We start from the raw sequence: 57306 nt of genomic DNA on the forward strand, positions 1-57306 counted from the left end.
AGAATATGTAAAAATCAACTTGCAAATGATGATGGAGCGCTTGTTACCTGGTGAAACTTATGAAGTAGGTAATGTTTATGTAGGAGATCAAAAAGTTTTGTTTGCCCGACTCGTTCTGTATCGTCTAACAGAAAAACAATTACGAGAACGACGAAAAAAACAAATGGAAAGTGAAAAGAAAAAAGGAAAACCATATTCGAAAAAAAGTAAAATATTATCTGGGTTGAATGTATATGTAACTAACACTCCGTGGGAGTGGGTTTCGATGAAGCAAGTCCATGAACTATACTCTTTACGTTGGCAGATAGAAATAGTTTTTAAAACGTGGAAATCATTGTTTCATATAGATCATTGTCGCACTGTTAAACAAGAACGAATAGAGTGCCATTTATACGGGAAACTGATTGCTATTTTCTTATGTTCTTCTACCATGTTTAAAATGCGCCAACTTTTGTTACAGAAGAAGCAAAAAGAATTAAGTGAATATAAAGCGATTGGAATGATTCAAGATCATCTATTTCTCCTCTATCAAGCCATACAAAACACCCAAGAGATAACAAAGTTTCTGGTTCACCTGTTCCACCTTCTAGAGAAAAACGGGCGGAAATCTCACAGATATGAGAAGAAAACTGTCTTTGATATCATGGGTGTCCATTATGAGTATAGTATAGCTAGAGCACAAAAGAAAGCTGCATAATTTAAAAAACAAAACTCGTTAGAGTTTATTTCGCATGCGGATTTTTAAGAACAATCAATCTGTTGAACAGTTTATAACCCTTTTGAAGGGAATTTCAGTTTATTTGTTCTCTTAAGTTGATGGGCATGTGGTGTTTACTGGGTTTCGAACAGAGCCAATTACAGTAATCTGCTCCCCACTTCTCTTGTACTTCAAAATTCTATCAGGAACATTTTCTACCCCATTTGTAGGAAGGTTAATCCATCCTGTATCATACGCTTGTCTGATTGTGCCATCTGTTCGAAATTCTACTCTTTTGGACCAATCCCAAGAATCACCTTGTTCTTTGGTGGAAGGTGCAAAAATCAGCTCTCCTTGCGCCCCTTTATGAATAACTGTCTTATAAGAACGACTTCCTAATACAATTGCATTATCACTCTTACATTCAAGTAATCCATTTATAATGTCGCCAGCTTTTTTTAGAAGATTATCAGCAAAAACATTGAATACCCCAGTAGGTGATTTATCCAGCAACACTTTATTGTTTTTCCAGTCTTTTAAATAGAATTGACCATCCGAGGCTCCTACAAGACCGATATCTAATAACTTATCCTCACTATTGAATCCAACTCCGATATTGGAACCGGGCGTTGGTCTCATTGTTAGATAACCTGTCATTATCCCACCTGATCGCTTTACAACATCCATTTTATCAACCGCTTGCTGCAAAGCATCTATCTGTTTCTTGAGATTATCAAAATCAGAAATATAATTTTCAATTTTAATATTTCCTTCTTTCACATCACGTCTTAATGTAATACGAATATCTGGTGTACTCATTCGTTCTGTACTTTTTTCCATCACAAAATACGCTGTCCAATCATCCGATGTGGAAACAGCTTGAGATGTAAACGTATAGGAAAACACACCATTTTTTGCATCAACTATTTGAGCATCATCTCGAATGAATACTCCTGTATGATTTGTCGCTTCATATTTAACCACATATCCTGTTAAATCCACCTTCTCCCCTTCCTCTCTTACGTACACCGTAAGCTTCAATCCATTCTTGTCATTCTGCCGAGAACGAATTGTTTTTGTAAACACAGGATCTGCTAAATCTATCATAATTTCCTCATTTCGCATGACTACCCCTCTTTCTAGCTACTCCTTTTTACGTGTCTAGGCGTTCTTCTCTGACGTTTTACTCTGTTCCTATGTTTTATATTTCCTTTAGGTTGTAATGGCTCTAATTCTTCTAATCTAGCATCCGTTTTTGTCACATACTCTTGAAATGCGCTTGTCAATTGCGAAAGCATCCCGTATAGGCCTACACCATTTTCTTCTGCTTCTTTTGGAATAACTAAACCATAATGTGTAGGAATTGCTTCTGTAGTAATGGTCGGCTCTCCTTCCTTACGATTCATACGCATCTCATACAGCTTTGGAATATCGGTTTTCAAATTGTACTGTTTCATTTCCCATTCCATTACTTTTTCAAGTGCACTGAATGCAATAGGACGGATATTGGTTTTATAGGTTTCTTTTGAAGAAACTTTGAAGTCTGAAGCAATTACTCCTTGATAATATGTCCCAAGAGCGGTTTTCACTTGGATATACCCATTGTCCCAACCCGAATTTCGTATGATTGCATTGGGGAGCATAATATCCGTATCCCCTCCAGATCCAACTCCGATACTTGCAATCCAATTGTCATTACGATAAAAGCGGAATTGATCTTTAACCTTAAATCTCATTTCACTTTCGGCATGTAGGACAATCATTTTATCAGCGTCAAGCATTGCGTTACCTGTTTGTGAAAAGTATAAAGAAGCTGCATTCAAGTATCCATTGCCATCAAGTCCTTTTGTCATTCCAATTCCCCCAGACTTAACACTCGTATCTGAGAACCTGTTTAGAATCTATGATATAATCTGTACAAAAAAGGATATTTTCTATGATACATAATTATACAAGTAACGTTTCACATGAACAGTTTGAACTCATTCGAGAAGATTTGGAAAACGCACGTAAAAGGACGCGTCCACGTACAGTTGATTTATATGAGGTATTCTGCGGCGTACTATACGTGCTTACCACAGGTTGCCAATGGCGCAATCTACCAAGTGACTTCCCAAACTGGCAAACTGTTTATTTCTACTATCAGATTTGGCGGAAAGTAGACGAGAATGGCATAAGTCTTCTCGAAAAAGTGCATAAAAAAATTGGTTAAAACCTATCGCGAACAAGATGGACGTAAGAATGAGACAAGTTTCTGCATCGTAGATGCACAAAGCGTGAAAAACACATGGATAGCTGGTGAAAAGGGTTATGATGCTGGAAAGAAAGTGTCAGGAATCAAACGTCATATCGCTGTAGATACGAATGGTCTCATTCATGCGATTGATGTAACAACCGCGAACATAACAGACCGAGAGGGTGCCATCCAAATGTGTGAAAGGCACAAGAAAACATTGGAAAAGGTGACAAATATACTTTGTGATGGCGGATATACAGGGCCATCCTTTGCGCAATCCATAAAAGAAACGATTGATTGTTCGGTTGCAATCATCAAACGATCTGAACTTCACAAATTTATCGTGTTACCAAAACGCTGGATTGTGGAACGCACCTTTGCTTGGTTGGAAAATTACCGTAGACTGTGGAAGAATTGTGAACGAACACTTGAAAATAGTAGACAGATTTGCTTATTGGCAGGTGTGGCAATTTTATTGAAAAGATTTTAAACAGGTTCTGAGAATTGGTACACCATAATAGCGCCATTTGCCCCTGTGGAATCTGAATCTCCACCTAAAATAAGAGTAGGCTGTATTTCATTTCTACTATTTTTGTAATACCCTACAAACACCCTGGTTTTAGATGACTCATACAAGCGTATAAATTGCTTTGAAATATTTACATAGTTCACACTATCTGAAGTTCGTAATGTTGAACCTGTTATTTCTCCCCCTCGAACAACGTTCCCGCTTAATGTACCTGCAGTAATAAAATCAGCAACAATTCTTCCGTCACTTGTAATGGCAGTTCCATATGGTCCATTCACACCTGTGGAAGAATACCCTAATCCATTCAAGTTCCATTGCCAAACCTTTTTCGCACTCTTTTCATCTTTCGTATCCATAATGAAAATACGATCTGGATAAATACGGACATGTCCTCCGAATCCTGAATGAATAAGGCTTGTAGCATTTGCTTTTGCTGCATCCAAAATAGAGCCTGGCATATTGGACAACTCTTCTTGTACCAGGTCAACCCTACCGGAAACGTCCGTAAAGGATTCTTTGAAGTTACCAATGGTTATATCCAGATACTCTTTTTTTATTGGATCATATTTATAAGCAATTACCTTCGCCTTTATATCAATACCATCTTCTTGATGCTCAACCGTAACCGTATCTGCCATATAAACACTCTGTAAATGCTTATAATCCTTATACTCTTCCGTTTGTGATAACTCCTGAAACGTAACGTTATAATTTGCTTTAGGCTGATCAACCTTTTGAATAGCAAACATATCCTTCGCTGCCTGGCGTAATAACCTATATGCTTCTTCTAACGGAACTGCATCTTCATCGTCAGCATTTTCACCAATAGCTGCTTTAATATGTTTACATTCAACCACTTTGATTTTAGGATGAGGATACTTATTTATAAGTGGGCTATCCACATACTTTTCAGGAAGAAATAACCCATCAAAACCTTGTGGCATGATTCTAGTTATGGGACTTTTCCAATCCACATTACCTTCATATCCTAATAAATCTTTCTTATGACGAATCACTACCCCACGATCCATGCCACGATTTTGCAGCATCTTCACATCAAAATTATCTCGTTTTAATTCGCCACCCCAACGATTAACAAATGAATTGTCTTGACTAGAATCCAATAATGATTCCACAGGATTTTTACAAACAATACGTGCACTTGCTATCTTTGGTACATCTGAATAAAACTGAAAAGGATGCTTGTATTGGCATCCCGCTGACATACGATTCATAGCTCCATTACCATTTGTTGTTTCAGCGAAAATGTCTTCAATTAGATTTTCTGTTAAGTCATAAAAAATGTGATAACATTGCGCTGTAATCTCACCCATACTGACCTTAGGAGCTGCCACTCGAAATAGTTGTTCACCATCAGGAGTTGGAACTTTAATGATACTCATTCCCTCTATTTCCAGACCACGCGGCGCAAACAATGGATAACGAAATGAAAATAAAAATAAACCATTGAGTTCTTCCTCAACAGTTGCGCTATACATATTTTTATCTAAAGCCCCTATGCCATTGTGTGTAAAATCAGTTTCATTTGGTTTATATAAAGTAATCATTTATATCTCCACCTTGGCCTGATTTCCATGAATTGAATGGCTCCTGACCACTCTATTGTATTTTCTCCTACGCCCAATATAGGGAACTGCCCAACCATTTTATGATTCATGGATATGGTATCGGTATATGCTTCAAGTATTTCTGAGTCTATGACAACAGAACCATTCACATCTTGTATTTGAAAAGAGACGTCATTGATTGTTATACGGAAAGTACCATTTCCCACAATCCAAAACTTAGGATCAGATTCAATTGTACCTGGATTATAAATTACACCAGGTTTGGTGAGCTTTAGATTTACATCCTCTGTATATTCAAAGGGATCTAGCTTAAAATCCACTTCAAATTCACCGTGTTCTTCCATTTCATTTACAATATCACCTACTACAACATGTTTAATTTTTCGATACACATCATCATCAGTAAAATATAATGTCTTTCCATTCATCAACCAAGCCTTCATACGCCGCACTAACGGCTTAATATTCTCTTCTTCAAGCATATTGAACTTTATTTTTAAAGAAACGTCTTTAAACGCTCCTTTTTTTGTAAGTGAACCATGTCTACCAGACACTTCAATATGTTCTACTTCTTGTTCTGCTGTAGGAATAACAGGGCGCTCTACCATACATATTCCATAGTCACTTGCTAACTGATTATCGATACCTATGTCTAGCAATTTAAGTCCTCCCTATTCCTATTTTTGAATTACGCCCTTTTTGAGCAAGTGCATCATCTATTTTTCCGACCATGCGGTCGATATCACGATCATCCCTCACTGAAGGATTATAAATATGAATTACAGTTGGTTCAGTAGACATTGTTGCTGCAATCCCTTCACCAATCTCACCCAATGTCTTTTTGTTCAACGGTAAAACTGCTTCTCGCCCCGCTTCTCCCGCACCTTGCAACTGACCATTACTCATGCCGAAAATTGTAGGTCTAGTAAAGATACCGCCTTTTGCACGCCATTGCACATCGATACCGGATGGGAAAGTAATGTCTTTACCCAAAATATTTTTCGTACTAGCTTGCAGGCTAAAGTGTGGCATTTCTGGTTTTGGAATCTTTAATTTCAAATCACTGAAAAACCCTTTGATTTTATCAATGAATCCCTTTACTTTATCTACCGCATCTTTTATTGGATCAACGATAAATCTCTTTGCTGCATCAAATTTTTCTTGCGCTGCATTCTTTACAGAATCAAATTTTTCCCGTGCCGTATTGTACATGTCATTGAACTTCTCTTTTGCAGAATTATAAGCTGAAATAACTGGGTCAATAATATATTTATATACTAAATTCCATGCCGTAAGTGTATAAGATTGGATTTTTTCCCAATTACCTAGTATCCAATTCGCTAAATCATTCAATTTTTCTTTCGTTGCATTCCATAATTCCTGAACTGGCTGAATGACATATTGCTTTACTAAATTCCACGCTGCGGAAGTATATGATTTCACTGTCTCCCACTGTGAATGTAACCAAGAAACAAGCGTACCGATCTGTTCTTTAACCCAATCCCATGCTTCTTGAACAGGTTGAGTAATATATTGTTTAAATAAGCCCCAAGCAACTTGTGCAGCAGCCTTTGCAATTTCCCACTGCGTACTAAGCCATGTGACTAATTCGCCAATTTTTGCACTTATCCAATCATACGCTTCCTGGATAGGTTGTATAATATATTGAGATATTGCAGCCCATGCAATTTGTGCCCCTGCTTGAATGAGTAGCCAACCTGCTTCTAAAACTGTGGAAACTGCTGAAATAATCGGATCTAAAACTGTAAGTATTGTATCCCACGTTTCTTGCCAAGCTGTCTTTAATTGATCCCAAATAGAAGTTGCCGTTTCAACAATACCCGTCCACAATCCACTAAAAAATTCACCCAAAGGAGACAATATACTATTCGCTAATTCAATGAATGAAGACCACGATTCTGAAAAATAATCAGTAATACCTGTCCAAATTTCCGATGCCGTATCAGAAATTCCAGTCCATAGATCAGCAAAAAATTGACCGATAGGTTCAAAGAACTCATTTGCCATATTTAAAAAATCTGACCAGGCTCCAGAAAAGTAATCAACTGTGGATGACCAGCCATCGCTACATGCCTGAACTATACCTGCCCACAATTCGCCAAACCAATCTTTAAATTGCGACCATTTTTCAGAAAGCCAATCCGTTATGGCACCCCAGTTTTTTATTAACATGATAATACCAGTTATCACTAAGGAAACTGCTGCAATGGTAGCTATCACAGGTAAAAACGCCAGATTCAACGCACCAAATGAAACAGCGAGAGCTGCTACAATTGGAGTTAGAATAATAAACGCTGTACTTAATGCACCCATCACAATTAAAAGCGTTTGATCGGCTTCAGACAATTTACTAAACCAATCCATTACAGCTTTAACTCCATCAACAATTGGAGGTAAAATATCTTTAGCTAATTCTGTAAATTTCTTTCCAAGTGGTTCTAACGCAGCCTGCGTTTCTCTTAATGCTTTTTGAAATTGCTGTCCCAAAGATTCTTCCTGAAGTTTCTTCATTTCATCCATACGTCCAGTTACATCACCAAGACCACCATGTACATTATTTAGACTAAGTACAGCTTCAGCGCCCATGTCTTCCCATTTTACGCCAAATAAAGCAACACCAATCTGGTTTGCTTTTACTTTGTCATCCATCTTTTGAAGATCACCTAACACAGCATTGAATACATCGGCTGCGGTTCCCTTACCTTCATTGAATGATTTCCATACTTTTTGTGTCTCTTCAGATAAATCACCAAATCCTTCTGATACACCTTTCGAACCATTTTGTACACGGATACCAAATTCCTTCACCAGGTCATTGATATAGTCTAAGTTATACGAACCGCTTTTTGTTCCATTTGCTAAAAGCGTAAACATTTCTTGAGCACTAAAGCCACCTTGTTTGAATAAAGGCGCATATTCAGATAAATTATCAAATAATTCATCCGAATAATTTAAACCTTCTTGAGCACCGGCAGCAAGTAAGTCAAAGGTTTCCTGTGTAGATAAACCAAACTGACTCATTAACTGCCCTGCACCTCGAGTCGCTTCATTTAAGTCAACATCGTAAACTTTAGCGAGCGTTAAAACGTTTTCCGATGCACCTTGTAATTCTTCATGTGGAACATCGCGCATATTTTGATAGACCTTTATAAGCGCATTATCTACCTCTTCAAGATTTTCACCAAAACCTTTTTTCCAAGTATCAACAGCAATCTTTTGAAGATTTTCGGCACCTTTTCCAGTCAACCCTAATGAAGCTTGAATTTTCCTCTGTGATCCATCAAACTCTATTGCTGTATTTACAATTGACTTTCCCATTTCAATCAATTTTTCGGATATTCCTTGTAGAACTTCAGCGGCTTCCATTACATTGTTCATATCAAGTTTCTTATTGATTTCCGCCATACTATCCGCAGCTTGTGAACCACTTCGCCCAACACTCTGTAATGAGTTTTCAAATTGCTTTACTGTCGTTTTTGCTTGGTGTAATTTAGCCTCAAGTTGCTGCACTTCGGTAGAATTCTCACCATACACACGCTTTGCTGCACTTAATTGTTGTTCTAAGTTGTGGACGACTCTATCAGTCATTTCCATTTGCTGGCGTAGTTGTTTCTGTGCTAATTCCAACTTATCCGCTTCACTAGCGTTTGCTCCTAATTCAGCATTCTGAAGTTTAAAAGAGATTGTTAGTTTCTTTTGTTCCGCTTCAAGCTTTTTAGCATTCTCTTGTAAATCCAGTAAAGTTCCGCGTGCTTCCCTGGCTTCAATTGCTTGCTCGGAAAGACCTTCATTCACTCGTTTCATTGCGTTATCAAGAGACGTTTCCGCACGTTCTGCATCTAGCAATTTCCCGTACATTTTATTCAGCTGTTCCGCTGTCGTATTTGTATCTTTAGACATCGCTTGATATTCAGCACGTAACATAGCTGTACGTTTCTTGGCTGCTTCCATTTGAATTTCAAGCTTCTTCTTTTCAGCAAGAAGTTTATCAGTCATCGTTGCATCTTGGCCCATTGCTGCAATATGATTTTTATATTCTTTCGCTGCATTATTCATAACCATATTGATTTGTTTCAATGTATTTGCATACTGAACTTGACCATCCATTTTAAAATGAAGAACAACGTTTCTTTCTTTACTATTCCCAGGCATTTCCTCACCTCTTTTCTTATAGGAATGGTGCTTGATCTAGCGTGTAGATTTGTTTCGGTTTCTGCTCATGTAATGCATCCGGATTGTTGTATCTGAGATGCATGATGAATTGCTTTAAAAAATGGGCAGGTGTGATTTTCCAGAAGTCATCCATACTTAAACCAAGCAACGTATTGCCGACATAAAAATAAAAATCCCAGTCCAATTCGGACTGAGATTCCTCATTTTTAGTCAGTATGTTTTTTACTTTTTTTCTTGCTTCTCCATATCAGAATTCTGGAAAGTTTGGCCGCTGAAAATTTCGTATACAACAATGAAGATGTCAGGTAAATCATTCATAGGAATGGCACCTTTCAATTCAGCTAATGTACATTCCGTACCACCACTACGTACCATCGCATAAATTAATGCACGCATCAATTTCGCTTCATTTTCCCCCAGGCTAAATTGACCTTTTCCTAACATATCATTCATTTCTTTTTCAAATTCATGATAGGGTGTGCCATATGCCTCTTCCACATAAGGAAAAGATTCAAAAGTAAAAACAACAGGGATTGTAACACCCTGTATTTTAATACTATTTCTAGTTATATTTACATTTACTAAATCACTTAAACGTGCCATAATTGCCCTCCTTATTTACCTGTTTGAGTTGTTCCACCTAGCTGTGCTAGTTGAGATTCATCACAAATGACTTGTTTTAGGAAATCTTCAGCTTTCATTCCTTTTACCTCTGGATCACCCGTATCTAATTCAGCTTGTGTTACATCATTACATAACAATGGATCTGCTGTAATTGTGTAGGCAATGTCATCCACAGTCATTTCATCACCTTGTGTTTTCCAAGATTCTTCTACTGGAGCAACCGTACATCTTGGATACCAACGTACTATTTTTGTTCCATCATTTAAAGGAAATACAACACCTACTGCGAACTTGGGATACGCCTTCGCCTTCGCCTTCGCTGTTTCAAAAGACACGCCTTTTTTGCGTGTTTTTGCAAAGATTTTATGTAACTACTCAGCCACCTTTCGGTGTCTTTTTTAAATTTTACTAGTTTCATATGCCTCCCATTTGTAAATACTGAGTATATCAAACAGGGGAGGTGAATCTTATGGTCGATCGAAAAATTATTTTAGATACATATAAAAAAGGACCTGAAGCTGTTATTTCTTTATTTGAAGAAACATTTTCTAAGTTAGAAAAACGTATACAAGAACTAGAAAATGCTTCAAAAAAAAACTCCAAAAATAGTCATAAGCCACCTTCTACAGATGGTTTGGGTAAGCCCGTTACAAAAAGTTTGCGCAAACCGTCTCATCGTCAAACGGGTGGCCAGTTGGGCCACAAGGGACATACTCTTGGTTTGACAGCGACTCCAGATCATACGATTACACATTCTCCTACATATTGTACTTGTTGTCATACTTCCTTGAACCACGAGCCTGTAAAAGGGTATCGCATTCGCCAAGTGTATGACTTACCACCTATTCAGATCGAAGTGACAGAACATAAAGTAGAACAGAAAGAATGCCCACATTGCCATTCTATCCAAGAAGCCCAATTTCCTTCGACAGTATCTCGTCCTGTTCAATATGGTCCAAATATAAAAAGACTGATTCCCTATTTAACGCATTATCAATGCATTTCTTTGAAGCGAACAAAAGAATTCTTTCAGGATTGTTTTGGACATTCTATAAGCGAAGGAACCCTGGTAAATCATACACAGGCTTTCGCTTCTCAATTGCAGCCATTCATAAAAGAAGTAAAGGAAAAGATTCTGCAGTCTCCTGTTGTCCATTTTGATGAAACTGGTATGCGTGTAGAAAACAAAACACAATGGTTACATACTGCCAGTACACCGGAGGTGACATTGCAACATATTCATCAAAAACGTGGAAAAGAAGCAATGGATGCTGGAGAAATCTTGCCATCTTTTTCTGGAATTGCGATGCATGATGGTTGGAAATCGTATGATGCGTATACAGATTGTCGTCACGTTTTATGTAATGCCCATCTCTTACGAGATTTACAAGGAATTATAGATAGTACTGGAGAACAATGGGCACAACAGATGCAGAAATTTCTAACGCAAGCGTTGACGATGAAAAAGCAATCCGAAGGTACCATGCCAAAAGCGACGCAAAAGAATCTGTTTATTATGTATCAATCCATATTGAAAGAACAACAGATTCTTTCCACGAAACAAAAGAAGAAAGGAAAGCAGACGCCTTCTCAAAATTTATGGAATCGCTTCGTCAAGTATTCTGACAGAATTCTAGCGTTTTTAGAACATCCAGCCATTCCATTTGATAACAATCAAGCAGAACGGGATATTCGGATGACGAAAGTAAAACAGAAAGTGTCTGGGACTTTCCGAAGTAAGAAAGGCGCAGAATCTTTTTGTCAGATACGAAGCTTTATGAGTACCATGAAAAAACAAAAACAATCGGTCTTACAAGCGATAAACCAAGTCATAGAAACTAGAACGGTTCCTTGGAATAACACGACTTCATAAGAGAATTTCTCTATTTGGCATAGATTCTTTCTCTGATTGGAGTATTTTCTTTTCATGTTTTCGAATCGGAAACATGTATTTGGCCTGTTTTTTTATTTGAAGAAGCTGAGTAGTTACGATTTTATCTTTCACTTCACGATTTAGACCAGCAAGATTAAAAGCTAATCCAAACGCTGTATTTTTGACAATATTAATAATCTTTTTGTTAGATGCCCACTTTGTAAAATTAGTAGAAGTAGTGGAAATCGTTAAATCAGAAATATTCGTTTGTCTATAAACGATATCCTCATAAGTTGGTAGCGCACTAGAAGTTTCATTTCCCTTCATCAAGCACACATATAAATCTTCAATCCCTACGGAATATTGAATTTCTTTATTTTCAATTGTCATGTATATCATCCTCACATTCTATCTATTATTTTTTGTGCCATAATATCAGCAATTTTATCCCCTTCCGCATCAAAGGTATTCTGAACAAAGTGTTTTCCTTTCACACGCCCCTTACCTTTTGCTTTTTTGTGGCCATGTTCAACTAAATACCAATACCAAGCTTCCTCTTTAAATTCCACAGATACACGATCATCTTTCACAACGACCTTTAGGCTATCCCTTAAATGTGTCCGCTTGTTTTTATTGGATGCTTTGATTTTTGGTTTTAATTTACTAGCAAAATACTTCGCTGCTTCGTCTAATACATTCAGTTCGACCTTTTTATTCACTCGTAATAGCGTATTAATATCTTCTAAAGCTTCAGCAAAGCCATTGTTATTGGAAGCCACTACTGGATACACCTCACATACGTTATAAACTGCGTGATAGTGTCGTCGTTCTCGTCATAATCCATTCCATCAAATTGAGAATAAGACACGCCTGCTTCGTTAAAAACATCCTTTAACGGAGCGTAATCTTTTTCAGTTCCGTTTGTAATAACTGCAATTTGATAAAGTGGCATATCTTTTAGAATCTTATTAGAAGCTCTTTTCTGTTGTTCATTCACAAACTCATACACAATATAAGGATACTTCGCCGTTGTAGGAGCTTCATCACGATATACAGGAAGGCCCGATTGCTTCATAAGCGTTCGTAATTGCTCAAAATTAATTTGCATAGGACAATGACACCTCCATCAATCGGTCTTCTTCACGCACATAAATACGCTCAATATCATAAATACGGCCACCAACTTTTACACGATAATCCTTTTGGTTATTTTCAATATCACGATCAATACGGACTTCAATTTTCTTTACAATTTCATTCGTATCTTTCGTTGTAAATTTATCAGTTGCTGCAACACCAATATTGTTATACCGCATGTTCCGTTCGAATGGATATCCCATCACAACTCGATCCGTTTCTGGATCGATCGTTTCTCCCAATTTCAGCAGTTCTCCTATCCATTTGAGTTTATTGCTCTGTCTCTTCGGCATCATACACCTCCTGAATAAAGAACGGTGTCAGCGCATCCAGTGCTTGTTCTAATTCTTTTTCTGCCACACGATATTCATAAAAAATACCTGCGCACATAATGACCAGGTATTCAACTTCTTTTCCACATGCTTTTTTTACATATCGCTGACCTTGTTGTATATAAAAAGAGAGCATAGAATCATCCATGCCCTGTTCCCAATGAATATGCGCTTTTAATGTATCGATTAGATTATTCATATGCAGTACCCATACTAGCTATTTATCGTAATGGGATTTGATTTATCGTCTGTTCCAATCCATGTTCCACCTGTAATTTTCCCAGCAGTATCAACCGTTACAGAAATAGATTTCACACCCACACCATTGGCGCCGTTTGTTCCATTTTTTCCGTCAACGCCTTTCACACCAGCTGCCCCTGTTTCTCCCTTGTCCCCTTTATCACCTTTGGACCCTTGCACTCCTGCTACATCAATTAAATCTGCAAAATCTTGTTGCGTTGGCTTATATCCCGTCACAAATAATGCTTTGACTGCTTCTTTTGTTTTTCCCATCCTGGCATCCCTCCTATGAAAGTATCAAACTCTTCCCAATCACCGCTTCTCCAATTGGAAGCGGTTCATCAGGGTTTCGTCTGCGTTCCATCCTGCAAGATATATTTATAAACTGGCACTTCAAATGGGGAATGAATGAGTTGTGCATCAAGTAAGTTCCAAATACGGAAACCGACACGGTTTGTACGTGAGAATAACTCCACTAATTTTTGGACTTCGAGTGATCCAATGACATCTTGAATGTAGAATTTAGAAAAGTCACCAAAATAGAATACAGGTGTATCTGGTGAATCAGGCATGTCAATCGCATCTTCTTCCTCAACTGGGAAGCCTAATAACGTATAACCAATTCCTCCTTCCGCTTGATTAAACGGACGAAGTAATGGGAAACCGTCATCTGTTTTCATCGTTTCAATTTTTGTTAATGCTGCTGTATTTAATACCCATCGTGCTTTTTTACGAACTTCTTTCACAGGTGTATTTTTCATTTTTACTAATGCATCATAAAGATTTTTCTCATCTGTTTTAAACTCAGCAGCTTTCTTTGCTAATGCACCATCATTTATGTTATTCGCTTCATCACCATTCACCATATATTGCGTTTCTTTACGAACATAAGCTTTTTTCAGCTCGTCCATAACGATTTGTTCAATCGGTAAACCTGTACGTGCTAATAACTTTTTCGTTACTGTAGCAAGTGCATCAAATTCTGTTGGAGATAGTTCAATTTCATCGAATTCAATATCTGTTTCTGGTATTTCGTTATTTGTTCGTTCATTTTTATGTCCTTGCGCTTCTGCTTTTTTAACTAAAACAGGATACTTAATATTTTCTTTTGTTTTTACTCCCGTTCCTAATCGACGTAAGAAGTTTTCTTCTTGCGCATACGTAATAATTTCTTTACTCAAGAAATCCGGAATCGTAACAGAACCATTACCAGTCACTAATCCTAATGCACGGGCTTCCTTTTCATCAATATTTCCTACAATATAATTAGCGAACGCTGAACGAGTTTCCATTTCTTTATTTTTAGTAGATGTATGTCCTTTAGTAGAAAGACCTGTTCCAATAGCTGTCATGATTTCAGAACGTTGCTCTTCTGAAAGTTCAGTTTTTGCATCTGGGTCTTCTTTTGTATCTGGATCTTCTTCTTTCTTTTTGTCCTGATCTCCTTCTTTTTCACCTGCTTCCAATTTCGCAATTTCATCAGCAAGAGTTTGCACTTCTTTTGTTAATGCTTCTACTTCAGCCTTAACCGCTGCTAATTCTTCTGAACGAACTTCACCTTTTTCAACTTTACCTTGTAATTCTGCTAATCGAGCTTTATTTCGTGCTTGAGATGCTTTTAAGATTTCTTTTAATTCCATGTTAGTTGTCCTCCAGAACTTTTTTTATTTGTTTGATAAGATTGTTTCTTTCTTCTGTATCATCTTCCACAACTGTTTTTACGGCTGCTTCTTCACTTCTCATTTCAATCATGGCTGTATTTTCACCCCTGGTTTCAATGGAAGTGGCAACATATGCAGGTGTCATATCCAAAATAGAAACTTCTAAGAGTTCTAATTCTTCAATAGATCGTTTTTGAACACCCGCTTCGCCCTCTTCCCATGAGTCCTTTTCAGAAACAAAGCCAAATGACCAACCACGCAATTCTTTATCTCTTGCTTTCTCAATTACTTGTTCATCTGTAACTGTAGCGATGGCTCTTAATCCAATATTGTCTTCATACAATTCCAGATTTCCGTTTTCAATAGAACCAAGCTTTCTATTTTTATCGTGGTTAAAAAGTAAATCCACATTCTTTGCTTTCTGTAACGCTTTTTCAAACGCCTTAGGGACAATTCTCTCTTTGAAATATCCCCTTGGAGAAGGCAACATTCGACTTTCTCTGTCCACAACATTTACATATCCATCAAGTATGACTTGGTTCCCCCGGACCTCAATTTTCATTCTCTTCACCCCCTCCCAATGGACCATCGGCCGCTTCTTTCTTACCGATTTCAGTCAAGTCATTTGAAATGTATATAGCCTGTGATTCCTTTGTATTTTGTTTAGGGAATCCAAGCATATCAGCAACATGATCAGGTGAAGTAATAGCTGTACGTACCAGGTTGTAACCGATATTTGTCTTGTTGCTATACGTAACAAAATCCAGAATATTAATCTTAAACTTAATTCGTTTCCCCGAATTTTGGCCATAAAAAAGAAGACTCAAATGGTCTTCAAAATTTTTCATGATGGGTCTTACCGCTTTATTGTGGATATACATCATTGCTTTCTCAATATCTTCTTTGATTAGCTCTGTGTATGTATCCACATTTATACCTAAAAACTTACCCAAATCCTTTTTGTATACATTTAGATATGCTAGGGTCTTTTCATCATCTAGTGGGCTTTTAAGCGTTTCTATTGAGTACCCTTTTCCAAGAGGAATCATTTTTACAGATCGTGATTCATCGATGGATTCCAGTTGATCTAAAATGGCATTGATTAACTTTGATTGCGCGCCATTCTGTGGATTGATATGAGCATCCAAGTTTAGCAAGAATGCTAATAGTCCACCCTTTTTATATTTGTCTGTTAACGTTTTCTCAGCTGACATAACACCCTCAAGTGTATCTCTTCCTAAATCAAGAATACCTTTCCCTCTTAGATGATCTGCACCAATATTTTTCACGTGCCGAATCATAAACGGAGGGATTTCTTCCCCACCGATGTTGAAATACTCTACTAAATGATCATCTAATTCTGTAAAAACATTGGAAGCTAAATGTATTTGAGCACCGTTTAATATCGGGAATGTCTCTCCCTCAAGTAAATAAGTATTCGTCATTAATTTAATGAATTCTGATTGTGTTAGATAGTTGTTAGGATTCCTTAAGATTTGAAGGGCCATATCATCCTTGATTTCATTCCCAAATTCATCTTCCACAACAATATCAGCCAATACCATTTGATTACTGATGTCTTGTAACAACTCGTAAACATCGCTAGATTGTAAGATGTTTGAATCTGTAACATACACACCACCATAACGAATACTCTTTCCTAAAACATCATCAAGATAACCACGCTTTTCAGCCTTTTTAAATACGTAATTTGAAAACCTATCCCTTAAACCCAATTTTTCACCGCCTCTCTATCGATAAATATCACCAATCAATTCATCCATACCTTCCTCTGTTATGCTATCCATAACCATCATCGTTTCTTTATGAGCAACTAAAAAAGCAACAAATCCATCAATCTTCTTTTTGGACTGTCGCTTACTTGGGGCTTTCATTCCGTTAATATTCGTTACTACTACAACATTAAGGGCGCAATAAACAAATAAAGGATTGTCTGTAATTAAACGCTTTTCATAAATTAGTATTTCTGAATCGTCAAGCATTGCATTCATAACGTTTGGATACTGATTTACTGCAATGCATTCTAAACCGAGGTTTTCAAGCTTCTCTATTAACTTTTGGGACATTGCTGGATCATAGTTTATTTGTTGTACGTCATATACATTCATACATTCCACAATGTAGTCCATAACCTGGTCTTGGTTTATCATCTTGCCATCACAAAATGTAACGAAACCACGTTCAACCATATCGGTATAGGGAACATTATCTTCTTTTTCTCTAAATTCAATGTTATCAGTGGGAATAAAGTACATTTGTTTCACTTTTAAAATTGAATTACCTTCCTCATCATGAGTAGGGAAATTCAAACTTACACAAGTTAAATCCGTTGTTTTCGATAAATCCAATCCTACATAACATATTTCTCCTGTGAGATCACCCAAATCTTCCACAAGCACATGTTGAACTTGATCATGTTCAAAATAATTGTTTGCACTATTTACAAAGACATTTAGATGCTTAGAAAGAAATTCCGCTTTTGAATGTGCGGATTGTTGCGCTTTTTTATACTCATTCTCGAGTTGCTCCATCGTAACAGAAACACCAATATTCGGATTCACCATCTTCCATACTGTTCTATCCGTCCAGTCATACCCTTTGTTTGGCTCCCAAATTGCAACAAATAAAGGATCATCATTATCTTTTTCCAACGCTTCTTTTGCAAGTTTATATACACGCATTCCGACGCTCGATGAGCCTTTACCTGCCGTTGAAATATTCAGCATCATGGGCTGTTCACGAGATACCTGGGCAGATTTTAAATTATCGTACATGTCCATGTTTTCTTGTGCATGTAATTCATCGTTCAATACAAAATAAGGGTTCTTTCCCTCAAGACCCTTCGTGTTTTTCGTTAATACCTTAAATTTATTCTGATAAGCAATACCATTTTTATGATATCGGTACATGGCACCACTCACTGTACCATTGATTCCTTTATACACCTGTGTATGTCGTGCCAACGGTTCCGAGTTTTCTATTGCTTGCGCAATAGGTTCCGCTGCATTTTGTGCTTGTTCATAATCATATGCTGCACAATAACAATCCGCTCCAAGTTCCATTTCTCCATACATCGCATAGAGCAATGCCCCAGCTGCAATAATTGTTTTCCCGTTCTTCTTTGGAACTTGCACATACGCCTCTCGAACAACACGAACAATTTTCCCTTTTTCATTTTTACGATACCAACCATACATGTTTGCAAAAACAAACATTTCCCAAAGTTCTAATTCCATCAATTGACCTGCGAGTGGCCCCTTAACATGACGGATGAACGACTGAACAAAATCCAACATCTCATTTGCACGATCCACCTCAAACCAAATATCTTTACGCTTTTTCCACTTCTTATAACGCTCTACCGCAAGAATGATCGATTTTGGGTATTTCTTTTTAGTACACATCACATTATTCGCATACTGATCAGCATAGTTAACGCCTGGTGTAATCATCATGTAGATTTCCGCCATTTGGCTCGATGAGCCGCTAATTCATCTTTTGGTTCATGAGATGGGCTATTTTTTTCATTTTTGGACGCTTTTTGTACACTTTTTCCCTTATTCGTCATTCCGAGAGCTTCTAACATTTTATTCTTTTTATCATTCCAAGTTTCTACCTGTTGTGCCAGTGGATGCTTCATTTCATTTGTCGCTCCAGCCTTGTTCTTATGCGTTTTTGTAGGCGGAAGCCCATCATCTTTCCACTCCTCAAACATGGTTTTATAAATAATAAACGCATCTACATAATTATCGATTAATGGTTCTAAGGAAGGTGTGAAATTGTCCTCCTCATTCAATAATTGTATGATTCTATTTCGCTCTTCATCCCTTGCTACGTCTAGCATTTCCAACCTTTTCTTCTTTGACATACGAGCCATTTTCACACCCCCTTCCTTTTTCAAAAATGGCGCAACTATTTGCGTGCCCCCCTACGCTACCTATCCTCCCCAAAGAGGAAATTTTAATTTTTGATAGGGGGGCTTCCAAAATAACTCGGAAAAACTTTTTTCGGTTTATCTTCATTTTCTTCGATTGTATGACAAACTGGACAAAGTAATCTGAGGTTATCCTCTTCTAATTTAAGAGTTGGATCTTTTTTGATTGGTATTACGTGGTGAACATGAGCACTTCGACCAAAGACGAACCTTCCACATCGCTGACAGCAGCCATTCTCTCTTTCATATACCTTTGACCTGACATACTTCCATGCATCAGTACGATAGAATGGTTTGTTCTCATGGTGATAGATATTCTTCTTATCTTTCTTCTTCCTTGGTTTGTTACGCTTATGTTCCCCGCAGTAACGTCCTTTGCTTATCTTGTTATGGCAGCCATTGAAGTCACAATATTTCATGATAGTAATTCAATGATGTCTTCTTTCTTTTTAACATCAGCTGGAATTTCAATGCCTAACTCATCAGCATGCTCACGTAATTCTTTTACTGTCTTGTTACTTAAGATACACTCGGTTCCTGATTCACCAATTACTAACTTATCTTTAGTCAAATACCCTCCTGTTGCAAATCCTTTATCTGCAATCATACTCTCAGGATTAACAGTTACTTCAAATCCAGGTACTTCACCGGTAGGAACAAATAGGCTTTTCTTCTGTTCATTATCCCAATACTCAGTACCTGATATTGTTTTTCTAATTTCAGCAATCATTTAAGTTCACTCTCCTTATCTTTTCTTTAACGCTCCTACCAACCTGACCAAAGACCTAAAATCATTGCTACTGTCATAGTCATTGATTTTCTTTCTTCCAATCCTCGAACTCTTCTTTAGCAAGAGCTAATCCTTTATCTAACCACTGTAATTGGATTTCGTTTTGTTCCACAATTTCAGAGCTAGTTTTAATTGTTGCTACTATCTGTTCCCGTCTTGCTTCTTGTTCTTTAATCCATGCATCCATTTGTTTTACATATATCTTTTCTGGATTCATATACTTAACACCATCCTTTGCAAATGCAACACGTTTGCGCTTATCTTTACCTAGATAACCTCAGGAACTCCCTCATGCCATCTACAACTTCTTTATCATTTTCAACAAGATTACCTTTAACATAGATATCTCCATTATGAAACGTCAAAGTCATATCTACACCACCTACGTAATTTTCACATAATAAAAACACTCCATAAGGAATGCCTCTTCAGTCCTTGGCAAACACTATAGTTTAAAAGGAGCATGTTATGAAATTCTCACAAATACTAATCATTATCTTTGCTGTTATCATTATCATATGGATATGGTTTGTCTAATTAAAAAGAGCAACCGTGCACTTCACACCAGTTGCCCTTTCGTCAAAATCTTATGTTATTACTATAATCGATATTTTCCAGAGTTTCGATTCACTTTAGGAGTGAACCTAAATGATACCTTCTCGTTCTACGAATTTAATCAAACGAACTATTTCAGCATGTTTCTTTTTAATATGGCTAGAGCTATAACTAATTTCTTCAGCTATTTGTTCCAACGTCATACCATCCACATATTTCATTTTAAGTATTTTATTATCCAACCCCCTAAATCTACTAATTAATTTTTTCAGTTTGTACATATCATTCATCTTATGTGCTAACTCATATTCAATTGCTTCAATACGTTCTTCTACCTTTGCACCTTCCGATGCAGCAGTTAAACGTACCTCTCGCAAATCACCACTGACCCAGCGTTTTAATTCTGCTTTTGTTTTATCTAGATTATATTCTAAATAGGCAATCTCCTCTTCTAACCTTTGATATTCTTTCAGCCAATTGAACAATGACGATACACCTACTCTCGTTCCTGTTATTTCTACCTCACCACATCTACACTTTTATAATTTTGTAATTCTATACACACATCGGTTTCATGTTTACTTTAGCCCTCTTTTTTTAAGGTGATGATACAAACTGTTCCGACTACACCCTAATTGCTGACAGATTGCTTGATAAGTAAGTCCTTTTTCACGAACATGACAGCTTGTTTACATCGTTCATCCCATCTTTTATGAGCATTTTCTTGTATTTGTTTTCTGCTTGTTGACTGCCATAATCCCATTTTTTTGAGTTGCTTCTGCAACGTGTTCACTTCACAGTTTACTTCTATAGCAATTACATACATCGGTAGTTCTCTTTGTAACATTTCTAAAATTTTCGGCATCAATTCTTCCCAATTTTTCCGTTTCGGATTTTCTCTGACTTGTCCTACACAAGGAGCTAATTTTTTTCCTAATCTATACAATTCTTCTCCAACCTTACAATTCTTCAAACAATACTTCGGAGACTGATTTGCCCGATATTCACACGTTGCGCAATGCTTGTCTTGCAAATCTAATATATACATTCTTATTTCTTTTGCATTCATGGTGTGGACTCCTCAAATTTCTCTATTTTTCATGATGGCAAGGTAGGTTACAGATAATCCCTTCAAAAACACACCTTGCATTCTCAAAACTCATTATACATACTTAACATCCATTTACAGATACTTTACCCTTCTAGATATCTATGGTATTCAGAAAGAATTTAAACTCAAATTTGATAGGTTTCTGACAGGATTTTTTCACTTAGATAGACGATTCAGAGTGAACTCCTCTTTTCACACTAAGGTACATGATATACCTAACCATTTCCTATACTCTCATTGATTTTATCTATTAACTCTTCTAATTCGGCTGCCGTTTCTAAGTCCGCTGTATTGTCTGCAATCTCCTGCAATTTTGTAGATAATGCTAATAAGAAATCTGTGGGTGTTTGCATACTTTTTCCTCCTGCATAAAATTCTATATTTGATTCATACTATGTATAAGCCCATATGTGGCTTTACTCCTTCAATTGCTAGTATTAACTAAATTCTCTTCTTATCAACTGGGCAGTTAGCATTTGCTAGCTGCTTTGTTGTATATATTTTTATACTTTGGATATACTATTCATACGCCAATTTTTTGAATTTGCGATTCACCTAATTTCCTCTCAGGGCTCTCATATAAGAGTCCTCTTTTTTATCTCCTAAAAAGCCCCCAATTTAAAGTAATGTTTCGCTTGATAATAAAAATGATGATAAATCCAATTCCCACTGAATTTCTTATCCAAATACACGATTTCAAAACCGTATTTTGCTTTAAATGTATTTAGCCTTCCCAGTAACGCTAGTGGATTATATTTGGAATGATACTTCCCTTGCAACATCTTCCCATATCCATGTAGGTCCTCCACAATTAAGGTGAAGGGAATCTCTTTTGATCGAATTAATTCATTCTCAAATGCTGTTTGCGTATTTTTTTGTAAATTTCCTGTGATTTCATCCATGTGGGCTTTCCGTTCTACTCGACTATCTAAGTAAATGTCGCGAGGAATGCCTAACTCTTCATTTTTAGGTATCATACAGCCATAATCACCGGTATCTAATTTTTGATTTTTAATTGGGATGCCCTTTTGATGTAAATAATCACGGATATGGTCATTTTTGTTTTCGCGAGTATCAATCACGATTGTTAATGTTTTAAGGATGTTATCTATTTCTTTATCTGTATAGTGAAAGCGAATCATTCTTACGCCCCTTTCTTTGCATATAAAACCGCACGTTCATATATCTTCCTTGCCATCGCATTCGATTCATCATTTTCAAATGGTCGATAATCTTCATATACGTCTGTCCATCCATTCTTCGCAAGCACAATCGTCCAGTCATAGAACAGTTGTAAGGAATCTGTATCAGCAAGCAACCAATCATGTAACTTTCGGTTATGTTTCCAACCAGAAAACTCATAAAAAATCTTCAAGATTGTAATCTTTTCGTTGTTTGCATCCTTCCAGGACTTAAACCAAGTATCAATACCATTGAAATTTTTCTCCGCAGCTTGCATTACTTCCACAGGAATTAAGTTCTGTCGTTTTATTCCGATTCGTCCATCACTTGGATCAAGATAGATATTTGCACCCGATTTCCAAATTAAACTTATAATTTCTAATACTTGCATGGAAGTAATCTCACTCCCCACCTAGCTGATTTACCTTTTGATTTATGCAATACTCCAATTCGATTTTTAGTAAATCTATAAGTAAATCCATTCCTACCAATAGGTTTCAAATTATGAGCTTTGCAATATATTAAATAACGCTTATATAAGTTTTCTAATAGCTCAAAACTCTTACTATCTCGTTCAATATTTTCCTCAATAAATTTTTCAAACATTTTCATTCATCCATTCTTGTTATCAAAAGTTATTTAAAAGTGTTACTGAAAAACACCTAAAATAAGCGATGTGTTACTTTTTGAAATCAACAAGAGCCTTACAGCCCCAAGGGATTCGAGAATTTTGTTACCAATGTTACCGTATGAGACCTTTAGCGCTCCTAATAAAGAATATATATATATTTATTTTTGTTTATGGTTGTACTTAGTAACAAAAGTAACAAAAAGAGCATAAAAAGCACCTTGAACCCTTGGTACATAAGGATTTTAAGAAATTTTAAATGTGTTACTTTTAGTAACACTTTCGCTATTTTCATCGTTTTTTAGTAACTCTGACTGCTTAAAAGTATTTTTTCGGTCTGCTAAAGTAACACCTTTGATGTAATACTTATTTCGGTTGCCACGTTCTCTTTTGAAACCTTGCGTTTCTAAAATTCGATAAAATGCCCTGTTTTTCAATTGATGCTCACCATTTCTGAAACACCAATTAGCGTAAACTTCGTACAATTCTTTTGCTTCAATCTGATAATCTTCTCTTTTGAAACAACATTCGAACATGAACGTACCAAGAATATCCATTTCCTCTTTATAATCACCTGTTGCTTTCCTAACAATCGCTGGATCGCTTAATCCTGACTGCTGCCACTTCAGACAACCTTCAATCGCCCAGTTCAGAATACCCGGCATTTCCAAGCTAAGTTTCTCTGGCAATTTCTTATCTCGTTTTTCCTTTGGTAACTGTAGATTGAATGGAATCAAACGAATACGTCTCCAAATCCCTTCATCTACACCTTTTATGACCGGCTTATGATTTGTTGTAAAAAACACTTTAAATTCGGGTATGAACTCAAAAAATTCTTGCCGTAAGAACCTTGCTACTATAGGCTCACCACCTGTTATTTGCTTGACAAAGGTCTCTGATAATTGTTCACCATCCTCACTTTCAATTGCAGATACAAAACGAGATCCCACCAATCTAGCAATATCATTATTCGCTCCCGTTTCTTTCTTCTTGATAAAAGTATCTGATTTCGCTTGTCTCCCGTATTCACCCATAAGGTCCTTAATAATATTAATAAAGGTTGATTTTCCATTGGAACCTCCGCCAATGAGAAACACCATGATTTGCTCTGTAATTTCTCCAGTAAGAGAATAACCAATTAGTCGTTGCATATAATCCGTCAACTCTTGATTCCCCTGAAAAATTTGTTCTAAAAACTTCAGCCACTCTGGACATTTCGCTTGCCCATCAAATGTAATATTGCTGATTTTTGATAGATATACATTCCGGTTATGTGTACGAAGCTGTCCCGTCTGTAAGTCTACCATTCCATTTGCAACATTGAATAAATATTTATGGCTATCAAAATCATCACGCGCTCCTGGGACCAATGGCATAAGATCTTTGATACTATTCATTCTTACATTTCTACGCTCACACATACGTGCCCATTTTATTTCCGATTCATCTTCTGATTTAGAAAGACTACGAAGAACTTTTGCTGTAATTCTTTCAATTTCTTTCTTCGTATCCACTCTCCATCGTTTTCCACCCCATATATACCAACCGATATCATGAACAAATTTAATTACATGGCCGTATTCGTAAGCAATACGTTCCGCATTTCCAAGTTCCGTTAGTTTAAATTTCCTTTTTGGTTTGTCTTCCACAACTTCAGCTACATCTTCACTTATAAAATCAAATGAAAATTCATCGAATGGTTGCTTATAATCTAGAATTGTGGAAGAAGTAGATGAAATAGCCGTTGCTATCGTTCTTTCCCCATATGTTTCGTTTGTATCTCTGAAATGGATAACGTCCCATTTATCACGTATTAAGCTCGTCTCACGAAACATGGAATCCATTCGTGTTGCTGATTTCCCTGTCCAAAATGCTAAATGGTTACATAGAGAAAGGTCACTTGCCGAATGATCTTTATTAATTAGGCTTCCATTGTATAATGAGCGAATTTCATCGCCATTTTTACTACGGAACATTTTCTCCCATAAAGCATCATTTGAAATTTTGATTTCATCTTTTTCAAATTCTGCTAAATTCACGCGACCTTGTATGTCACTATCATCGAAATACTGTTCAAACACTTCTGCTAATTCATCCGTACGATCATACACATTATTAGAATTTTCTCGATTTCCAGTGAATGTGAAGAATCGTCCGTATGAGTAAATTTCTAAACCATGCTTGGTATTCTTCCTACCAGTACCTAAAACAGATTGTGGAAGGTTCCCTTTGATAATGATGTGGATACCTTTTCCTGATGGTGAAAACTCTGTATAACTGTCTACTGTATCGATAATTTCTGTTGCAAAAGTATTTGTTTTTCCGGCCACAACACACTTATCAATGTCTATTCCTATATAGTTATCCTGCCTGCTGAACACGAACCCTATTCCGTCATAATCGCCTTCTAAATAAAACTTGACCGCTGTTGCAAATGTCGACCATGTACGCCTATTATTTGCTTGCGCCATTTCGCCGTTGGCTTGATACGGTATCTTCGTCGGTTTTCCATTTCTCTCTTCTTTGCGCCAAAGCACCCACTGCGGTAAGTTTTTCAGCTCTGTTGGTATCTCATTAAAATTGTATGGATTCTTTTTCATTACAACCTCCGGTTAGCCTTTTAAGATATAAAAAAGAGAAGTCGGTACAAACCAACCTCTCTATGTAGTTATTTAAAACGGTAACATATCATCACCGACTGTTACTGCTGGACCACTTATTATCGGATTTACGTCTGACACATCATAATATTTTGCCTTGGCTACCGTACGTTTTTGTTTTTGACCATCCACAATCTTATCGTACTCTTCATGTTTTACTGTGATTTGTAGATTCTTATTGAGAAGTTGTTTCCCCATATCTTCAGCAGATACGAAAGCATGATGATTTCCAAAACCACATGCTTTTAATAAAGAATTGACGATTCTAACCGAAACCTCATGTTCGAACGTAAACATGTTATACAGCACTTTTGCTCCTTGATGATGTTGTGTTACATCACTTCGAATTTCAAAATCTATTGATAATTTCTCTTTACCAGCTTGTGTTTTGCCAGCTTCCGCATTTACAATTACCGCTTCATATTTACCTTCAGCAACTAATTCAAAACCTGTATTTACGTTTGTTTCATCAAATTTAAAGAAACTCATTATTTATTTCCCCCTGTTTATTAGTTTGCGGATGACATGATTAATTCTTCTTGTATACAGCCTTTCCGCACATCAAGATGGTTCTTAGCAAAAACACTTTGATTACCTTCTAAAACAAATCCTCTTGTACCATCTGTCTTTTTAACCAATTGACCAACCACATGAACAATTCCCATAATATGATTGACGATTTTATCCCGAATATCTGGAATGAATTGTGTATATTGCTGCCCATCATCATGAATGATATTTCTTGTTGTTTCCCAAGCTGTAAAAATAACATTTGCATCTAATGAGTTAAACGTTTCTACTACCTTTAAAAGATGGTTATCTAGTAAAGCGTAATCCTTTAATTCCGGCATACCACTTTTCGTATTTTCACCTTTTTTAAGTAACCATAACTTTTGGTAATGTGTTAAATTATCAACAAAGATGTTATCGTATTTAGCGATATTTACTTTTGCTAATGCATAAAATTGTAGGATGCTATCATGTGGATTTTCACCATCAATTTTAGCTACATCTACATTTTCATAGCCTTCTAAAACTTGGCTTGTCCCATCAATATCCAAGACTAATGTTTTACCTGGTAACAATCCAGCAACCGTTGTTTTACCGTTACCTGGCTTTGAATAGATAATGATTTTTGCTTTTTTACTTTTGGTAATGGCAGCACCGTTTGTAATTTCCAATTGATTCACTCCTTCGCCATGCTTTTCAAAACAAAAATAGAAGCTTCCAAATCAAAAATTTTACTTTCCGTGTTCCAAATATTTTGTTCCACAATCGGTTTCTTTTCTATTAGCCTTTCTAACTCTCTTTTATGTTCACTTAACCTTCGTTGTTCCACACTTAATGACTTTTCTAGTTCTTCAATTCCACCATTCAAAACGGCAGCACCTCTTTTTGTTTACTCATTTCATTTGCTTCTATCAACGCCTGCAATCCATATTCATAGGCAATCACCATACAAATGGATTCCGAATCATCACAAAATTTGTATCGATCAATTAGACGCCTTAAAATGGATATCTCACTTTCAATCTTTTGTTGTAAGTTCATTTCATTCACCTGCTATCTTTTGGGTAGAATGTACAACAACGTATTCCTTAACGCATTCTGTTGAATTGTGTATACAATCACCTTCAAAATCCAAGTACTCTTCACCGCAGTAGATTTCCTTATTGCAACTCGCACAATGCCCCATAACATTCGTTATCGCTGAATCATTTGGATTTCCTATAATCATTGGATTTTCAATTATGATCGTTCACTCCTTTACATGCATTCATTTCATGCTATAATGACCTCAACATGTGTTTTTATTAGGCCGTCAGCCCCAACTGGCGGTTTCTCCTTTTATACAGCTCGAAAACATTCAACATTCTGTTCTGCAATTAAGTAATTCGTTAGATTCCCTTCAAGTACAGCATCCTGGCCAAACATAAAATACTTATCATCTTGCTTAATTCCACAGCCATAGAAATCTTCAATTGGATGATCAGGTTCTTTAGTGGATTCCTTTCCACCAATGTCTTTCACAAATATTGCATCGATATTACTCAAACTAATGTGGAATGGTACTGTCGGAGTTGCACCTTCATATTCAATTCCTGATAAAAATCCAAAACTATTTTTAAATGTTTTAAATTGCTCTACTGTAAAACTTGTTTTAACTCCTGATTTAAAAACTAGTGTTATCTCCTTCAATTAATTCACCTCCCTTCGATTTGAAACCTTACGGTTCATTTCCCTTAGCTGACACTTTGCTTCTAATTCAGTAATAAGTAATAACGCTGGATTATTTCTCATTTCTGCACATCTTTTTACAACATCCGATGCTTTCATTAATTTACTTGCGAATAACACCCTATTCATATTTGCCCCTTCTCTCATTTCCATTCATTATTTCTTGCTAAATTCCTGATTCTTTCTTACAATTCATCATAAAATTTGGTCAGAAACTCTTTCATTTCTTGTGCTTTAAATAACCATCGATTATTCTTTTGTTTCGCAAATCCTTGCACCCGTAAGTCATAGACCACATACTCCATTAACCAGTCATAACTTCTACTCGTTTCATATTGAAGTCTTTTCATATCCCACCAAGTACCGACTCCCATATCTACTAATCGTTCATTGACTTGACGAACAACTTCTTTTTGCAAGTAGTTATCATCTATGATGATTTGTACTGTCGCTGTCATTAGGACACCTTCTCACTTTCTAAAATCCCTTTAATTTTTTCTTTCACTTTTTTTCCTTCACGCTTTCCTAGAAGAATATCTGATAAGTATGGACCTGATATATTTAGCATTTTCGCTAGTTCTCCTTGCTTCATATCATTAACGAAAAGCCAAACTTTCACTCTTTTTCCAAATGTTTTATCCATAAAGAAAACTCCTTTTAAAATTTATAAGCTAAATTTTTAGCTTTTTATTGACTTTTACTAACTTATTGAATAAAATAAGGTCATAGCTAAATAAATCTAAACTTGTAGCACTTAAACGTTGTGGAACTTGATTTCCCTTCTTTTCTTTGTAGTGTTGCAACGGCTAAATAAGTAGCTCATGTACAAAGTATATTATCAAATAAGTTAGTTGTCAACAATCAAAACTAACTTATTGATAAACTAACTCTGTGCTAGTTGAAAGGGTTGATCTAGTGGGAATTACAGAAATCATAAAACAACTTTGTCAAAAGAAAGATATCTCTGTATCTAAATTAGAAGAAGATTTAGGATTTGGTCAAAACACCATTTACCAATGGAAAAAAAGAACGCCTTCCGTTGAACGTGTGCAAAAAGTGGCTGACTACTTCAAAGTTTCGATAGATTACTTACTGGGTAGAACAAAAAAACAATATTGGGAGCTTACCGAAAAAGATGAAAAAGATATTCAAAAGAAATTAGAAGAACTAATAGAAGACATGAGTAACGCTGACGCCCTCGCTTTCTCTAAAGAGTCCGAACCAATGTCAGAGGAAACGAAACAATTATTACTCCTCTCGTTAGAAAATTCTCTTAGATTAGGGAAACAAATGGCTAAAAAGAAATTTACACCTAAAAAATATAGAAACGAAGAGTGATTGGAGTGGATCTGGTTGGTTTCAAAACAGCAAATCAATTTAAAAATAGATGAACTACTTAGACGATATAACACCAGAGATCCATTTCTTATTGCTGAAGCAAAGGGCATAGTTGTTATCACTGAAGCATTAGGGGATATTTATGGATACTACCATAAAGTATCTCGTATCCCTTTTATACATATTAACGAAAGACTTTCATACCCAAATCAAGTCTTCACCTGTTTTCATGAATTGGGGCATGCTATATTTCATCCAGACGAAAATACACCTAAATTATCCAAGTTGTCTCTTTGTTCTGAAATTCGTATAGAAGCTGAAGCAAACTATTTTGCAACAAGATTTCTTATCGATGGAAGTCATCATGATTACTACATACAAACAAAGCAAGAATTATTACAGTTTTATGGAATACCTAAACAAATGGATAGATTCATTTAAAATCCACAATATATTTTCAAGCAAAAACAAAAAAACATTCTTATAAAATATAGAATGGAGAGATTAAATTGGCTAGTTTTAGAAAACGTAACGATAAATGGGAATATCGGATTAGGTATAAAGAAATGGGGAAATACAAAGAAACATCCAAAGGTGGTTTTAAAACAAAGAAAGAAGCCCAATTAGCTGCTGCTAAAATTGAAGAAAAATTAGTAAATGGGAGCAATATACAGGACGGTAAAATAACTTTTAATGAATATCTTTACGAATGGTTAAATGTCTTCAAAAAAGGCAATGTAGCTCCAAGAACTTATATGGTCTACGAAAAAAACATTAGACTTCACATCTTACCTGTGTTTGGAGAATTAAAGTTAAAAGATTTAACACGAATTAAATATCAAAAATTTATAAATAACCTATTAGAAAAGTACAGTAAAAAAACGGTAGAAACAATTAATGTCACAATGCACCATGCGTTAGATACAGCTATTAACGAACTTGGGATTTTAGAAAAAAACCCAACTACAAAAATTAAATTAAGAACAACTCGTGTTTCCTCAAAAAATGATGATATAAAATGCTACGATATAGATGAACTACATCAATTCTTAACTTACATCCTTAATGAGAAAGGGGGCTTTAAATACTATTCTTTATTCATGTTTCTATCTCGTACAGGTCTCCGCATTGGTGAATGCTTAGCCCTTCAATGGGAAGATATTGATTTTGAAGAACAAAAATTATTCATCAACAAAACATTAATCACTACCAAGAGAAATGAAAAAATCTTATTCGGCCCACCTAAAAATAGAAGCAGTAAACGAACTATCTCTTTAGATTCTTCTACCATATCTCATTTAAGAAAAATGAAAATAGAGCAAAATAAAAACACTTTGAAGAACGGTAAGTATTATAAAGAGTATAATTTTGTATTTACACATGAAGATAATTCTTGTATGCTACACCCAGCAACCCTAAAACTCTTACAGCAAGCTTGTAAGAAAGGAAATTTAAAATACATTACCTTACACGGATTTAGACATACACATGCCGTTCACTTATTACAAAGTGGGGCAAACCTTAAATATGTTTCAGAACGTTTAGGGCATTCCTCTATAGACATGACTGCAAATGTGTATCTTCATATAACAAAATCTATAGAGGAGACTGCCGTAAACCAATATGACGAGTTTTTAAAATCTCGTGGGCAAATTGTGGGCAAGTAACTTTAACAATACGCTAAAGTCACTTATCACGATAGGTTTCAAACTTAGGTTTATAGAACGAACGATTATCAAGTGCGAAGACACGCTCTGTGTATTCGCCTGGTTTTGTGCGTCCTAATGCGCGGTCCATCATGTTCATTTTTGCATCTAAGTTGTCGATGTAGTGCAGAATTTCTGCTTCTTTTACTAATGGTGGTTTTGGGCTACCCCATTCTGCTTTTCCGTGGTGAGAAAGGACGATGTGTTGAAGAATTAATACTTCTTCTGCATCGATGTTCAGCTCATCTGCTGCTTTACCAATTTCGTTCACCATGATAGAAATGTGGCCTAGTAAATTTCCTTCTAACGTATACGTTGTAGAAATTGGACCAGATAGTTCAATTACTTTACCAAGGTCATGTAAAATAACGCCTGCATATAGTAAGTCTTTATCTAATGATGGGTATAGATTTGAAATAGCTTTCGCTAAATCTAGCATTGATACAACGTGATAAGCTAGTCCAGATACGAACTCATGATGATTCTTTGTCGCTGCTGGATATTCTAAAAATTCATTTTGATGCTTATTTAATAAATGTCTTGTTAGACGCTGAATGTTCGGGTTTCTCATTTCAAATATGTATTGCGTAATTTTCTCAACCATATCTTCTTTTTTCACTGGTGCTTTTTCTACGAAATCCGAGATATCTGTTACTTCATTTTCATTCGCAACACGGATTTGTTTCACACGTAATTGAATACGTCCTTTGTAGTTTAAAATATCACCAGCTACTTTAACGATTGTTTCTGCTACATATTGTTTCTCAACTTCTGGTGATACGTCCCATAGCTTCGCTTCAATATCTCCACTTGGATCTTGTAAGATTACTGTTAAAAATGGCTTTCCATTACTTGCTAGACCTTTTGTCGCTGTTTTAATTAACAAGAAAACATCGACTTGTTCACCAACTTCATATTCTGCAATTTTCTTTTTCATTCGAATTCCTCCACCAAATCAGTTACTTTTAGTATAGCATATCACAACTCATTTTCTTTACGCTTATGTGTTAATTTTACAATCTGTTTTTCTGTAAAATACGCGAGTAAATGCGCATGACATGTAAAGAAGATTACTTGTCTATCTTTTGCAATTTCCTTTATTAGTTCAATCGTTCGATCCGTCCTTACCGCATCAAAGTGCACGAAACTATCATCAATAATAAATGGATAATCATGTTCAAATGTTTTCGCAAGTGCAAATCTCAGCGATAAATATAACTGCTCCGCTGTCGCTTGGCTTAGTTCATGACTGTAAAAACGCATACCGTCGTTACGCTCAACAATGAACGGTTCCGCCTCTGACGGTGAAAAGATTTTACTATATCGTCCGCCTGTTAAATAGACGAAATACTCTTCTGATTTTTGTAAAATACGAGGCAGATGCACTTCATGATAATATTGCTTCGTTTTCGTTAATACTGTCTTTGCGGCCGCATAAGCAGCCCACTTCTTCACTTGTTCACGCACTTGCGCTTTTTTCATTTCCCACTCATGCATTAAATCGCCGTACGTACTACCTTCTTCTAAATTCGCAATTTCCATACGATGTTTCGCAATGCGCTCTGTCAGTTCTTTCTCTTGCGCCAGACAGTTTTGCACGACTGTAATTTCTCTCTTTAATTTCTCTTCATAACCGTCAGCTTCGTAATGTTCAGCTAATGATAAGCTCGTTAAACGCTGTTCCAACAAATCAATTTGCGGTAATAAACGCCCCACTTGTTTCTCTGCATCTTCACGTTTTTCCGCTAGTTTACCTGCTTCTAAAAACATCTCTTCATCTGCAGCCTCTGCAATATGCCATAAACTGTCTCGTTCTACTAGTAATTGCTTTAATTGTTCTTGCATAAACTCATATTCTTCTTGCCATTCCGCCAGTTTTTCTTTTAACTGCTTACAAGTTTGGCGCTTCTCTTTCTCATTTTGCATACGACTTTGTGCCCCGTGTAGCTTACTATACTCCGCACTACCGATAACAGCTTCTAGTTTCTGTTCAAAATGCGAAATCATTTCATATAATGAAGATTTTCGCGTGCCTTGTTTTTCTAACTCCCGATATAATTGCTGCATTTTTTCAATACGCTCAAACGCTGGCAATATGTGTGCATACGTATAAAATTCTGGGAACATATAGCGCGTTTTATATGCATCTACTTGTTCTCCCGCCTGGAACGTTTCTCTCTCCCATTCCTCATACGATGAAACGACTTTATCATAAGCTCGCTCCATTTGCTGCAATTTATAAGACTCACGCTCAAATAGCTTCCGAATCTCTTCATCTTTTTCTAACTCATAGCGCACAGACAGCGCTTCTTCACTTTGTCTCCCGCCAGCACTTTGCTGAAGAGTAAGAAGCTCTTCTTGTAATCCACTTGACGGATCTTTATATAAAACAAGGGCAAGAACAATCCCTACAAAAACAATAACACTAATAAATAAGAGCGGGCGGTTATTAATAAATAAACTCGTGAATAAAACAAGCGTGTTAATAAGAAGTAACAGAAGACAAACTCTTTGCCACTGCTTTTTCTTTTGCATAGCTGCTCCTGCTTTTTCCTCATACTTGCGCTTCATTCTCTCTGCGCCCATACCGATAAACGCCGCATCTTGGAACGATTTCTCTTTCTCAACTAACGTATTTCGCTCTTCATCAACTAACATTTGTTTCTGAATCTGTCTTATATTTTCTTCTTGTTCTTCTAATTGCTCTTGCGCTACTTTAAAACGATCATCAAGCTGTGCTTTTTGCGTTTCTAATTCACGTGCCTTTTGCACGGTTTGCGTAATTAATTCTTTCGTTGCCAAACTCATGTCAAACGCAAGAACCGCTTCCTTTTCAAAAGTAGCACCAATTTGCTGTTCTAGTTCTGCAATTTCTTTTTTTATATTCGCAATACTTCCTGTCATATCACGCATTTCTTGGCGTGCATTTTCGTAAGACATATGTTGCATACGAAGTTCTTCTACATAACTTTCTTTTTGTAAAAACTCTTCATCTATTTGAATCGAGGCAATTTCCGATTGCACTGTCTCGATTTTCTTATGGAGCGAATCAACTTGTAACTGAAGCGGCTCCATCTTCGCCTTAATCGCTTCATAGCGCGCCATTCCGTTTACAGGAAACTGCCCGCTCTCATTTTCTAACACTTTCTCATGCGCACGCTTTTCAATAACGAGGGGCTCAAGCGCTGCTAATATTTCATAATCTTGCTTTCGCTTTTCTGCATTCTCTTTTTCCACGCGAACAGAAGCAAGCTTCTCTTCACTTTCTTTTAACTGCTTCACTTGTTTTTCATACGTGCCAATTTTCCCTTGCCACTGTTTCATCTTCTCTTCAAGCTTCTTCATCTCTTGCAGTGACACGTTAATTTCCGGTTTACGCCCACTCGGTTTAAAACGCTGATCCATTTCTTTTTCTAGCTTTTTATCTAACTGTAATAGCGCATCGCTTCCGACTGCACTTGCTGAAAATAAATAATTGCCAATATCTGCTTCGCCGAGCTGATGAATATTTTGAAGACCATGCATATCAAATGAAAAGACCGATTCAAATAAACTTTCATTCATCCCGCTTAATATATCGTTTAAAATTTCCTCGCCGCCCGTTTTCCCGTCTTCAAAATAAACGGTCACCTCGCCAGCTGCCGTCTTTGGCAATCGTTCAATTTTCAAACGGCCGTACTGCTCTGTTTGTACAGTCATCGCACCGCCATACTTCCCGCCTTCTTTCGGCTCATAACGGCGCTGTCCTCTCGTCGGAAAACCGAACAGAATACTTTTCATAAACGAGCGAATTGTCGATTTCCCCGCTTCATTTTCACCGTATAGCACCGTCAGCAAGGAAAGATCCATTTCCACATTTTCTAATTTTCCGTACCCATAAATATGGAGTTTTTCAATTCTCATTTTTTATCCCTCTCTTGCTGGAATAATTGCTCTAAAATAATATTTTCTGCTTCCTTTTGAATCTCTTTCTTCTCGTCTTCTGTAAAAGATTCAATACTATTACGCGCTACAGGAGATGTCCAAATGGTGCGCAACACGCCGTCCATATTTGTGAAAGCTTCTAGCTCCTTTAGCACACTACCGACGAAATGATTTTCCGCTTTCAAACGTTCGATTTCCGCAAAAGAAACCGTCTCATTTTTCCACTTCATTGCATATACGAAATCTTTTCGCTCTTCGCCAGATGCTAAAATGTGAAAAATCTCTTCCACACGCTTTTCGTCACGCAAATAAGGAGAAAGTGGGCCCTGCCCTATGAATACGACAGTTAAAAGCGTCCCTTCCTCTTCTCTTCGGCAATCATTCATCGCAGTTGACATGCTCGTCATAAGTTCATCAACAGTTTCAAGTCCATCAATACAAACCTCGATCTCATCCCATACAACATCTGCCGTATGGAAAAATGAACAGTGCGTTCCTTGTTTCGTAAGTTCAATAAGGTACGCACCCTTCTCGCCTGTTTCCTTACGATGACGACCTTGTATGTTCCCTGGATAAATAATATATGGCTCTTTTGATAAAATTTCACGTTTATGTATATGGCCAAGAGCCCAATAATCAAACTGTTTTTCTTTCAACTCACGAATTTGAAACGGTGCATAGCGATTATGCTCTGCATCTCCTTCCACACTTCCGTGAAGCATGCCAATATGAAAAGGCGCATCACTCATTTTCGTATACTGCGCTGTCATATTATCCGTTACCGCTTGCTGCAAATAACTAAACCCATAAATAGAAGCTAATAGCTCACCATTTTTATAAAATGATTTCTCTTCTACGTAAGGCTCCGTAAACACATGAACATTTTCCGGAAACTCAATCGCTGCCCAGCTTCCTCCTAAATGATCATGGTTACCGTGAATAATAAAAACAGGGATATCGTACTGCGAAAGTCTCTTCATTTGCTCACGCACAAACACTTGCGCCCTCAAACTTCTCGTCTCCGCATCATACAAATCCCCAGCTAGTAATACGAAATCAACGCGCTCTTGAATCGCTTTATCAACAATACGCTCAAATGATTCAAACGTACTTTGCTTCATTCTCTCCCAAACAGACTGCGCCACATTCATCTCCATCCCTTTAAACGGACTATCCAAATGCAAATCAGCCGCATGTATAAACTTTACTTGTTTCACAAATAACGATCCTTTCTATCTTTCAAAAGTTTCATTTTATTAAAATTAACATCGCTGAAAACTAATAATCATCGAGAATAAAAATATTCTCGATGATTAAAGTTTCATTCTATTTTACCACGCAATGTCATATATTTCTTTGCATATTGTAGCATTTTATGTCAAAATAATTATAAGATTCTGATTTTAATTATTGGAGGGAATTTTCATGGGAGTATACGTTCTAACAGTCTTTGAAAAAGATGGTTCAAAAGCATTAGACGAATCATTCGAGGCGGCAACTGAAAAAGAAGCAAAAGCAAAAGGTGAATCTATCTTACAAGAAAAAGGATTGTATGAAAAAACACATCGCTGTACATCTACTGCAGGTAAGCTCGTTTTATTCCAGCGCTAAAAAAAAGAAGCGTCATCCGCTTCTTTTTCACTCTACTATATCTTCGTCACACCACGTAAACACCACATCTAGAATGCGATTACCGATACGTACGCGTTTATTCCATTTACCTGTTTGGATCTGATGTTGCAATTCAGCTTTCATCTTTTCCGTCCAGTCGTGAATCGTTTCACTACCGTTGTACGGATATACGCCTGGAAACTCTTCCTGCAGTAGATGCAAGCTCTCTGCATCAAAATGAAAATGGAAGAAGTAGTTTGCTGTAAGCGATGGTTCTTGCAATCGTAAAAAATGATCATCAATTTGCTTTCTATTTCTATAGAAAGTAAAGATATTCACTTTACCGCTCGTAATTTGGTCAATTTGAATTTCGTGCTTCTCTATAATCACGTCTTGCCCACCTCGTTGTATACTATCTTTAGTATATATGTCTTTTGCAACAAAGTTAACCATTTTCGCGCGAAATTCATTTCCTTCATTATAATTCCTGTTCCTCCAAGTATAATCAGGACAAATAAAAACAAAGTTGAAGGGGAGCGATCACATGTATTTCGGAAGCAAAGGTTGGTATGTAAAAGAACTTAAAAAATTAGGTATTCGTACTTATGAAGGTAAAAAACTAGAATCTTATCGTACGCATGTGTTATCTAGTTTACTTGAGAGAATGAAGAAGGCTTCGGCTTAATAGAAAAACACCTCCCGAATTCGCATACTAAGTATGCAAATTCAATGGAGGTGTTTTTATCAGTTTTCATAAAAGATTTTTTGCTTCCGCTGGAACGGATACGTTTTAATCTCAGCTGTATCTAAATTTTCATTGAATAAATGAATGGCTATAATTTGTCTACAATCGTAAGTATGGTAATAATATGTTCCAGACTCCATACACATTGCACTTGTATAGATAGTATTATCTAATATACCGTCTTCTGTTATTACTGCCCCCTTAGGAACCTCACAATTTGATAAGATATGAAAAATAGCCGATATCCCCTCTTCTTCGTTCTCTATACCTTGAATGTTTTGTTTGCCATATGCTGCCCGCACGAATCTTGATGGCGGGGTGAAATCTCCAGGAAGTCCCATCGATCCGGAACCTTGGCCAAAAGCACTTAATGGTACGTCTCCCCACTCGGTTGGTGCAAATGGCTGCGATTTAAGTCCAATATATTGTCTTAAATTTTGTAAATGCCAATTAAACTCCGGGCTATTAGTCATCACTCCTATTGGATTGTCATACATTTTTATTCCATCAGTTGTCGGCTCAAGTACAATACACTCTCCCCATTTATCTGCTAAAATCCAATGTAGTGGCGGAGTAATCCCTAAAACTGGTAATGGTACATCTATAAGGGAAATGTTATCAACAGATTTTTTTAACTCTTCAACAGAATTAAACTGCGTCAAGCTCCAAGCCACAAAATCAAATGGTGCTAAATTCGTTTTATGGTCATCTATGCTGTTACTATAAGTAGCGAATCCCGGGAAATAGAGAGTGGCACATGTCATACCAGCTTCATTTACTCCGTCCGCCATAATGACCCTTCCTTCATGATTAATTCCCATTCCGACAACAGCCTTTTTCGCTCGGATCGTTTCACCAGTTATATTTTTCCACTGATAACGCCGAGGAATGATTATTACTTCCTGATTCATATCTAATGTGAAATCCATTGTTCTCGCAAAAAGATGCTGGAAATTTTTTGTTTGTAACGTCAAACTAGTACACATGAAGAAATCCCCCCATTTTATAGTTATATACACATTTTATAAAATTCTGATAAATACGCAAATTAAAAAACCTATTTATCACTAACAAAATAACCACCTAAACCAAAAATGCTATAATAAACCCAATCAAACTAAGGGGGCAAATTACTTTGCTTGGAACATGCATTCAATTTCATAAGTTTGGCAATCCAAAAGACGTATTACAAGTTGAATATAAAAATATAGAACCACTGAAAGATAATGAAGTTTTCGTTCGTATGCTAGTTAGACCGATTAATCCATCTGACTTAATTCCAATAACGGGAGCGTACGCTCATAGAATTCCTTTACCTAACATACCTGGTTATGAAGGTGTTGGTATTGTAGAAGATGTAGGTGCGGGCGTTACGAGAGACCTTATCGGTAAACGTGTTTTACCGTTACGCGGAGAAGGTACTTGGCAAGAGTATGTGAAGACGTCAGCTGATTTTGTAGTCCCTATCCCTGATTCCATCGATGATTTTACAGCAGCGCAAATGTATATTAACCCTCTTACGGCGTGGGTTACTTGTACAGAAACGTTAAACTTACAACGTAATGACGTTTTATTAGTGAATGCTTGTGGATCCGCTATTGGACATCTATTTGCGCAGTTATCACAAATTTTAAACTTCCAATTCATTGCCGTTACAAGAAATAATAAGCATACAGAAGAATTACTGCGCCTTGGTGCTGCATATGTAATTGATACTTCCACTGCCCCGCTTTATGAAACTGTTATGACATTAACAAACGGCAGAGGTGCAGATGCTGCAATTGATTCTATCGGGGGACCGGATGGAAATGCATTAGCTTTCTCCTTACGTCCAAACGGGCACTTTTTAACGATCGGGCTTCTATCAGGAATACAAGTGAACTGGGCAGAGATTGTCACGAAAGCGAAAGTGCACGCAAACATATTTCATTTACGACATTGGAATAAAGAGGTATCACCATATAAATGGCAAGAAACGTTTCGTCACTTAATTTGCTTAGTAGAAAATGAGCAATTACGTTTTATGAAAGTCCATTCTACATATGACTTAGCGGATGTGAAAGCGGCAGTTGATGTTGTGCAGTCCGCTGAGAAAACGAAAGGGTAACTAACTGTTACGATTTATTTAACCAATTATAACGAAAGTTAATTAAATATATCAGTAAGCCCTGCTAGTCAAGTGATTGGCTAGTAGTGAGGGTTAACTGCGGGCAATCCCTAAAGCTGATTGAACTACAACGTGGCTAGAAATAGTGAGCGTGAATGTCGCGAAAGCAGAAAAAATCAATCAGATCGTGCAAGGTTAAATCCTAAACACTAGAACAATGGGTCTTCCGCCTCGAATCATCTAAGTCAAAAGCGATAAGATGAACGTTCAACGACTATCTCGTATAACTGACGAGAGTACATCACAAGCCTATGGTGGTGGAAAAATCCTCTATCTCTAAGTAGATAAACATATAGTCTGCGCTCATGTGAAAACATGAGAAGTTCATAAGAGAACTGGCTAAGGAATTGCGCCCTTAGTTGAACAAGATAAATTTTATTGAATCTATCAAACTTTATTGATTTTATCGAACGTACGTGCTATGTTTGGTTCGATGAGATAATATGAAGTGACCTCCTAGATTATCAAGTCAGGGATTTTAACCCATAATAATGAATGAAAACATTATGAATGGGGTTATACCCTATGATAATAGGAGGCCACTATGGAAAATATAATATATATTGGGATGGATGTCCACAAGGAAAGTTTTAGCTTATGTGCACTACACGGAACAACTGGGGAAATTGTAAGAGAAGCACGATGTGCTTCAAATGTATCTCTCGTAAAAAAATTCGTTGAGAAACTGAAAACAAAATATGGTGAAGATATAAAAATTAAAGCTGGATATGAGGCTGGTTGTTTAGGGTATTCACTTCATAATCTTCTTGAACAAAATGGAATTGATTGTGATATTTTAGCTCCCACAACAATGTACAGTTCATCAAAAAACAAAATGGTGAAAAATGATAAATTCGATGCCAAAATGATTGCTCTTAATTTAGCAAATGGCACCTATAAAGAAGTATATGTTCCAGAAGAAGAGGATGTTGCCGTGAAAGAGTATATCCGCATGTTAGGTGATTTTAAAACATCTTTGAAAAAAATAAAACAACAGATAAAAGCATTCCTTTTAAGACATGGCTATGTGTATGAAGGGAAATCAAGCTGGACAATCGCTTATATGAAATGGTTAAAGAATCTTGATCTACAAGGATTATTCAAAGAAACGTTAGGCGAATACCTATTACAGTATGATGTTCTAGTCGATAAAATTGAGCGGTTCAGTTTGAGATTAGAAGAATTATCTCATCGTGAAAGGTACGAAGAACCAATCGCAAAGTTAAGATGCTTAAAAGGTATAGATACAACATCGGCAATGACTGTTCATGTGGAAATTGCAGACTTCACTCGTTTTCCCACGGCTAAAGCATTTATGGCTTATGTAGGATTGACGCCAAGCGAAAGCTCAAGTGGAGAGAAAATCAGTCGACGTTCGATTACAAAACAAGGAAATTCGACCGTTAGGTCTACTCTTGTAGAATGTGCAAATGCGTTGGTAAAAGGAGCAATCGGATTAAAATCGAAGCGAGTGAAAGCAAGACAAAAAGGGCAACGAAGCGAAGTGATTGCTTATGCGGATCAGGCTGTAGAAAGGTTACAAAGAAAATATTATCGCATGATATATCAAGGGAAGCCTAGAAATGTTGCCGTTACAGCTATCGCAAGAGAACTGGGGTGTTTTATATGGGGATTAGAAACAGGTAAAATTCACCGAAAATAAAGAGGGAAGGATATGAAGTTGATTGATTCATAGTTAGAAATCAAAGGTATCAATTGATGGCATAGATGAGCTTCAGAGATAGTGAATTACAGGTCTGGCTATCTATGACTCACCTCTTCTGGCATGGCTGAAATTCTGATAAACAAGCTATTTATTAGAATTTGAAAAGGTGTGATCCACGCAGTGAGATTATAAGAGCCTAACGACGAACCATTAACCTGAGGTAACCAATCCACGAATAACAGAGTGGTTAACTGTCGATAGATCTTATTTCTGAAGCTTTTGTATGCCATCAAGAAAAATATTATGGGTGAAAAACTATTGACAAAGGTCACTTCATAACAGGTGAGAATAATAATGAAATTTTCACGAGTTAGTCAAGTATCAGAATTAACAGGTTTGCATCCGAGTAGTCTTACGAGAATGCTGGTGGAACACGCTACGATTCAGAAGAACAAATCTTTCATTAAAGGAGTTACATTCTGATGATATTGGCGAAGAAAGTCAGACTAATTCCAACGCTTGAACAAGAAAAAGTGCTTAGAAACCATGCTGGAGCTGCAAGATTCGCTTATAACTATTGTAAAAGAATGAGTGATAGATACTATAAGCTATTTGGAAAATCTGTTTCACAGTTAGCTTTACAGAAACGATTTACAAAGATCAAGAAGCGAAAGAAATATGAGTGGTTAAAAGACATTAATGCACAAGTTCCTAAACAGGCTTCAAGAGATTTTGATGCGGCGAGAAAAAATTCGTTCAAAAAGTACAAAAATGGTTCTCACACTTCTTATAAATCCAAAAAAGATGTAATCCAAGGATTTTATGCTAATTATGAAAGACTGATTATAGGAAAGAAAGTAGTTCACATTCAGTCTATTGGAGAAGTGAAAACAAGCCAACAACTACCAAGAAATAAAAAACCATCCAATCCAAGAGTTACCTTTGATGGTCGTCACTGGTGGATTAGTGTAGGGTTCCAAGAAGACTTTGAATTACAAGAACTAACGAATGAGTCGATTGGTGTGGATGTTGGTTTAAAAGAGCTTTTTGTAGCTTCTAATGGTATGAAAGAACGAAATATAAACAAAGATGCCAAGGTTAAAAAACTTTTGAAAAGGAAAAAGTCAGCACAAAGAGATATGTCTAGGAGATTTAAAAAAGGTGCAAAAATTCAATCTGCCGGATATGAAAAAGCGAAAGCTGAGCACCTGCGATTATCTAGGAAAATTACGAATATCCGAACTAACCATATCCATCAAGCAACAGCTAAATTGGTGAAAACCAAACCAATGAGGATTGTTGTGGAAGACTTATCTATCTCAAACCTGTTAAAAAACAAAAAACTATCGAAATCATTTTCATTTCAAAAATTAAACTTCTTCTTTCAATGTTTATCATACAAGTGCTAGAAGTATGGCATTGCGTATGTAAAAGCTGATAAATGGTTCGCTTCAAGCAAGATTTGTTCATGTTGCGGCGTAAAATACGACCATTCAGTTCAACCAGAAGGACAGTGGAGTTTAAAAATACGTGAGTGGTGTTGTGTTTCATGTAATAGCCATCACGATAGGGATGTAAATGCTGCGATAAATTTATCAAGATGGGTAAAATAAATGCTTGATAATAGGAGGTAACGATACTGCCTCGTGTGGAGTGTTATACCCCTCGTCCCTTTGGGGCTGCGAGAACACTTTGAAGCACTAACTTGTGTAAATTTGATTGAATTGTATAGATTTAGTTAAGTTTATCGTATCGGAAAGTGTTTTTGACGAGTTATTAAATGCAAAAGAAGAAGTCTTTTGCATTTACCTTTTAAATAGACTAGATAGTACATTTAGCAGTCTGTAATTGTAATTTTTTGGTACAATTATATTGAAAGGTGAAAGGAGCTTCTAACATGTGGCTAATTTCGGCAATTTGGCCTGTTATACTAGTTGGTGGAATTGTAGTATTTGTAATAAAAAGACTGGAACATAAATATAAGCATGGCAAATTGGGTAAGAAAAAATCAAAAGAGGCTCAACTGTTATTAGATAGTTTCATACCTGTAGGAATGCTTTTTGGCTGTATAATCGGTTTGGTTTTTTTGCCTATGAAATTTATAGCAAGACAGGAAACAATTTTTGTTAATCCAAAAGGAATAAGCGGGACAGTACATAGTAATCATATAAAATATGTAACTGTCCTTTATTTTTGCATCAATGTTATCAATTTTTCTTCCACATCCTATACGCCTTTTTTATTGATATTTCTCCCCTCTTTCTTTCGCATATTCGCTTTTTTGTTTTTCTCGGCTCTATACCCAAAGTAAAGTATCGCACATGTAGTAATAGAACCTACAATGTATCCTAAAAAGCCTCCTAACCAAAACATAATATAAATTGCCCCCAATCCATTATAAATTTTATGTAACAGACATCTGTAAAACGTTCTCGGTACCTCCGTTTTTTATTACAGATTGGAAAATCCCCTTAACCATTCCATCTATGAACACTCTGTCTTCTCTATTTTGATTATTATCTATAAAGTTATTTATACCACTAATTCTTCCATTATCTCAAATAACAATTTTATTATAAAATTCGCACTTACGTTACATATATGTAGCATTACTGTTTCTTTTTCATTTAGCCCTTAAAACTGTTCTATAATTTGAACGAGTTCGCTCTTTTGTACGAAATACCATTTATGCTACTGGCACTTCTATTTTTCTAAGAAATACAATCCCATTCTTTTTACTTTTACAACTTAAAAACAAAAAACCCCCTCAAAGCATGAACTTCAAGGGGTGAGCCTGTTTTTTATTTACTTATATACGTACAGCTGTACCACTGACAGCTACCATTAACATTCCATCACGAACAACCTCGTAATCTACGTCAATACCAACGATAGCGTTCGCACCTTTTTGTTTTGCAAGTTCTTTCATTTCGCCCATTGCGATATCACGAGCTTCTTTAAGCTTACTTTCATAAGAACCAGCACGACCACCGACAACATCACGAACAGAAGCGAATAAATCGCGGACAATGTTTGCACCCATAATAGCTTCACCATTTACAATATCAATATACTCAATAATCTCTTTACCTTGAATTCCAGAAGTTGTTGTTACAATCATGACTGACACTCTCCTAATAAGTTGTAGTTTTGATAAGCTTTCTTATGACTTTATTATGACATGGAAAAAGTATCTAATCTATTGAATTACCTTACAGGAATGTGACAGTTTTGTAATAATAAAACGCGCATTATGTTCCATTTGAATAAAGCGCTTTAATATTGGGATACATAAACGATTCTCTATTTTCTTTCCAATCTTTTTCTACTTCTTTAAAAGTTGGTCGTCCTAATTCTTTATTATTTTCATGTTTACTAAACCACTTTTTCACATACTGGTCTCCATTTTTATTTTGAACTGTACAAAGGAAGCTATTACTGCTATCCTTTAATATTTTTACAATCACGAAAAGGCACCTCTTCCCTTTTAAATAACATGATAGAACTTGATCTTTTACTATAAGCCCTTCCTCTCTTATAGTCATACGACTCCTCGGCCGCGCCAAAGTTGTAAGATCAAAAAAACGATATTCACTATGTTTATATTTTGCATAATTGATATGTGAAGTAAATATTATTTAAAGAAATCAGAGTTATAAGCATTATGCTTATCAAATATTTTATAAATTTCTAACTTATCATCTAATGTTGCATCTACTAAAATTAATATATTTCCATCGTAAATATATTCTTCATACTTTTTAGCATGTTCTTCTGGAATTCCTAATCCTATAAATGCTCCTATTAAACTTCCAGCTCCTCCGCCAATACCAGCTCCACCAATAGCTGCTGCGATTGGTCCTGCTGCTACAATTGGACCAATTCCAGAAATGGCAAGTATACCAAGGCCAGTTAATAAACCACCTAGTCCCCCTGCTACTCCTCCTGCTACAAGCCCTGTCGCTGAAAAGATATCTGCTTTATGTGCAGTTTCATTCTTAACTTTTTCACCCGATTTTTCTTCCAGGTGTTCAATTTCCTTTTGATCCTTCGCAATAGCTGAAATGTTATCTGCTGGGTATCCTTTATCATTTAATTCATTAATAACGAGTGCCGCATCATCAATTGTTCTAAAAACACCTACTATTTTTCTATCTACATTCATAACTATTAACCTCCTAAAGTTTTATATAATGTATCTTTATTTTTCTTCATTTCTGTATACACTAACCTTCTTATTAACATAACCATTTACGAAAAATGCGAATAGTAAAAGCACTACAAGTGAACTACTTAACAAGTAAATTAAATCAAATGTAATATCAATCATCATTTCATTCATGTATACCAGGCTCCTTTTTATTTAAAGTAAAAGTATATTTTGATAGACTAATCTACTAAACATAGACATCTTACAATTCATCTTCAGTCAATCTCTTTATAGTATATGTATACCCTTCCTAACTCTTTCTAAACGTAAAAAACTTTAATTATATTTTTCTTATTTATACGTTTAACATCTTCTAAAACGGGTATGTTTATATTGTTATGCTCACTATATGGAAAGGAATATTACGATGAACGCCATTCACTCTACTACTATTTCTTATAATGAAACACCTACAATAACTCAGATTCATCATTTTTATGCTTTAATGACAACATTTCAAGCTAATTTGTTTATAAGTAAACATGGAACAATGACATCAATCAAAAATTTAAGCACTCTAGTATCCTTTTTCCTTACTGTAAAAAAGAAAGATCTTGTATTATTTATTTTTGAAGGAATAGATGCAAAAAAAGCTTTAAGAACACTCTTTCCTTCTTAGAATGTTTGTTATCCTCTATTCCCCCGTTTACTACCTTTCATATATGTTTTTATATTTCAAAATGATTTCCTCTATGAAAAAAGAACCCCCTAATACAGTAGGGGGATTTCTAGTTTGGCCTTATGAAAACTGATATAATATATATTACGTTTTTTATTCTTTAAAATAGAAAACTTTTAATAATCTTGAAGGTAGGAATTTTTGATGAAATCGAAAGCAAAATTTAGTATTCGTTACAAAATTATGGCTGGTTATTTAGTTATCATTTTGTTCTTGCTTATTTCTTTCATTATGTTAAACAATGGGATTTCCAGTTTACAAAAATCTCGTAATTTTATTATTGATCACGATTTTAAAGTTCTTAATTTAACGAATCAAGTGGAGAAAGATTTACTAACAATTGAAAATAAAGCAAAAGGATTTATCACTTCTAATGATGCAAATTACGTTCAATCCCTTAACGCTGCAGAAAAGGATTACGAAAAACATTATCAAGATCTTTTTTCTTTATTAGAGGATAACCCCTCTCAGCAAGAAAAATTAAAACAGATTAACGAAAACATTACTAGTTGGATTAATAAAGAGATTCACCCACTCATTACAAATAATAATAGTAATAATGTACAAACAATCGACACGACTCAAATTCAGTCATTACAGTCGCAGCTAACTAACTTCCGTAGCACTGAGGAGCAACTAACGAAAAAAAGAGCTGCACAATTAGATATTGAAAATAATAAATTAGAGATTTGGTTATACAGTTTATTGTTCTTACTTTCTTGTATTTCCATTATCGTTTCACTCTATATTTCGAATTCCATTACAAAAACGATTAAAAATGTAATTCAAGCTATTAAATCCATTTCTTCCAAAGAAAAAATTACGGAAAGAATTCATGTAAATACACATGATGAAATAAAAGATCTTGCTCATACAACAAATCACCTACTAGACGAAATATCGAAAAGAGAGTGGTTACAAACTGAGCTTGCAGAATTAATTTTAATGTATCAAGGTGTATCTTCTATTGAGATGTTAGGTAAAAAAATTCTGAGTGGAATTATACAAAAAACGCAAACTTCTTGCGGTGCATTTTATGTTCGTGAAGAAATTGAAGACACTGTCTACTATGTGAAGAAAGCTTCTTTCGCCGGTCAAGGTCCTGATGTTGGAAAACAGTCTATTAAAATGGGTGAAGGTTTCATTGGACAGTCTGCTTTAGAAAAGAAAAGTTTTATTCTCAGGGACATACCTGAAGAATTCCGTTACGTTACTACTGGATTATTAGAAATACGCCCTAAAAACCTACTAGTCATCCCTATCTTATTTGAGGATGAAGTGATCGCAGTAATGGAGTTAGTAAGTGTAACTGAGATTTCAGACTTACATCAAGATTTAATTCAACAAACCGTTGATAATCTAGGTTTAACAATCCATAGCATTATGGGACGTATGCGAATTCAAACTCTTTTACATGAATCACAAGCAATGACAGAAGAGTTACAAGTTCAATCAGAAGAATTGCAAACGCAAGCGGAAGAACTACAAATGCAAGCAGAAGAATTACGAACAACGAATGAACAATTAGAGTCTAGAACTGAAGAAGCTGAGCAGAAGACAGCTGACTTACAAATTACCAAATCAGAATTAGAAGAAAAAGCAAGCGAGTTGTTACGCAGCTCAAAATACAAATCAGAGTTCCTAGCAAATATGTCACATGAATTACGCACACCATTAAATAGTATTTTACTATTATCTGAAATGTTAAGAGAAAATCATGATAATCATTTATCGGATGATGAAATTGAACTAGCAACTGTCATTCATTCATCAGGGAAAGACTTACTTACTTTAATTAATGACATACTAGATTTATCTAAAGTAGAAGCAGGCAAACTAGACATCATTTTTGAAGCAACGAACATAAGTGACATGGCAGCCAATATGCATCAAAACTTTTTACATATAGCTGCACAAAAAAATGTCGAATTTACTATTGAAGACAGTGATACGATTCCAGATCTGTTTTATACAGATGCAAAACGGATTGAACAAATTATTAAAAACTTACTATCCAATGCATTTAAATTCACAGAAAAAGGATCCGTCTCTTTACATTTCAATCCGATAGAAACAACCAATTTGAGTCATGATATGCAATCTATAAGTAAAGAGTGGATTACAATTTCAGTAAAAGATACTGGTATTGGTATCGCTAAAGAACAGCATCAACTTATTTTCGAAGCCTTTCAACAGGCAGATGGAGCAACAATTCGGAAATATGGTGGTACAGGCTTAGGGTTATCTATTTGTAAAGAGTTTGCTAGATTATTAGGTGGTTGGATTACGTTAGAGAGTAATTTAGGAGAAGGTAGTACTTTCACGGTATATATTCCTAACCTTCCAAATGGATTACATAATATACAGTTATCCAATTTAGAAGTCGCAGCAACGGTAGATGACGTTATTCCTGCTGAAGTTGTCGAGGAAACGATAGTTACTCCCGAAACAAATAACGTCTTCCAAAAGAAAACCATTTTAATTGTCGATGATGATCATCGAAATATATTTGCATTACAAAACGCATTAGAAAAACAACATGCTACCATTATTACTGCACAAAACGGTATAGAATGTTTAGAAATACTAAAAAGCAATACAAATATTGACCTTATTTTAATGGATATTATGATGCCTAATATGGACGGGTATGAAACGATGGAAAATATCCGAATGAACTTAGGGTTACATGAAATACCTATTATCGCATTAACTGCTAAAGCAATGCCAAATGATAAGGAAAAATGTTTATCTGCTGGCGCTTCAGATTATATAAGTAAACCATTAAATTTACATCAACTCTATTCGGTAATGAGTGTATGGTTAATAAAATAAGTGAGGTTTAGTTGGAGTGGAAAATAAGTATTATAATTTTGATCCATCAGTAGATACGGATAAGCGTACGAACTTAGAAATTGAATTACTATTAGAAGCGGTATTTAAACTATCAGGATTTGATTTTCGCCAATATGCTCGCACATCTATTTATAGAAGGATTTGCAATCGAATGCAGCTCTCTAATATCCCAACCATTTCAAAATTAATTGAAAAAGTAATTCACGAGGAAGGGGTTTTAGAACAGTTATTAAATGATTTCTCGATTAATGTAACTGAGATGTTCCGTAATCCTGCTTTTTTTAAAGCGCTAAGAGAGCATGTTATTCCTGAATTGAAAAAACATCCTGAAATTAGAATTTGGCATGCTGGATGCGCAACTGGTGAAGAAGTATTATCAATGTCCATCTTACTTCACGAAGAAGGATTAAGTGAAAAGGCTGTTATTTATGCAACAGATATGAATACAAATGTGTTAGAAAAAGCAAAACAAGGCATACTTTCATTAAATAAAATGCAAACTTACACGAAAAACTATTTACAAGCTGGCGGTACACAAGCATTTTCTAGCTATTATTCGACGGATAGTCGTTTTGCTTATTTCAATCCATCACTTTTACAAAACATTATTTTTGCACAGCATAATTTAGTAACCGATCAATCTTTTAACGAGTTTCATATTATACTTTGTCGTAACGTTTTAATTTACTTTACAAGTAAACTTCAAAATCAAGTGCAGCAACTATTTTATGAAAGCTTAAGTCACAATGGATTTCTATGTTTAGGAAATAAAGAAACTCTTCGTTTTTCAAATATAATGCCGCATTATACCCAATTTAATCCTAGTGAACAAATTTATCAAAAAATACAATAAAGTGAAACTTTAATCAGTGGGGGTATCCCCCACTGATTATTAGTTGAACCAATCGGGCATTTACGGGCAGTTGATCTCCCACCTACCTTCTTTGCTTCAGACTAATTTTTTGGTAGGAGTCTTACTGCCCGTTAATGCGGGATAAAAAGCGTATGAAATCCTCTGTTTGGATTTCATACGCTTTTTATTTTGCATTCGTTTGTATCATAATTAGGCACATATCATCTGATTGTGCTTTCTTCTGTTCTCCCTTATAAAACCCTTCTATCTCGCCTTCTAAATCTCCCCATTTTCTTTCTGTAAAAGCACGTAATTTCTCTTCAGACTCAAATTCATCATTTGCAATTGCTTCAAGAACACCATCTGTAAACAATACGATTTGAGCGTTCTTCTCAAAAGGTATAACTGTCTTTTCAACTTTTATTTCATCAAAAAATCCTACTGCACAACTCCCGCGATCTAGTTCCACTACATTCGCTTCATCAACTAAAACGTATCCAGAAGGATGTCCTGCATTTACATATTCAATCGTTCTCTTTTCTGTATCTACTACTAAATATATCGCTGTAAAATAATATGGAATATCGTCATTCTCATTATGTAAAAGAGTCATATATTTATTTAAGTCTTTAATGACGAGTTCTGGATCAATTAAACATTTAATCGTTTCACGTAATACAGACGAAATAAACATACAAACTAACGAAGCAGATATACCATGTCCCATCACATCTAATAATATAATACCGTAGCGGTTTCCATCGATTTTATACCAATAATACATATCTCCAGCTAATTTAAATGAAGGTAAGTAACTTGCTTCAATTTTTATACGATCTTCTCTTAATGGGCTACTTAATAAGTTTCTTTGTACTTGTGTAGCTAAATCTAATTCATTACGAAGATTTTCTTCTTGTTCTTTATGCCAATTTAATTCTGATTTTAAGCGTAATGCTACACGCATACGTGCTAATAGTTCAACTTTATTTATAGGTTTCGTAATATAATCCATTGCCCCCATATCAAGAGCTTCGGCCAATTTATTGGCATCCTCTAAAGCTGTAACAAAAATAATAGGAATATCTTTAAACTTCTCCTCTTTTTGTAATCGCCTACAAACTTCAAGTCCATCAATTTCAGGCATCATAATATCTAATAGTATTAAGTCAATTTCATTATGCCTGGAAGAATCTTTTCCAAACTGTATGTATTCGAAGAGCTCTTGTGCAGAATTGAGCGATACAAGATCATGATATCCGGCTTGTTTTAAAATTTTCTCAATTACAAATATGTTAACCGGATTATCATCAACAATTAAAATGGACACAAGTTATTTCCCCTTTTCTTATTTAAAATGTAAATCTAATATCATTTTCTATTTTTCTAGTATTACATACTCAGTTACAAAATGAAAATTTCGTACTCAAACATATTTATACAACAAAAGAACAAACCCCTAGAAATAGGAATTTGTTCTTTCACTGTATAAATTTCTACTTTTAATTTAACACCATTGCTTTATCATTTAAAAGACGATCTAATTCTTCCATATGATTTGTTTCATCTGCAATCATATCTTCTAGTTTTACAACTAACTCTGTCATATTTAATTTCGCTGCCTGTTCTTTTCTCGTTTCATAACGCTTAATTGTTTCATATTCTGATTGTCTAGCGGATTCTAACATTTCTCTAACATCTTCTACTTGTTTCACTGGTAAAGGGATCGTAGTAGGTGTACCACCTAACGTCTTAATTTTCTCCGCTAAATATAGGGCATGTCCTTGTTCATCACTAATTTCAGATTCAAAGAAAGGTTTCAATACTTGTCTATATATACCAGAAACTGTAGCTGCATTATGGTTATACATAATAATTGCTGAGTATTCTCCTGCTAAATCTTCATTCAATCCTTCGATTAGTTCTTTCACATCGTGTGACATTTTTATATCTCCTCCTATACTTAATAAGTACCCCTTTCCTCATGTTTTAAACATAATTATTTAAAATTTTTATGTATCTAAAAATGCAGCTTGCTTCAATTTACTTATCGCTTGTCTTTTAATACGAGAAACGTGCATTTGCGAAATACCTAACCGTTCTCCTGTATCTTTTTGATTTAAATTTTCTCCAAATATATAATGAATAACACTCTTTTCCGTATCATTTAATACGTTAAAAATATCCTCTAAAACGAGACGTCTTTCTGTCTGTTCATATCCTTGCTCTACTTCACCTACAGATTCAATTCTCGCTACCGAACTTCCATCAGATGAATTTTCAACTACATCATCTAAGGAAGATACTCGATAATTATTTTTCGCATCCATAATCTCTAGAACTTCCTCTTCCGATAGTCCTAAATGATTTGCAATTTCTATTATCTTCGGTGAACGTTGCAGGTGATCTGTTAACTCCTCTATCGCAAGTTTAATTTTCCCGCCTAAATCTTTAATTCGCCTTGGAACATGAATACCCCAAGTTTTATCACGTAAATACTTCTTTATTTCGCCTACTATTGTAGGTATTGCAAACGGCTCAAAAGCATTCCCTATCGAATAATCATACCTTCTTATTGCGCCTAAGAGCCCTAACATCCCTACTTGTATAATATCCTCATGCATCGGCCCGCCTTTTGAATAGCGATATGCAATGGAATATACGAGATTTTTATAATGATCAACTAACCTTTCCTGCGCTTCATTACATTGGTTTTGTTGGAATTCTGCAATTAGCTTAATAACGTCTTCTTTAGTAAGAGTTGTAGGTTGAGATTGGATTTCCATCATTCTCCACCTGCTCTCTTTGTATATATTTTGTCATTAAAACTGTCATGCCCTCATCATGCATGATTTGTATATCATCCATTAACGTATTGATTAAATATAAACCTAAACCATTTTCCGGCAAATGTTCTACTGGTTTATTAATATCATACGGACCGACTTTACTTTTTAAGCTACTGAAATCAAAGCTAACTCCATTATCCGCAGCCATAATTTCTAATCGATCTTCATATAGACCAAAGACAATTGTAATTTCTCCAACGTCTTCTTTATATGCATGTTGTACAATGTTTGTACATGCTTCACTAATAGCAATTTTCATATCTTCTATATCGTCATAAGCAAAGCCCATTCGATTCGCAACACCAGCCATTGTTAAACGAATAATAGCCACATATTCTGCTTTTGCAGGAATTTTCATTTCTATCTTTTCAAATCTCTCCATCATCCCTAGTCACCTTCTTTCTACTTTTTCAAAATCGGAATTCAAATTTAATATTTCTGTTAGCCCTGTAATATCAAATAATCTTTTTAGCCTTTTAGATACACCAATAAACTCTAGCTTCCCATCATTTTTCTTAACTGCTTTTAATAAAGCTATAAAAACTCCTAAGCCTGTACTATCCATATAATCTACGTTATGAAAATCTACTACAATATGAACCTCTTTTTCATTTGCAATAGGCATAATCTTATTTTTTAAATCTGATGCCGTATATGCATCAATCTCACCATTAAGTTGTACCGTATAACCTACATCATTTTGCAAAATATTTATTTCCAAATTCATCATTTCCGCCCCCTCATCTCAAACTTTTACTATTTAATTACCCATAAAAATTAGTTTTAAACATATTTTTTTATTTTCATTATAAATAAATTTTCTACACCTTTCTCAGCTTAACACTAAAAAAAATACTACCGAATGTTTAAACCTTATAAATTTGTGTATGTATAATGTATAAACATTATTTTTAGGGGGATCTATCTATGGAAGAGCACAACTTTAAAAAGGGAGATTTCGTTCAATTTTCTTATCGACACGATCATGCTACAAAGTTAGTTGGTTCCATTATTAATATACTAACGAATACAATTGTAGTTGATATAGGTAATAACGAGGACTTATCTCATATAGAGCCAAGGCAAGTCGTAAGAATAAATAATTGTGAAAAAGTAACGATGGTTTAATATGTAATATAAAGTGTAATCTCAATCAGTGGGGCCATCCTCACTGATTATTTATTGAATAAACATGATGATTGCGAGCAACCTTCATACAGATTACATTAAAAAAGCATCCAAATTAGTTTAATTGGATGCTTTTTTATGTATATTTATCAGTTTATTCACTTTATAGTTATATATAATAAACTCAAGATTACTATTCATTACCATACTTACGCTTTCCGTAGCATTCTAGAGAAGAATGTGACGATTAAAATAAAGACGATTGCGCCTAATAAAGCTGGAAGAATAAAGATGCCTCCCCATTCAGGACCCCAGTGACCAAATAATGCACTACCAACCCAAGATCCGATTAATCCAGCAATTACATTACCAACTATACCTAAAGGAAAGTCTTTCCCTGTAATCATTCCAGCTAACGCACCAATAAGTCCACCTACAATACACGTAATAATAAGTCCCACAATTAAACCTCCTATATTATTTTTATATTGGATTCATCAAGCTTTGGTATGTAACCAAAGCTTGATGAAAATGTATTATTCTTTATTATCCAACTCATCGCTTATCTTTTGTTTCACTTTTCCGACTTTTTCTTTTATAGTTCCCTTCGTCTTCTCCCACTTCCCTTCATTTTTCAACTCTCTATCTTCTGTAACTTCACCAATTCCTTCTTTTATTTGTCCTTTTTTCTTTTCAACTTTACCCGTAATTTGTTCTTTTAGCCCGCTCTCACTCATATTTCCCATCTCCTTTTCGTAATAGATTTATAGATTTAAAGGATACAAATTTAAATAGAATACATGCATCTTCTTTCTTGTAACCATTCACCGACTCTTTCTAAATCCTTAACGAATAACAAGATTTTCCCTTCATCCAGCTTTTCTTCATAAAAGTTCGCTTCTTCCTCATTAAGCCCTAACTCCTGCATCTTATTTCTTAACTGATCTCCTGTTTTTTGAAAGACGTTAATAATGCTTGTCCCAAGTCCCTCCTCTTTTATCCCAATTGTATTCACGTCTGCATTGTCTGCAATTCTATCTGTCCTATCTTTCTCGTGTGTTAATACGTAAATATCTTTTTGTTCTATTCCTTTCTTCACTAGATCATTCGCTGCATTCATGACCTCTTTCTCCGTAATAAATTCATATACAAAAGGTTTACTATACTTCGTTTCCATCTTTAACTTCCTCCTTTAAAATGAATTATTTGTTATATTATATGTAGTACACCTATTTTCGAAATGTTAAACATAAAATTCAAAAAAAGTTATGTGAATTTTGATTTTAATAGAAAATAAACAACATCATTTACCACTTTAAAACATCTTCTACTTACAATAACCTCCTAAATTAACGGAAAATTGTTATAATTGAACGTAAGGAGGGATAATATGAAAAAAATCATATCTATATGCGCTCTAACCGCTCTATCTTTCACTTTAATAGGTTGTACAAGTACCTCGGTTACAGATAAAGCTTCACAAGTTAAGCAAGAACATACACAAAATACCTTTCAATTAAACTCCGCAAATATTACCGACATTGAAATACTGAAAACAACAAATCATACTACGTCCAAATCTCAAACAGATAATGAAGAAATGATAAAATCTATCGTTTCAGCAGTTCAAAATGGAACACCTAAAACTATCACTTTAGATCAAAAAAAGAAAAAATCTGTGCATTCTACTATAACCGTTACATATAAAGATGACGAAAAAGAAGAGTTTCTTGTTTGGGTTGATAATAAGGAACAAATTACAATTGCCAAAGATGAGAAGAAAGATAAGGTAGAAAGTGTGATAGTGAATATTAAAGATACTAAAATGATGAAGGATTTCTTTTAAAATTCTAGTTAACATTAAAAAAAGAGTAGGATTACATCCTACTCTTTTGTTTAATCATACCCAATAAATAGACTTTTATAAGATCTATTTAAGGTCTAATTTTGCTAAATCATGTTGTAAAACATTATTTCCTTCTTGTGGGTTAAATACGATTGCACTAAGACCAAAAACATTCGTAACAACATCTCTATCTTTCGGACGAATGATTCTTACTTCATAAGCAAACAGTGCTGGAGGAAGAGCTGCTGAACGAAAAGTAACATATTGATTAGGTGGCAATGTTTGTGTTGAAGGGTCTATTAATGGTAACAATACCGGAGAACCAGATGACCAATCAAACATTTCAACAGTTACTCTACGAGTATCATCTGGATCAACATTCATAGCATCCACAGTAAGAAATAACGTAGCGGAATGTCTACGTAATATACCCGTTGATAAAGTTTCATTATGATGTTCACAGCATTTTTTTGGAGGGTGACCATAGCCATAACTCATACCAATTCCCCCCTTTCATTTACAATTAAGGACAAGTATTCCTTATAATATATAATGTTAGTATTCTTTTAGTGCAAGGTATAAAAGCGGATTTTCATCTGTATTTTTGGATATTTTTTTCATTTATTCGCTTTTAAAGAATAAAGTGAAACTTTAATCAGCCCTCACCAATCGGGGTCTTACTACCCAGCAAATAGCGAGATAAATCTATTTTGAAAAGGACCTGCTCCATTCATTCGTAAAAGCATAAAGTAAATGGAATCCGTTAAAACACATGAGTGACCCCTTGGTTTTCCCTTCCTATTAAAAGGAGGAACTGTTATGGGCTTTGGTGGTAGTTGTGGTGGCTGTGGCTTCGCTGGAGGATTTGCTTTGTTAGTTGTATTGTTTATTTTATTAATCATCGTTGGAGCTGCTTGCTTCTGCTAAAAAACTATCGGAAAAGACACCTTTATATGAGTGTCTTTTCTTCATAAAAAATACGCAATGTGCAGTTTAAGTGTAAGATGTAGTATTACATCCCCCTCCAAAATGAACTTCGATACTATAAATTTCGTTTAGGTGCAATCTTAAAATTTTAGTTTAATAGCAATATGGTGAAACTCTATTCCATATAATATTGCTATTGCAGAAAAGTAAAACAAACTGGACAACCTAGATTTCAAACTGTAAGATTAGATGTTGGTGAAATTGGGCAGCAAAGCATATATAGAAAATAGGTGTTAATTTTGAAAATCAATAAAAAATTCGAACCAATAATTTTTAATATCTTTATGATTTTAGGTATATCTAGTATTATCTCTTTCGTCATGGTTTCAATGAATGTTGGATATACAGCTTTATTTCTCAAATCATGGATGAAAACATGGGGAATTGCTTTCGTACTTGCATTTTTAGCTTCTAAATTATTACCCTTTGTAGTTAAAAAGATAATGAAAATCTTCACTTTTGTTGAGAATCATGCTTAAGAATAAAGTGATGTACTACTCCAGTTCATTCCAA

The 57306-nt window shown here is 35.5% G+C and carries 69 protein-coding genes and 7 pseudogenes (1 of these 76 running past the window's edge); 20 read left to right on the plus strand and 56 right to left on the minus strand.

All coding sequences use genetic code 11. The features are described from left to right. A protein-coding gene (locus MHI28_RS12125) for an IS4 family transposase (protein WP_233936233.1) crosses the window boundary here: on the plus strand, positions 1-697 show its end. 737 nt of this gene lie to the left of the window's left edge; the window shows 697 of its 1434 coding nt (coding positions 738-1434); its start codon lies beyond the left edge, outside the window; its stop codon occupies positions 695-697. A 114-nt stretch (positions 698-811) separates the two neighbouring features. Here the strand turns inward: MHI28_RS12125 and MHI28_RS12130 are convergent. Then, a pseudogene (locus MHI28_RS12130) lies at positions 812-1822 on the minus strand (BppU family phage baseplate upper protein); the annotation flags it as partial. Between the two features lie 14 nt (positions 1823-1836). Next, a pseudogene (locus tag MHI28_RS12135) lies at positions 1837-2589 on the minus strand (tail fiber domain-containing protein); the annotation flags it as partial. A gap of 44 nt (positions 2590-2633) precedes the next feature. Between MHI28_RS12135 and MHI28_RS12140 the strand changes: the two are divergent. Continuing rightward, positions 2634-3423 (plus strand): IS5 family transposase gene (locus tag MHI28_RS12140; protein WP_445661794.1). Its coding sequence is split into 2 segments (ribosomal slippage): positions 2634-2908 and positions 2907-3423, totalling 792 coding nucleotides; the frame shifts between segments, so codons are not numbered across the junction. A gap of 5 nt (positions 3424-3428) precedes the next feature. On the opposite strand, the pseudogene MHI28_RS12145 reads toward MHI28_RS12140, so the two are convergent. The 6 genes and pseudogenes from MHI28_RS12145 to MHI28_RS12170 all read right to left on the minus strand — a co-directional run. Beyond that, positions 3429-5030, minus strand: a pseudogene (locus MHI28_RS12145) (phage tail spike protein); the annotation flags it as partial. Then, entirely contained in the window at positions 5027-5710 is a 684-nt protein-coding gene (locus tag MHI28_RS12150) for a phage tail protein (RefSeq protein ID WP_340827989.1), read from the minus strand. The pseudogene MHI28_RS12145 and the gene MHI28_RS12150, both read right to left, overlap by 4 nt. Position 5711: 1 nt before the next feature. Continuing rightward, entirely contained in the window at positions 5712-9224 is a 3513-nt protein-coding gene (locus MHI28_RS12155) for a phage tail tape measure protein (protein WP_340827990.1), read from the minus strand. A 16-nt stretch (positions 9225-9240) separates the two neighbouring features. Beyond that, a complete protein-coding gene (locus MHI28_RS12160) occupies positions 9241-9429 on the minus strand; it encodes a hypothetical protein (RefSeq protein WP_340827991.1) in 189 nt (62 codons plus the stop codon). Between the two features lie 38 nt (positions 9430-9467). Continuing rightward, on the minus strand, positions 9468-9848 hold the full coding sequence (locus MHI28_RS12165; RefSeq protein ID WP_340827992.1) for a hypothetical protein: 381 nt from the start codon (positions 9846-9848) through the stop codon (positions 9468-9470). An 11-nt stretch (positions 9849-9859) separates the two neighbouring features. Next, a pseudogene (locus MHI28_RS12170) lies at positions 9860-10234 on the minus strand (phage tail protein); the annotation flags it as partial. A 104-nt stretch (positions 10235-10338) separates the two neighbouring features. Here MHI28_RS12170 and tnpC point away from each other — a divergent pair. Further along, positions 10339-11742 (plus strand): IS66 family transposase, encoded by a 1404-nt coding sequence (gene tnpC, locus MHI28_RS12175; protein WP_100910632.1) that lies wholly within the window; start codon positions 10339-10341, stop codon positions 11740-11742. Positions 11743-11859: 117 nt separating this feature from the next. On the opposite strand, the pseudogene MHI28_RS12180 reads toward tnpC, so the two are convergent. The 30 genes and pseudogenes from MHI28_RS12180 to MHI28_RS12330 all read right to left on the minus strand — a co-directional run. Further along, a pseudogene (locus MHI28_RS12180) lies at positions 11860-12132 on the minus strand (phage tail protein); the annotation flags it as partial. An 11-nt stretch (positions 12133-12143) separates the two neighbouring features. Next, on the minus strand, positions 12144-12521 hold the full coding sequence (locus MHI28_RS12185) for an HK97-gp10 family putative phage morphogenesis protein (RefSeq protein ID WP_340827993.1): 378 nt from the start codon (positions 12519-12521) through the stop codon (positions 12144-12146). After that, entirely contained in the window at positions 12521-12850 is a 330-nt protein-coding gene (locus tag MHI28_RS12190) for a hypothetical protein (RefSeq protein ID WP_340827994.1), read from the minus strand. Before MHI28_RS12190 ends, MHI28_RS12185 begins: the two co-directional genes overlap by 1 nt. Next, positions 12840-13172 carry a hypothetical protein gene (locus MHI28_RS12195; RefSeq protein ID WP_340827995.1) on the minus strand — a complete coding sequence of 111 codons (333 nt, stop codon included), beginning with the start codon at positions 13170-13172 and terminating at the stop codon, positions 12840-12842. Before MHI28_RS12195 ends, MHI28_RS12190 begins: the two co-directional genes overlap by 11 nt. Beyond that, positions 13150-13410 (minus strand): head-tail connector protein, encoded by a 261-nt coding sequence (locus MHI28_RS12200; protein ID WP_065485727.1) that lies wholly within the window; start codon positions 13408-13410, stop codon positions 13150-13152. The genes MHI28_RS12195 and MHI28_RS12200 overlap by 23 nt, the downstream gene beginning before the upstream one ends. Before the next feature lie 14 nt (positions 13411-13424). Continuing rightward, complete coding sequence (locus tag MHI28_RS12205; RefSeq protein ID WP_065485728.1) at positions 13425-13724, minus strand: collagen-like protein; 300 nt, start codon at positions 13722-13724, stop codon at positions 13425-13427. 68 nt (positions 13725-13792) lie between these two features. Beyond that, complete coding sequence (locus tag MHI28_RS12210) at positions 13793-15091, minus strand: phage major capsid protein (RefSeq protein ID WP_340827996.1); 1299 nt, start codon at positions 15089-15091, stop codon at positions 13793-13795. 1 nt (position 15092) lies between these two features. Further along, complete coding sequence (locus MHI28_RS12215; protein WP_340827997.1) at positions 15093-15674, minus strand: HK97 family phage prohead protease; 582 nt, start codon at positions 15672-15674, stop codon at positions 15093-15095. Continuing rightward, positions 15664-16848 carry a phage portal protein gene (locus tag MHI28_RS12220; protein WP_340827998.1) on the minus strand — a complete coding sequence of 395 codons (1185 nt, stop codon included), beginning with the start codon at positions 16846-16848 and terminating at the stop codon, positions 15664-15666. The genes MHI28_RS12215 and MHI28_RS12220 overlap by 11 nt, the downstream gene beginning before the upstream one ends. A gap of 15 nt (positions 16849-16863) precedes the next feature. After that, positions 16864-18588, minus strand: coding sequence for a terminase large subunit (locus tag MHI28_RS12225; RefSeq protein ID WP_340827999.1), 1725 nt, complete (start codon positions 18586-18588; stop codon positions 16864-16866). Then, positions 18585-19010: a P27 family phage terminase small subunit gene (locus MHI28_RS12230; protein WP_340828000.1), complete on the minus strand. Its 426-nt coding sequence runs from the start codon at positions 19008-19010 to the stop codon at positions 18585-18587. The genes MHI28_RS12225 and MHI28_RS12230 overlap by 4 nt, the downstream gene beginning before the upstream one ends. Before the next feature lie 83 nt (positions 19011-19093). After that, the gene (locus MHI28_RS12235; RefSeq protein WP_340828001.1) at positions 19094-19486 is read right to left on the minus strand and encodes an HNH endonuclease; all 393 of its coding nucleotides are present in this window, start codon (positions 19484-19486) and stop codon (positions 19094-19096) included. Continuing rightward, entirely contained in the window at positions 19483-19797 is a 315-nt protein-coding gene (locus tag MHI28_RS12240; RefSeq protein WP_340828002.1) for a Rho termination factor N-terminal domain-containing protein, read from the minus strand. The genes MHI28_RS12235 and MHI28_RS12240 overlap by 4 nt, the downstream gene beginning before the upstream one ends. A gap of 79 nt (positions 19798-19876) precedes the next feature. Next, positions 19877-20074: a hypothetical protein gene (locus MHI28_RS12245; RefSeq protein WP_340828003.1), complete on the minus strand. Its 198-nt coding sequence runs from the start codon at positions 20072-20074 to the stop codon at positions 19877-19879. A gap of 427 nt (positions 20075-20501) precedes the next feature. Continuing rightward, on the minus strand, positions 20502-20897 hold the full coding sequence (locus MHI28_RS12250; protein ID WP_340828004.1) for a hypothetical protein: 396 nt from the start codon (positions 20895-20897) through the stop codon (positions 20502-20504). A gap of 93 nt (positions 20898-20990) precedes the next feature. Next, positions 20991-21059, minus strand: coding sequence for a hypothetical protein (locus MHI28_RS12255; protein WP_254849831.1), 69 nt, complete (start codon positions 21057-21059; stop codon positions 20991-20993). After that, positions 21044-21481 carry a zinc-finger domain-containing protein gene (locus tag MHI28_RS12260; protein WP_340828005.1) on the minus strand — a complete coding sequence of 146 codons (438 nt, stop codon included), beginning with the start codon at positions 21479-21481 and terminating at the stop codon, positions 21044-21046. Before MHI28_RS12260 ends, MHI28_RS12255 begins: the two co-directional genes overlap by 16 nt. Positions 21482-21738: 257 nt before the next feature. Then, a complete protein-coding gene (locus MHI28_RS12265) occupies positions 21739-21876 on the minus strand; it encodes a hypothetical protein (protein WP_170924928.1) in 138 nt (45 codons plus the stop codon). 249 nt (positions 21877-22125) lie between these two features. Next, entirely contained in the window at positions 22126-22665 is a 540-nt protein-coding gene (locus MHI28_RS12270; protein WP_097984746.1) for an ERCC4 domain-containing protein, read from the minus strand. Positions 22666-22667: 2 nt separating this feature from the next. After that, positions 22668-23096 carry a hypothetical protein gene (locus MHI28_RS12275; protein WP_340828006.1) on the minus strand — a complete coding sequence of 143 codons (429 nt, stop codon included), beginning with the start codon at positions 23094-23096 and terminating at the stop codon, positions 22668-22670. After that, on the minus strand, positions 23084-23311 hold the full coding sequence (locus tag MHI28_RS12280; protein ID WP_033692981.1) for a hypothetical protein: 228 nt from the start codon (positions 23309-23311) through the stop codon (positions 23084-23086). The genes MHI28_RS12275 and MHI28_RS12280 overlap by 13 nt, the downstream gene beginning before the upstream one ends. Positions 23312-23578: 267 nt before the next feature. After that, on the minus strand, positions 23579-25933 hold the full coding sequence (locus MHI28_RS12285; protein WP_340828007.1) for a phage/plasmid primase, P4 family: 2355 nt from the start codon (positions 25931-25933) through the stop codon (positions 23579-23581). A 72-nt stretch (positions 25934-26005) separates the two neighbouring features. Next, a complete protein-coding gene (locus MHI28_RS12290) occupies positions 26006-26482 on the minus strand; it encodes a DUF669 domain-containing protein (protein ID WP_340828008.1) in 477 nt (158 codons plus the stop codon). Between the two features lie 20 nt (positions 26483-26502). Further along, positions 26503-27174 (minus strand): AAA family ATPase, encoded by a 672-nt coding sequence (locus tag MHI28_RS12295; protein ID WP_340828009.1) that lies wholly within the window; start codon positions 27172-27174, stop codon positions 26503-26505. Between the two features lie 5 nt (positions 27175-27179). Continuing rightward, the gene (locus tag MHI28_RS12300; protein WP_023521063.1) at positions 27180-27371 is read right to left on the minus strand and encodes a hypothetical protein; all 192 of its coding nucleotides are present in this window, start codon (positions 27369-27371) and stop codon (positions 27180-27182) included. Next, entirely contained in the window at positions 27368-27544 is a 177-nt protein-coding gene (locus MHI28_RS12305; RefSeq protein ID WP_176116668.1) for a hypothetical protein, read from the minus strand. The genes MHI28_RS12300 and MHI28_RS12305 overlap by 4 nt, the downstream gene beginning before the upstream one ends. A gap of 297 nt (positions 27545-27841) precedes the next feature. Continuing rightward, positions 27842-28192 (minus strand): hypothetical protein, encoded by a 351-nt coding sequence (locus MHI28_RS12315; protein WP_006919349.1) that lies wholly within the window; start codon positions 28190-28192, stop codon positions 27842-27844. Further along, the gene (locus MHI28_RS12320) at positions 28193-28360 is read right to left on the minus strand and encodes a hypothetical protein (protein ID WP_169509371.1); all 168 of its coding nucleotides are present in this window, start codon (positions 28358-28360) and stop codon (positions 28193-28195) included. It abuts the gene before it with no gap. A 56-nt stretch (positions 28361-28416) separates the two neighbouring features. Further along, positions 28417-28689, minus strand: coding sequence for a DUF771 domain-containing protein (locus MHI28_RS12325; protein WP_078187636.1), 273 nt, complete (start codon positions 28687-28689; stop codon positions 28417-28419). Further along, positions 28689-28874 (minus strand): transcriptional regulator, encoded by a 186-nt coding sequence (locus MHI28_RS12330; protein WP_078187635.1) that lies wholly within the window; start codon positions 28872-28874, stop codon positions 28689-28691. The genes MHI28_RS12325 and MHI28_RS12330 overlap by 1 nt, the downstream gene beginning before the upstream one ends. Positions 28875-29146: 272 nt before the next feature. Here MHI28_RS12330 and MHI28_RS12335 point away from each other — a divergent pair, with 272 nt between their 5' ends. The 3 genes from MHI28_RS12335 to MHI28_RS12345 all read left to right on the plus strand — a co-directional run bounded on the left by MHI28_RS12335 (position 29147) and on the right by MHI28_RS12345 (position 31236). Beyond that, positions 29147-29569, plus strand: a complete 423-nt coding sequence (locus MHI28_RS12335) for a helix-turn-helix domain-containing protein (protein ID WP_078187634.1) — start codon at positions 29147-29149, stop codon at positions 29567-29569. Positions 29570-29584: 15 nt separating this feature from the next. Next, entirely contained in the window at positions 29585-30010 is a 426-nt protein-coding gene (locus MHI28_RS12340; RefSeq protein WP_078187633.1) for an ImmA/IrrE family metallo-endopeptidase, read from the plus strand. 68 nt (positions 30011-30078) lie between these two features. Next, positions 30079-31236, plus strand: coding sequence for a site-specific integrase (locus tag MHI28_RS12345; RefSeq protein ID WP_340828010.1), 1158 nt, complete (start codon positions 30079-30081; stop codon positions 31234-31236). A 19-nt stretch (positions 31237-31255) separates the two neighbouring features. On the opposite strand, the gene yhaM is transcribed toward MHI28_RS12345, so the two are convergent. The 3 genes from yhaM to MHI28_RS12360 are packed head-to-tail and all read right to left on the minus strand — an operon-like array spanning position 31256 to position 36416. Beyond that, on the minus strand, positions 31256-32212 hold the full coding sequence (gene yhaM / locus MHI28_RS12350; protein WP_063675054.1) for a 3'-5' exoribonuclease YhaM: 957 nt from the start codon (positions 32210-32212) through the stop codon (positions 31256-31258). Positions 32213-32253: 41 nt separating this feature from the next. Then, entirely contained in the window at positions 32254-35178 is a 2925-nt protein-coding gene (locus MHI28_RS12355; RefSeq protein ID WP_086413057.1) for an ATP-binding protein, read from the minus strand. Continuing rightward, entirely contained in the window at positions 35175-36416 is a 1242-nt protein-coding gene (locus MHI28_RS12360; RefSeq protein WP_340828011.1) for a metallophosphoesterase family protein, read from the minus strand. The genes MHI28_RS12355 and MHI28_RS12360 overlap by 4 nt, the downstream gene beginning before the upstream one ends. Positions 36417-36624: 208 nt before the next feature. Between MHI28_RS12360 and MHI28_RS12365 the strand changes: the two genes are divergently transcribed. Further along, a complete protein-coding gene (locus MHI28_RS12365) occupies positions 36625-36810 on the plus strand; it encodes a YhzD family protein (protein WP_000539552.1) in 186 nt (61 codons plus the stop codon). 27 nt (positions 36811-36837) lie between these two features. Here the strand turns inward: MHI28_RS12365 and MHI28_RS12370 are convergent, their stop codons facing one another. Further along, positions 36838-37200: a hypothetical protein gene (locus tag MHI28_RS12370; protein ID WP_002116695.1), complete on the minus strand. Its 363-nt coding sequence runs from the start codon at positions 37198-37200 to the stop codon at positions 36838-36840. A gap of 154 nt (positions 37201-37354) precedes the next feature. Between MHI28_RS12370 and MHI28_RS12375 the strand changes: the two genes are divergently transcribed. Beyond that, complete coding sequence (locus MHI28_RS12375) at positions 37355-37495, plus strand: YflJ family protein (protein ID WP_000273536.1); 141 nt, start codon at positions 37355-37357, stop codon at positions 37493-37495. A gap of 59 nt (positions 37496-37554) precedes the next feature. Here the strand turns inward: MHI28_RS12375 and MHI28_RS12380 are convergent, their stop codons facing one another. Further along, a complete protein-coding gene (locus tag MHI28_RS12380) occupies positions 37555-38541 on the minus strand; it encodes a choloylglycine hydrolase family protein (protein WP_000337587.1) in 987 nt (328 codons plus the stop codon). Between the two features lie 149 nt (positions 38542-38690). Between MHI28_RS12380 and MHI28_RS12385 the strand changes: the two genes are divergently transcribed. From MHI28_RS12385 to MHI28_RS12405, 5 genes and pseudogenes are all read left to right on the plus strand, one after another. Further along, positions 38691-39662, plus strand: coding sequence for a zinc-dependent alcohol dehydrogenase family protein (locus MHI28_RS12385; RefSeq protein WP_086413055.1), 972 nt, complete (start codon positions 38691-38693; stop codon positions 39660-39662). Positions 39663-40266: 604 nt separating this feature from the next. After that, the gene (locus MHI28_RS12390; RefSeq protein ID WP_277548338.1) at positions 40267-41385 is read left to right on the plus strand and encodes an IS110 family transposase; all 1119 of its coding nucleotides are present in this window, start codon (positions 40267-40269) and stop codon (positions 41383-41385) included. A gap of 357 nt (positions 41386-41742) precedes the next feature. Beyond that, the gene (locus MHI28_RS12395; RefSeq protein ID WP_000672787.1) at positions 41743-41871 is read left to right on the plus strand and encodes a hypothetical protein; all 129 of its coding nucleotides are present in this window, start codon (positions 41743-41745) and stop codon (positions 41869-41871) included. Further along, positions 41871-43001 (plus strand): annotated as a pseudogene (locus MHI28_RS12400) (RNA-guided endonuclease InsQ/TnpB family protein). Before MHI28_RS12395 ends, MHI28_RS12400 begins: the two are co-directional and overlap by 1 nt. A gap of 284 nt (positions 43002-43285) precedes the next feature. Then, a pseudogene (locus MHI28_RS12405) lies at positions 43286-43518 on the plus strand (hypothetical protein). Positions 43519-44197: 679 nt separating this feature from the next. Here the strand turns inward: MHI28_RS12405 and MHI28_RS12410 are convergent. The 4 genes from MHI28_RS12410 to MHI28_RS12425 all read right to left on the minus strand — a co-directional run bounded on the left by MHI28_RS12410 (position 44198) and on the right by MHI28_RS12425 (position 45730). Next, positions 44198-44509: a YbjQ family protein gene (locus MHI28_RS12410; RefSeq protein ID WP_000637513.1), complete on the minus strand. Its 312-nt coding sequence runs from the start codon at positions 44507-44509 to the stop codon at positions 44198-44200. 130 nt (positions 44510-44639) lie between these two features. Further along, positions 44640-44855, minus strand: a complete 216-nt coding sequence (locus tag MHI28_RS12415) for a DUF4028 family protein (RefSeq protein ID WP_003276970.1) — start codon at positions 44853-44855, stop codon at positions 44640-44642. Between the two features lie 167 nt (positions 44856-45022). Beyond that, on the minus strand, positions 45023-45553 hold the full coding sequence (locus MHI28_RS12420; RefSeq protein WP_340828012.1) for a general stress protein: 531 nt from the start codon (positions 45551-45553) through the stop codon (positions 45023-45025). A gap of 36 nt (positions 45554-45589) precedes the next feature. Further along, a complete protein-coding gene (locus MHI28_RS12425) occupies positions 45590-45730 on the minus strand; it encodes a hypothetical protein (RefSeq protein ID WP_001004568.1) in 141 nt (46 codons plus the stop codon). A 235-nt stretch (positions 45731-45965) separates the two neighbouring features. Here MHI28_RS12425 and MHI28_RS12430 point away from each other — a divergent pair, with 235 nt between their 5' ends. From MHI28_RS12430 to MHI28_RS12440, 3 genes are all read left to right on the plus strand, one after another. Next, positions 45966-46217, plus strand: coding sequence for a hypothetical protein (locus MHI28_RS12430; RefSeq protein WP_000991351.1), 252 nt, complete (start codon positions 45966-45968; stop codon positions 46215-46217). Between the two features lie 204 nt (positions 46218-46421). Next, positions 46422-49112, plus strand: a complete 2691-nt coding sequence (locus MHI28_RS12435) for a response regulator (RefSeq protein WP_086413053.1) — start codon at positions 46422-46424, stop codon at positions 49110-49112. A 16-nt stretch (positions 49113-49128) separates the two neighbouring features. After that, a complete protein-coding gene (locus tag MHI28_RS12440; protein ID WP_086413052.1) occupies positions 49129-49986 on the plus strand; it encodes a CheR family methyltransferase in 858 nt (285 codons plus the stop codon). A 184-nt stretch (positions 49987-50170) separates the two neighbouring features. Here the strand turns inward: MHI28_RS12440 and MHI28_RS12445 are convergent, their stop codons facing one another. The 5 genes from MHI28_RS12445 to rsbV form a co-directional block, all read right to left on the minus strand. Beyond that, positions 50171-51313, minus strand: a complete 1143-nt coding sequence (locus MHI28_RS12445) for a fused response regulator/phosphatase (protein ID WP_086396956.1) — start codon at positions 51311-51313, stop codon at positions 50171-50173. Between the two features lie 172 nt (positions 51314-51485). Beyond that, positions 51486-51926, minus strand: a complete 441-nt coding sequence (locus MHI28_RS12450; RefSeq protein WP_000017755.1) for a ferritin-like domain-containing protein — start codon at positions 51924-51926, stop codon at positions 51486-51488. A 69-nt stretch (positions 51927-51995) separates the two neighbouring features. After that, complete coding sequence (sigB, locus tag MHI28_RS12455; protein WP_002083014.1) at positions 51996-52772, minus strand: RNA polymerase sigma factor SigB; 777 nt, start codon at positions 52770-52772, stop codon at positions 51996-51998. Further along, entirely contained in the window at positions 52735-53217 is a 483-nt protein-coding gene (gene rsbW, locus MHI28_RS12460) for an anti-sigma B factor RsbW (protein WP_000970581.1), read from the minus strand. The genes sigB and rsbW overlap by 38 nt, the downstream gene beginning before the upstream one ends. A gap of 6 nt (positions 53218-53223) precedes the next feature. Further along, positions 53224-53562, minus strand: coding sequence for an anti sigma b factor antagonist RsbV (gene rsbV / locus MHI28_RS12465; RefSeq protein WP_016097861.1), 339 nt, complete (start codon positions 53560-53562; stop codon positions 53224-53226). Between the two features lie 197 nt (positions 53563-53759). On the opposite strand from rsbV, the gene MHI28_RS12470 reads away from it, so the two are divergent. Next, positions 53760-53960 carry a hypothetical protein gene (locus MHI28_RS12470; protein WP_000390994.1) on the plus strand — a complete coding sequence of 67 codons (201 nt, stop codon included), beginning with the start codon at positions 53760-53762 and terminating at the stop codon, positions 53958-53960. A gap of 209 nt (positions 53961-54169) precedes the next feature. Here MHI28_RS12470 and MHI28_RS12475 read toward each other — a convergent pair whose 3' ends face one another. The 3 genes from MHI28_RS12475 to MHI28_RS12485 all read right to left on the minus strand — a co-directional run bounded on the left by MHI28_RS12475 (position 54170) and on the right by MHI28_RS12485 (position 55137). Next, positions 54170-54421, minus strand: a complete 252-nt coding sequence (locus MHI28_RS12475; protein WP_000522902.1) for a GlsB/YeaQ/YmgE family stress response membrane protein — start codon at positions 54419-54421, stop codon at positions 54170-54172. Between the two features lie 75 nt (positions 54422-54496). Further along, on the minus strand, positions 54497-54697 hold the full coding sequence (locus tag MHI28_RS12480) for a CsbD family protein (protein ID WP_000004259.1): 201 nt from the start codon (positions 54695-54697) through the stop codon (positions 54497-54499). Between the two features lie 50 nt (positions 54698-54747). Beyond that, positions 54748-55137 (minus strand): general stress protein, encoded by a 390-nt coding sequence (locus MHI28_RS12485; RefSeq protein ID WP_000448818.1) that lies wholly within the window; start codon positions 55135-55137, stop codon positions 54748-54750. Positions 55138-55350: 213 nt separating this feature from the next. Between MHI28_RS12485 and MHI28_RS12490 the strand changes: the two genes are divergently transcribed. Further along, positions 55351-55806, plus strand: a complete 456-nt coding sequence (locus MHI28_RS12490; RefSeq protein ID WP_000720865.1) for a hypothetical protein — start codon at positions 55351-55353, stop codon at positions 55804-55806. A gap of 84 nt (positions 55807-55890) precedes the next feature. Here MHI28_RS12490 and MHI28_RS12495 read toward each other — a convergent pair whose 3' ends face one another. Continuing rightward, complete coding sequence (locus tag MHI28_RS12495) at positions 55891-56304, minus strand: hypothetical protein (RefSeq protein WP_016097858.1); 414 nt, start codon at positions 56302-56304, stop codon at positions 55891-55893. Positions 56305-56625: 321 nt separating this feature from the next. On the opposite strand from MHI28_RS12495, the gene MHI28_RS12500 reads away from it, so the two are divergent. Beyond that, positions 56626-56733, plus strand: a complete 108-nt coding sequence (locus MHI28_RS12500; RefSeq protein WP_000505670.1) for a YjcZ family sporulation protein — start codon at positions 56626-56628, stop codon at positions 56731-56733. 299 nt (positions 56734-57032) lie between these two features. After that, positions 57033-57272, plus strand: coding sequence for a DUF2798 domain-containing protein (locus MHI28_RS12505; protein ID WP_000700211.1), 240 nt, complete (start codon positions 57033-57035; stop codon positions 57270-57272). Positions 57273-57306 lie beyond the last annotated feature (34 nt).

The sequence above is a fragment of the Bacillus sp. FSL K6-0268 genome (genome assembly GCF_038005425.1).
GTDB classification, from domain to species: Bacteria; Bacillota; Bacilli; order Bacillales; family Bacillaceae_G; genus Bacillus_A; species Bacillus_A thuringiensis_S.

Coding starts and splice junctions, on each gene's coding strand:
- MHI28_RS12450 (WP_000017755.1), bottom strand. CDS start 51,926: ATGTCACACGATGTGAAAGAACTAATCGAAGGATTGAATGAAGATTTA.
- MHI28_RS12490 (WP_000720865.1), top strand. CDS start 55,351: ATGAAAAAAATCATATCTATATGCGCTCTAACCGCTCTATCTTTCACT.
- MHI28_RS12365 (WP_000539552.1), top strand. CDS start 36,625: ATGGGAGTATACGTTCTAACAGTCTTTGAAAAAGATGGTTCAAAAGCA.
- MHI28_RS12325 (WP_078187636.1), bottom strand. CDS start 28,689: ATGACAGCGACAGTACAAATCATCATAGATGATAACTACTTGCAAAAA.
- MHI28_RS12380 (WP_000337587.1), bottom strand. CDS start 38,541: ATGTGTACTAGTTTGACGTTACAAACAAAAAATTTCCAGCATCTTTTT.
- MHI28_RS12285 (WP_340828007.1), bottom strand. CDS start 25,933: ATGAAAAAGAATCCATACAATTTTAATGAGATACCAACAGAGCTGAAA.
- MHI28_RS12305 (WP_176116668.1), bottom strand. CDS start 27,544: ATGAACTTACAACAAAAGATTGAAAGTGAGATATCCATTTTAAGGCGT.
- MHI28_RS12270 (WP_097984746.1), bottom strand. CDS start 22,665: ATGATTCGCTTTCACTATACAGATAAAGAAATAGATAACATCCTTAAA.
- MHI28_RS12495 (WP_016097858.1), bottom strand. CDS start 56,304: ATGAGTTATGGCTATGGTCACCCTCCAAAAAAATGCTGTGAACATCAT.
- MHI28_RS12280 (WP_033692981.1), bottom strand. CDS start 23,311: ATGTTTGAAAAATTTATTGAGGAAAATATTGAACGAGATAGTAAGAGT.
- MHI28_RS12375 (WP_000273536.1), top strand. CDS start 37,355: ATGTATTTCGGAAGCAAAGGTTGGTATGTAAAAGAACTTAAAAAATTA.
- MHI28_RS12210 (WP_340827996.1), bottom strand. CDS start 15,091: ATGGAATTAAAAGAAATCTTAAAAGCATCTCAAGCACGAAATAAAGCT.
- MHI28_RS12240 (WP_340828002.1), bottom strand. CDS start 19,797: ATGATTGCTGAAATTAGAAAAACAATATCAGGTACTGAGTATTGGGAT.
- rsbV (WP_016097861.1), bottom strand. CDS start 53,562: ATGATGAATTTGGAAATAAATATTTTGCAAAATGATGTAGGTTATACG.
- MHI28_RS12200 (WP_065485727.1), bottom strand. CDS start 13,410: ATGAATAATCTAATCGATACATTAAAAGCGCATATTCATTGGGAACAG.
- tnpC (WP_100910632.1), top strand. CDS start 10,339: ATGGTCGATCGAAAAATTATTTTAGATACATATAAAAAAGGACCTGAA.
- MHI28_RS12390 (WP_277548338.1), top strand. CDS start 40,267: ATGGAAAATATAATATATATTGGGATGGATGTCCACAAGGAAAGTTTT.
- MHI28_RS12265 (WP_170924928.1), bottom strand. CDS start 21,876: ATGCAAACACCCACAGATTTCTTATTAGCATTATCTACAAAATTGCAG.
- MHI28_RS12165 (WP_340827992.1), bottom strand. CDS start 9,848: ATGGCACGTTTAAGTGATTTAGTAAATGTAAATATAACTAGAAATAGT.
- MHI28_RS12290 (WP_340828008.1), bottom strand. CDS start 26,482: ATGAGTTTCTTTAAATTTGATGAAACAAACGTAAATACAGGTTTTGAA.
- MHI28_RS12395 (WP_000672787.1), top strand. CDS start 41,743: ATGAAATTTTCACGAGTTAGTCAAGTATCAGAATTAACAGGTTTGCAT.
- MHI28_RS12215 (WP_340827997.1), bottom strand. CDS start 15,674: ATGAAAATTGAGGTCCGGGGGAACCAAGTCATACTTGATGGATATGTA.
- MHI28_RS12430 (WP_000991351.1), top strand. CDS start 45,966: ATGAACGCCATTCACTCTACTACTATTTCTTATAATGAAACACCTACA.
- MHI28_RS12420 (WP_340828012.1), bottom strand. CDS start 45,553: ATGAATGTAGATAGAAAAATAGTAGGTGTTTTTAGAACAATTGATGAT.
- MHI28_RS12235 (WP_340828001.1), bottom strand. CDS start 19,486: ATGAAATATTGTGACTTCAATGGCTGCCATAACAAGATAAGCAAAGGA.
- MHI28_RS12155 (WP_340827990.1), bottom strand. CDS start 9,224: ATGCCTGGGAATAGTAAAGAAAGAAACGTTGTTCTTCATTTTAAAATG.
- MHI28_RS12260 (WP_340828005.1), bottom strand. CDS start 21,481: ATGAATGCAAAAGAAATAAGAATGTATATATTAGATTTGCAAGACAAG.
- MHI28_RS12435 (WP_086413053.1), top strand. CDS start 46,422: ATGAAATCGAAAGCAAAATTTAGTATTCGTTACAAAATTATGGCTGGT.
- MHI28_RS12275 (WP_340828006.1), bottom strand. CDS start 23,096: ATGCAAGTATTAGAAATTATAAGTTTAATTTGGAAATCGGGTGCAAAT.
- MHI28_RS12425 (WP_001004568.1), bottom strand. CDS start 45,730: ATGAATGAAATGATGATTGATATTACATTTGATTTAATTTACTTGTTA.
- MHI28_RS12355 (WP_086413057.1), bottom strand. CDS start 35,178: ATGAGAATTGAAAAACTCCATATTTATGGGTACGGAAAATTAGAAAAT.
- MHI28_RS12195 (WP_340827995.1), bottom strand. CDS start 13,172: ATGCCGAAGAGACAGAGCAATAAACTCAAATGGATAGGAGAACTGCTG.
- MHI28_RS12320 (WP_169509371.1), bottom strand. CDS start 28,360: ATGAATAGGGTGTTATTCGCAAGTAAATTAATGAAAGCATCGGATGTT.
- MHI28_RS12230 (WP_340828000.1), bottom strand. CDS start 19,010: ATGGCTCGTATGTCAAAGAAGAAAAGGTTGGAAATGCTAGACGTAGCA.
- MHI28_RS12330 (WP_078187635.1), bottom strand. CDS start 28,874: ATGGATAAAACATTTGGAAAAAGAGTGAAAGTTTGGCTTTTCGTTAAT.
- MHI28_RS12470 (WP_000390994.1), top strand. CDS start 53,760: ATGGAAGAGCACAACTTTAAAAAGGGAGATTTCGTTCAATTTTCTTAT.
- yhaM (WP_063675054.1), bottom strand. CDS start 32,212: ATGAAAAAGAAAATTGCAGAATATGAAGTTGGTGAACAAGTCGATGTT.
- MHI28_RS12500 (WP_000505670.1), top strand. CDS start 56,626: ATGGGCTTTGGTGGTAGTTGTGGTGGCTGTGGCTTCGCTGGAGGATTT.
- MHI28_RS12480 (WP_000004259.1), bottom strand. CDS start 54,697: ATGAGTGAGAGCGGGCTAAAAGAACAAATTACGGGTAAAGTTGAAAAG.
- MHI28_RS12485 (WP_000448818.1), bottom strand. CDS start 55,137: ATGGAAACGAAGTATAGTAAACCTTTTGTATATGAATTTATTACGGAG.
- sigB (WP_002083014.1), bottom strand. CDS start 52,772: ATGATGGAAATCCAATCTCAACCTACAACTCTTACTAAAGAAGACGTT.
- rsbW (WP_000970581.1), bottom strand. CDS start 53,217: ATGATGGAGAGATTTGAAAAGATAGAAATGAAAATTCCTGCAAAAGCA.
- MHI28_RS12205 (WP_065485728.1), bottom strand. CDS start 13,724: ATGGGAAAAACAAAAGAAGCAGTCAAAGCATTATTTGTGACGGGATAT.
- MHI28_RS12190 (WP_340827994.1), bottom strand. CDS start 12,850: ATGCAAATTAATTTTGAGCAATTACGAACGCTTATGAAGCAATCGGGC.
- MHI28_RS12245 (WP_340828003.1), bottom strand. CDS start 20,074: ATGAATCCAGAAAAGATATATGTAAAACAAATGGATGCATGGATTAAA.
- MHI28_RS12225 (WP_340827999.1), bottom strand. CDS start 18,588: ATGATGATTACACCAGGCGTTAACTATGCTGATCAGTATGCGAATAAT.
- MHI28_RS12410 (WP_000637513.1), bottom strand. CDS start 44,509: ATGATTGTAACAACAACTTCTGGAATTCAAGGTAAAGAGATTATTGAG.